At 69.1% G+C, this 57,671-nt stretch carries 49 protein-coding genes, 1 tRNA gene and 3 rRNA genes (2 of these 53 only partly in view); 7 read left to right on the forward strand and 46 right to left on the reverse strand.

Annotated features, from left to right (window positions below; all coding sequences use genetic code 11):
• The 3 genes in view from FFS51_RS04825 to FFS51_RS04835 are tightly spaced (at most 43 nt apart) and all read left to right on the forward strand, a layout consistent with a single transcriptional unit that may run on beyond the window.
• A protein-coding gene (locus tag FFS51_RS04825) for a hypothetical protein (protein WP_431463325.1) crosses the window boundary here: on the forward strand, nt 1-373 show its 3' portion. It extends 158 nt beyond the left edge of the window; 373 of the gene's 531 nt are visible here — the last part of the coding sequence; its start codon lies beyond the left edge, outside the window; its stop codon occupies nt 371-373.
• Complete coding sequence (locus FFS51_RS04830; RefSeq protein ID WP_137877696.1) at nt 370-585, forward strand: helix-turn-helix transcriptional regulator; 216 nt, start codon at nt 370-372, stop codon at nt 583-585. Before FFS51_RS04825 ends, FFS51_RS04830 begins: the two co-directional genes overlap by 4 nt.
• Nucleotides 586-628: 43 nt before the next feature.
• Nucleotides 629-1,798, forward strand: a complete 1,170-nt coding sequence (locus tag FFS51_RS04835; RefSeq protein WP_349303918.1) for a tyrosine-type recombinase/integrase — start codon at nt 629-631, stop codon at nt 1,796-1,798.
• Between the two features lie 208 nt (nt 1,799-2,006).
• Here the strand turns inward: FFS51_RS04835 and FFS51_RS04840 are convergent.
• Nucleotides 2,007-2,080: transfer RNA gene (locus tag FFS51_RS04840), tRNA-Pro, on the reverse strand.
• Nucleotides 2,081-2,261: 181 nt separating this feature from the next.
• On the opposite strand from FFS51_RS04840, the gene FFS51_RS04850 reads away from it, so the two are divergent.
• From FFS51_RS04850 to FFS51_RS04860, 3 genes are all read left to right on the forward strand, one after another.
• Nucleotides 2,262-2,855 (forward strand): GNAT family N-acetyltransferase, encoded by a 594-nt coding sequence (locus tag FFS51_RS04850; RefSeq protein ID WP_137877698.1) that lies wholly within the window; start codon nt 2,262-2,264, stop codon nt 2,853-2,855.
• Between the two features lie 68 nt (nt 2,856-2,923).
• Nucleotides 2,924-3,613 (forward strand): lysoplasmalogenase family protein, encoded by a 690-nt coding sequence (locus tag FFS51_RS04855; RefSeq protein ID WP_137877699.1) that lies wholly within the window; start codon nt 2,924-2,926, stop codon nt 3,611-3,613.
• Complete coding sequence (locus tag FFS51_RS04860) at nt 3,610-3,990, forward strand: RNA-binding S4 domain-containing protein (RefSeq protein ID WP_137877700.1); 381 nt, start codon at nt 3,610-3,612, stop codon at nt 3,988-3,990. Before FFS51_RS04855 ends, FFS51_RS04860 begins: the two co-directional genes overlap by 4 nt.
• A 1-nt stretch (nt 3,991) precedes the next feature.
• Here the strand turns inward: FFS51_RS04860 and FFS51_RS04865 are convergent, their stop codons facing one another.
• The 23 genes from FFS51_RS04865 to tyrS all read right to left on the reverse strand — a co-directional run bounded on the left by FFS51_RS04865 (nt 3,992) and on the right by tyrS (nt 29,323).
• Complete coding sequence (locus FFS51_RS04865; protein WP_137877701.1) at nt 3,992-4,906, reverse strand: NUDIX domain-containing protein; 915 nt, start codon at nt 4,904-4,906, stop codon at nt 3,992-3,994.
• A gap of 41 nt (nt 4,907-4,947) precedes the next feature.
• Entirely contained in the window at nt 4,948-6,471 is a 1,524-nt protein-coding gene (der, locus tag FFS51_RS04870; RefSeq protein ID WP_045247665.1) for a ribosome biogenesis GTPase Der, read from the reverse strand.
• Nucleotides 6,461-7,177 (reverse strand): (d)CMP kinase, encoded by a 717-nt coding sequence (cmk, locus tag FFS51_RS04875; RefSeq protein WP_137877702.1) that lies wholly within the window; start codon nt 7,175-7,177, stop codon nt 6,461-6,463. Before cmk ends, der begins: the two co-directional genes overlap by 11 nt.
• Nucleotides 7,174-8,298 (reverse strand): prephenate dehydrogenase, encoded by a 1,125-nt coding sequence (locus FFS51_RS04880; protein ID WP_137877703.1) that lies wholly within the window; start codon nt 8,296-8,298, stop codon nt 7,174-7,176. The genes cmk and FFS51_RS04880 overlap by 4 nt, the downstream gene beginning before the upstream one ends.
• A complete protein-coding gene (locus FFS51_RS04885) occupies nt 8,295-9,098 on the reverse strand; it encodes a pseudouridine synthase (RefSeq protein WP_137877704.1) in 804 nt (267 codons plus the stop codon). The genes FFS51_RS04880 and FFS51_RS04885 overlap by 4 nt, the downstream gene beginning before the upstream one ends.
• Entirely contained in the window at nt 9,095-9,736 is a 642-nt protein-coding gene (scpB, locus tag FFS51_RS04890; RefSeq protein ID WP_137877705.1) for an SMC-Scp complex subunit ScpB, read from the reverse strand. The genes FFS51_RS04885 and scpB overlap by 4 nt, the downstream gene beginning before the upstream one ends.
• A complete protein-coding gene (locus FFS51_RS04895) occupies nt 9,726-10,550 on the reverse strand; it encodes a segregation and condensation protein A (RefSeq protein WP_137877747.1) in 825 nt (274 codons plus the stop codon). Before FFS51_RS04895 ends, scpB begins: the two co-directional genes overlap by 11 nt.
• Before the next feature lie 91 nt (nt 10,551-10,641).
• Nucleotides 10,642-11,532 (reverse strand): ParA family protein, encoded by an 891-nt coding sequence (locus tag FFS51_RS04900; protein WP_056209278.1) that lies wholly within the window; start codon nt 11,530-11,532, stop codon nt 10,642-10,644.
• Nucleotides 11,533-11,592: 60 nt separating this feature from the next.
• Entirely contained in the window at nt 11,593-12,516 is a 924-nt protein-coding gene (xerD, locus tag FFS51_RS04905) for a site-specific tyrosine recombinase XerD (RefSeq protein ID WP_137877706.1), read from the reverse strand.
• A gap of 16 nt (nt 12,517-12,532) precedes the next feature.
• Nucleotides 12,533-13,120, reverse strand: a complete 588-nt coding sequence (locus FFS51_RS04910; RefSeq protein ID WP_137877707.1) for an NUDIX domain-containing protein — start codon at nt 13,118-13,120, stop codon at nt 12,533-12,535.
• Nucleotides 13,104-14,801, reverse strand: a complete 1,698-nt coding sequence (pyrG, locus tag FFS51_RS04915; protein WP_056209549.1) for a CTP synthase — start codon at nt 14,799-14,801, stop codon at nt 13,104-13,106. The genes FFS51_RS04910 and pyrG overlap by 17 nt, the downstream gene beginning before the upstream one ends.
• Nucleotides 14,802-14,818: 17 nt before the next feature.
• Nucleotides 14,819-16,516 carry a DNA repair protein RecN gene (gene recN, locus FFS51_RS04920; protein WP_137877708.1) on the reverse strand — a complete coding sequence of 566 codons (1,698 nt, stop codon included), beginning with the start codon at nt 16,514-16,516 and terminating at the stop codon, nt 14,819-14,821.
• Complete coding sequence (locus FFS51_RS04925) at nt 16,513-17,481, reverse strand: NAD kinase (RefSeq protein ID WP_056209286.1); 969 nt, start codon at nt 17,479-17,481, stop codon at nt 16,513-16,515. The genes recN and FFS51_RS04925 overlap by 4 nt, the downstream gene beginning before the upstream one ends.
• Nucleotides 17,478-18,278, reverse strand: a complete 801-nt coding sequence (locus tag FFS51_RS04930; RefSeq protein WP_137877709.1) for a TlyA family RNA methyltransferase — start codon at nt 18,276-18,278, stop codon at nt 17,478-17,480. The genes FFS51_RS04925 and FFS51_RS04930 overlap by 4 nt, the downstream gene beginning before the upstream one ends.
• Entirely contained in the window at nt 18,278-18,433 is a 156-nt protein-coding gene (locus FFS51_RS14640; protein WP_171006108.1) for a hypothetical protein, read from the reverse strand. The genes FFS51_RS04930 and FFS51_RS14640 overlap by 1 nt, the downstream gene beginning before the upstream one ends.
• Before the next feature lie 75 nt (nt 18,434-18,508).
• Nucleotides 18,509-19,549, reverse strand: a complete 1,041-nt coding sequence (locus FFS51_RS04935; RefSeq protein WP_137877710.1) for an HAD-IIA family hydrolase — start codon at nt 19,547-19,549, stop codon at nt 18,509-18,511.
• Complete coding sequence (locus FFS51_RS14805) at nt 19,546-20,394, reverse strand: tetratricopeptide repeat protein (protein WP_212742781.1); 849 nt, start codon at nt 20,392-20,394, stop codon at nt 19,546-19,548. Before FFS51_RS14805 ends, FFS51_RS04935 begins: the two co-directional genes overlap by 4 nt.
• Nucleotides 20,395-20,441: 47 nt before the next feature.
• A complete protein-coding gene (locus FFS51_RS14810; RefSeq protein WP_212742782.1) occupies nt 20,442-21,464 on the reverse strand; it encodes a hypothetical protein in 1,023 nt (340 codons plus the stop codon).
• Nucleotides 21,465-21,476: 12 nt separating this feature from the next.
• A 5S ribosomal RNA gene (gene rrf / locus FFS51_RS04945) occupies nt 21,477-21,593 on the reverse strand.
• A gap of 102 nt (nt 21,594-21,695) precedes the next feature.
• A 23S ribosomal RNA gene (locus tag FFS51_RS04950) occupies nt 21,696-24,795 on the reverse strand.
• Nucleotides 24,796-25,155: 360 nt separating this feature from the next.
• Nucleotides 25,156-26,675, reverse strand: a 16S ribosomal RNA gene (locus FFS51_RS04955).
• The 16S, 23S and 5S rRNA genes sit together here, the layout of an rRNA operon.
• Nucleotides 26,676-27,199: 524 nt before the next feature.
• The gene (locus tag FFS51_RS04960; RefSeq protein WP_137877712.1) at nt 27,200-28,006 is read right to left on the reverse strand and encodes a DUF4184 family protein; all 807 of its coding nucleotides are present in this window, start codon (nt 28,004-28,006) and stop codon (nt 27,200-27,202) included.
• Nucleotides 28,007-28,021: 15 nt separating this feature from the next.
• Entirely contained in the window at nt 28,022-29,323 is a 1,302-nt protein-coding gene (gene tyrS, locus FFS51_RS04965) for a tyrosine--tRNA ligase (protein WP_048809044.1), read from the reverse strand.
• Nucleotides 29,324-29,435: 112 nt separating this feature from the next.
• Between tyrS and FFS51_RS04970 the strand changes: the two genes are divergently transcribed.
• Nucleotides 29,436-30,026 (forward strand): hypothetical protein, encoded by a 591-nt coding sequence (locus FFS51_RS04970; protein ID WP_056209302.1) that lies wholly within the window; start codon nt 29,436-29,438, stop codon nt 30,024-30,026.
• A gap of 3 nt (nt 30,027-30,029) precedes the next feature.
• On the opposite strand, the gene FFS51_RS04975 is transcribed toward FFS51_RS04970, so the two are convergent.
• The 22 genes from FFS51_RS04975 to pheS form a co-directional block, all read right to left on the reverse strand.
• Complete coding sequence (locus tag FFS51_RS04975; protein ID WP_200930918.1) at nt 30,030-30,809, reverse strand: phosphate ABC transporter ATP-binding protein; 780 nt, start codon at nt 30,807-30,809, stop codon at nt 30,030-30,032.
• Between the two features lie 387 nt (nt 30,810-31,196).
• Entirely contained in the window at nt 31,197-32,024 is an 828-nt protein-coding gene (locus tag FFS51_RS04980) for a sortase (RefSeq protein ID WP_235557448.1), read from the reverse strand.
• A 155-nt stretch (nt 32,025-32,179) separates the two neighbouring features.
• A complete protein-coding gene (locus FFS51_RS04985; RefSeq protein WP_056209305.1) occupies nt 32,180-32,959 on the reverse strand; it encodes a hypothetical protein in 780 nt (259 codons plus the stop codon).
• Complete coding sequence (locus FFS51_RS04990; protein ID WP_056209308.1) at nt 32,956-34,050, reverse strand: hypothetical protein; 1,095 nt, start codon at nt 34,048-34,050, stop codon at nt 32,956-32,958. Before FFS51_RS04990 ends, FFS51_RS04985 begins: the two co-directional genes overlap by 4 nt.
• 82 nt (nt 34,051-34,132) lie before the next feature.
• Nucleotides 34,133-34,735 (reverse strand): hypothetical protein, encoded by a 603-nt coding sequence (locus FFS51_RS04995; protein ID WP_137877713.1) that lies wholly within the window; start codon nt 34,733-34,735, stop codon nt 34,133-34,135.
• A 131-nt stretch (nt 34,736-34,866) separates the two neighbouring features.
• Nucleotides 34,867-36,501, reverse strand: coding sequence for a hypothetical protein (locus FFS51_RS05000; RefSeq protein ID WP_056519465.1), 1,635 nt, complete (start codon nt 36,499-36,501; stop codon nt 34,867-34,869).
• 33 nt (nt 36,502-36,534) lie between these two features.
• The gene (locus FFS51_RS05005; RefSeq protein ID WP_056519468.1) at nt 36,535-37,725 is read right to left on the reverse strand and encodes a hypothetical protein; all 1,191 of its coding nucleotides are present in this window, start codon (nt 37,723-37,725) and stop codon (nt 36,535-36,537) included.
• Nucleotides 37,726-37,831: 106 nt separating this feature from the next.
• A complete protein-coding gene (locus FFS51_RS05010) occupies nt 37,832-40,396 on the reverse strand; it encodes a hypothetical protein (RefSeq protein ID WP_056519471.1) in 2,565 nt (854 codons plus the stop codon).
• 150 nt (nt 40,397-40,546) lie between these two features.
• Nucleotides 40,547-42,118, reverse strand: coding sequence for a phosphate ABC transporter substrate-binding protein PstS (gene pstS, locus FFS51_RS05015; protein WP_056209316.1), 1,572 nt, complete (start codon nt 42,116-42,118; stop codon nt 40,547-40,549).
• The gene (gene pstA / locus FFS51_RS05020; protein WP_235557449.1) at nt 42,115-43,524 is read right to left on the reverse strand and encodes a phosphate ABC transporter permease PstA; all 1,410 of its coding nucleotides are present in this window, start codon (nt 43,522-43,524) and stop codon (nt 42,115-42,117) included. The genes pstS and pstA overlap by 4 nt, the downstream gene beginning before the upstream one ends.
• Nucleotides 43,524-44,531 (reverse strand): phosphate ABC transporter permease subunit PstC, encoded by a 1,008-nt coding sequence (pstC, locus tag FFS51_RS05025; RefSeq protein ID WP_056519474.1) that lies wholly within the window; start codon nt 44,529-44,531, stop codon nt 43,524-43,526. The genes pstA and pstC overlap by 1 nt, the downstream gene beginning before the upstream one ends.
• Nucleotides 44,532-44,659: 128 nt before the next feature.
• A complete protein-coding gene (locus tag FFS51_RS05030; RefSeq protein WP_056209319.1) occupies nt 44,660-46,303 on the reverse strand; it encodes a serine/threonine-protein kinase in 1,644 nt (547 codons plus the stop codon).
• The gene (locus tag FFS51_RS05035; RefSeq protein WP_137877714.1) at nt 46,300-46,734 is read right to left on the reverse strand and encodes a hypothetical protein; all 435 of its coding nucleotides are present in this window, start codon (nt 46,732-46,734) and stop codon (nt 46,300-46,302) included. Before FFS51_RS05035 ends, FFS51_RS05030 begins: the two co-directional genes overlap by 4 nt.
• Nucleotides 46,735-46,910: 176 nt before the next feature.
• Complete coding sequence (gene argH / locus FFS51_RS05040; RefSeq protein ID WP_056209325.1) at nt 46,911-48,341, reverse strand: argininosuccinate lyase; 1,431 nt, start codon at nt 48,339-48,341, stop codon at nt 46,911-46,913.
• Between the two features lie 44 nt (nt 48,342-48,385).
• The gene (argF, locus tag FFS51_RS05045; RefSeq protein ID WP_056209328.1) at nt 48,386-49,309 is read right to left on the reverse strand and encodes an ornithine carbamoyltransferase; all 924 of its coding nucleotides are present in this window, start codon (nt 49,307-49,309) and stop codon (nt 48,386-48,388) included.
• Complete coding sequence (locus FFS51_RS05050; protein ID WP_056209330.1) at nt 49,306-50,538, reverse strand: acetylornithine transaminase; 1,233 nt, start codon at nt 50,536-50,538, stop codon at nt 49,306-49,308. Before FFS51_RS05050 ends, argF begins: the two co-directional genes overlap by 4 nt.
• Nucleotides 50,535-51,440, reverse strand: coding sequence for an acetylglutamate kinase (gene argB, locus FFS51_RS05055; RefSeq protein WP_045247636.1), 906 nt, complete (start codon nt 51,438-51,440; stop codon nt 50,535-50,537). The genes FFS51_RS05050 and argB overlap by 4 nt, the downstream gene beginning before the upstream one ends.
• Entirely contained in the window at nt 51,437-52,594 is a 1,158-nt protein-coding gene (argJ, locus tag FFS51_RS05060) for a bifunctional glutamate N-acetyltransferase/amino-acid acetyltransferase ArgJ (RefSeq protein ID WP_056519477.1), read from the reverse strand. Before argJ ends, argB begins: the two co-directional genes overlap by 4 nt.
• Entirely contained in the window at nt 52,591-53,634 is a 1,044-nt protein-coding gene (gene argC / locus FFS51_RS05065; RefSeq protein ID WP_056519479.1) for an N-acetyl-gamma-glutamyl-phosphate reductase, read from the reverse strand. The genes argJ and argC overlap by 4 nt, the downstream gene beginning before the upstream one ends.
• 244 nt (nt 53,635-53,878) lie before the next feature.
• Nucleotides 53,879-54,628 (reverse strand): dienelactone hydrolase family protein, encoded by a 750-nt coding sequence (locus tag FFS51_RS05070; protein WP_056209334.1) that lies wholly within the window; start codon nt 54,626-54,628, stop codon nt 53,879-53,881.
• Between the two features lie 40 nt (nt 54,629-54,668).
• Entirely contained in the window at nt 54,669-57,176 is a 2,508-nt protein-coding gene (gene pheT, locus FFS51_RS05075; protein WP_056519484.1) for a phenylalanine--tRNA ligase subunit beta, read from the reverse strand.
• Nucleotides 57,176-57,671: the final stretch of a phenylalanine--tRNA ligase subunit alpha gene (gene pheS, locus FFS51_RS05080; protein ID WP_056209559.1), read on the reverse strand. It continues 551 nt past the right edge of the window; the window shows 496 of its 1,047 coding nt (coding positions 552-1,047); its start codon lies beyond the right edge, outside the window — the gene reads right to left on this strand; it ends in the stop codon at nt 57,176-57,178. Before pheS ends, pheT begins: the two co-directional genes overlap by 1 nt.

Genomic DNA, 57,671 nt, shown 5'->3' on the forward strand with positions numbered 1-57,671 from the left:
GGTGATCCCACCGGCCTGGCATCTCCACCCCGAACTCGTCTGGGAGCTGTCAGCGCTGCATCTGCATTGGCTCTCAGCCTACAACCCCGAGCAGAACGGGTCCGCGCCTTTGGGCTGGCATCGCGACTTCGCCGACGCCCGCATGCGGCTCCGCGACTGGGTCGCCGCGTGCGGTACCCGACTCGACCGCGACCGCCCCACACGCCGGGCCGTCTGGCCGGGCGAAGAGCCCGGCGATCCCATTGAGGACACACCGATCATCGATCGCGACGCCGAGTTCGTTGAGTTCGTCTTGGCCGACGTGCAGCGCCGCCGCGACGCCGAGGATGCGTTCTACGCCAACCTCGACCCGGACACCGGAGAACTCCCATGAGCGAGAGCGCCGAGACGCTGCTCGTGTCGCCGCTGATGTACAGCCGCGAGGTCGCCGCGTACTTGAAGGTGTCAGAGTCCACGCTGTCGCGGTGGCGGTCCGCCGGCAGCGGGCCGCCGTTCTTGCGGCTGGGCGGGATCGCACGCTACCGGCTCGACGCCGTCGACCGCTGGTTGGACGAGCTGGAACACGCCGATGCCCCGGAGAGCTGAGCCGCTACCGACCGCCGAGCCCAAGCCGGTACCGCCGATCGGGGTGAAGCTGTCCACCGACATGGAGCGCCGTTCCTACGGCATCCGCGCCCGCGCCCGATGGACAGACCCGACCACCAAGCGTCGCGTGATCCGCACCGAAATCGTGCGGGACGAGGCGGCTGCGCACGCCTTCTTCGACCAGCTCCGCAACTCCTCCGTGAAGGGCATGGACGTGTCCATGACCCTGTTGGAGTTCGTCACCTCCATCGGGGACAGGTGGGCGCGAGGCCTGGACCCGACATCCACCGGAGAGACCTACTGGTACGGGTTGAAGCTGCGTGTGCTGCCCGCCCTCGGGCATCTGCCGGTCTCGCAGATCACCGCCGGGATCATCGACCGCACCATCGACGGCTGGGAACAGCGCTACGGGCCGTCGACCATCAAGAACTCCATCGCGCCGCTCGTGCGGGTGCTCGATGAAGCGGTCCGGGATGGGCTGATCCAGATCAACCCCGCGAAGAACCGGGCGAAGCGGAGTCTGAACCGCAACGCCTTCCGCGGGCAGTCGGCCACGCAGTCCTCACCGCGCGCCCATGCGATCCCCGACATGAAGACGCTCAACAGGCTCGCCCGTGCTTGCGGGAGTGTGCACCAGTCCTACAGCGATTTCGTGATGCTCGCCGCCCTGCTCGCCGCACGATCCTCGGAGGTGTCTGGGCTCCAAGTCGGGGACGTGGACTTCGGTAAGAACCTCGTCGTGATCCGCCGGCAGATCTTCCCTGGGAAGGGCGGCCTGGTCACCAAGCCGACCAAGAGCCGCAAGGAACGGCGGGTGCCGATCCTCGAACCGCTCCGCACTGTCTTAGAACGACTCGTCAATGACAAGCAGCCCGAAGACCAGCTCCTCGTCGGGCCGAAGGGCGGCATCCTCACCACCGCGACCGTACGCGACGCCACTGACTGGGACAGCATCGTCGCGAAGCTCGGACTGCCCGACCTCACCCGGCACGGGCTCCGGCACACCGGGGCGACCTGGATGGCTGATGCCGGTATCCCGCTGCACGTCCTCCAAGACATCCTCGGGCACGCCTCGATGGAGACCACGCGGGGTTACCTCCACCCCGACGATCGCCACTTGGCGTCCGCCGCCGAGCAGGCCAACGCCTTCCTGTCGGCCGCCGGACAGCGCAAGCACGCCCGGCGCGGCAGCACCCCGTCCAGGGGCCTGTGATGCGGTCCCTGCGCCGGGGCGAGAGTCGCCGAAACCGTTCTGGTCCCCTTTTGGTCCCCTTATCCACAGGCAGCAGCCGAACAAGCAGCGCGGTAGAGGCCGACGCGCCTGCACGACCGGCCAGGGGGACCAGAGGGGGACCAGACGAAAACGGCCCCGAACATGACGAAGCCCAGGTGAGAAACCTACTCTCACCTGGGCTTTTCTGTCGGGATGACAGGATTTGAACCTGCGACCCCCTGACCCCCAGTCAGGTGCGCTACCAAGCTGCGCCACATCCCGTTGTTCACTTTTTCGGGCTGCTGGAGGTTGAAACCACTTAACCCCCAGTCAAGTGCGCTACCAAGCTGCGCCACATCCCGGTCCGCTGCCCGCGAGCGGGCAACTCCCCTATCTTAGCCGCACCGATGCCGTGCCGCGAACCGCTCGGGCGGATGTCTCCGGCACCCGATAGCGTCGCTGCATGCCGTCGATCGAGATCCTCCCCGCCGACGCGTCGCGGTTCGATGACGCCCAGCAGGCGCTCTCGGGCGGCGGCGACGGGCGCTCGTGTCAGTGCGGCTGGTGGACGATGCCGAACACCGAATGGCAGCGCACCTCGCCCGACGAGCGTCGCGAGCGCCTGCGCGACGAGCTGCCAGAACCGGATGCCGCGTCCCCCGCGCCCGCTCTCATCGCCTACGTCGACGGCGAGGCCGCCGGGTGGGTGCGGGTCGGCCCGCGCACACGTCAAGTGCGCATCGGCCGCACGAAGAACCTGCAGCCGGTGGCGGATCCGGCATGGGATGACCCGACCGTGTGGGCGGTGAGCTGTTTCGTGGTGCGCCGCGAGCACCGCGGGCTCGGCCTGAACGCCCGGCTTCTCGACGCTGCGATCGCGTACGCCCGAGACCACGGAGCCCGCCTGCTCGAGGGCTACCCGACCGACACGACCGTGGTCGACAAACGCGCGAACGAGCTCTTCAAGGGCGTGCTGTCGACGTTCCTCGCGGCCGGATTCAGCGAGACCGGCCGCGCCACTCCCTCGGTGGTCGTCGTCTCCCGCGATCTCGCCTGACCGGTCCGCGACGACACCACCCCCACCCGGCCGCGACCACCGAACCCGCCGCCCGCTACCGTGAGAGCATGACCGACGCCGCTCAGCCCACCGTGATCCTCACGCGGTCGTGGTGGTGGGGCTTCGCGCTCTACGGCGTCGTCTCGCTCGTGCACATCAGCGCGCTCGCGATCGACTCGGACGCGCTCGCGACGCCGACGAAGCTCCTGCTCATGCCGCTCCTCGCGCTCGCGGTGCTGTGGGCTGCACGCAGCGGGGCACGCGGCATCCGATTCTCGCTGCTGTTCACCGCGCTCGCCCTCTCACTGCTGGGCGACGGCGCGGCCACGTTCTTCCCGTTCGCGCCCGAGCTGCCCGTCATGCTCGCCTGCTTCGGACTCGCCCACCTGCTATACATCTGGCTGTTCTGGCGGCACCTGGCGGTGCGCCGCGTGCCCGCCTGGGCGGCGGTCTACGCCGTCTGGTACGTCGTGCTGCTCGCGATCCTCCTCCCCCATCTCGGCGCCCTCACGGTCGCCGTGGCGATCTACGGCGTCGTGCTCGGCGGCACCGCCGTCAGCGCGACCCGCGCGTATCCGCTCGTCGCTGTCGGCGCCGCGTTCTTCCTCTCGAGCGACACGATCCTCGCGCTGCGCCTCTTCCTGCCAGACGCGATGCCGCCCGTCACGAGCCCGCTCGTCATGGTCACCTACTGCGTCGGTCAGGGGCTCATCGCCGCCGGCGTGATCTTCTCGTCCACGACGAGGGCCGAACGATGACGGATGCCGCCGCCTCCTCCGTGCGCATCGACTCCTGGCTGTGGGCGGTGCGGGTCTACAAGACCCGCTCGGCCGCGACGACGGCATGCCGCGCCGGGCATGTACGGGTGCGTGGCGATCATGCGAAGGCGTCGGTCGTCGTGCGCGAGGGCGATGAGGTGCGCGTGCGGGTCGCCGGCTTCGACCGTGTGCTCATCGTGCGTCGCACGATCTCGAAGCGCGTGGGTGCACCCGAGGCCGCCACCGCCTACGACGATCGCACCCCGCCGCCGCCGTCCCGCGAGTTCGCAGGAACGTTCGGCTTCCGCGACCGCGGCGCCGGACGCCCCACGAAGCGCGAGCGCCGCGACATCGACAAGCTGCGCGGGCGCGACTGACTCAGCGCGCGTCGAGCAGGTCGCGCAGCCAGCCGGCACCGTGCACGCTCGCACCGGCCGACACGCTGCGCGCCGACAGTTCCCGGTCGCTCGTGACGACCGTCACCGCGTGACCGCCCTCAGCATGCGCGGCGGCCTGGGCGACGATCTCGTCATCGCCCGCAGCCGGAGCGACGACGATGCGCACCCCGTCCGGAACGTCGACGGATGCCGCGGCCCCCGCCTGCCCCTCCAGCACCACGACGATCTCGGGGTACCAGCGTGACTCGGGCAGCCGCAGCACGTCCCCCGCGATCCCGCGCGCCGCGAGCGCACCGAGCCCGTCGATGAGACGGGCGGCGGCACCGGCGCGGTCGCGCCACCAGCCGTCGGGCACACTGCCGACGACATTCGCCGCGTCGACCACGATCACGGGGCGCACGGTGAGCAGCTCACGGAGGCGCACCCACGACGAGGCGAACCCCGGGTGCAGCGGGAGGTCGGTGACATCCGCCACCGGGACCCAGGCCAGCTCGACGCTCTCGGGGTCGCTGATCACCGGGTCGAAAGGGTTGGTGACGTCGGCGACGACGGTCGTGTACGTCCAGATGTCGAGGTCGAGCACGCTCACGAGCCGGGGACGCACCGCGCCCGCGGGGACACCGGCCTCCTCGGCCGCCTCGCGCATTGCGCCGTCGACGGCGGACTCACCCTGATGGCGCGCACCGCCCGGCAGCGCCCACGTGCCGCCGAAGTGGCTCCACGAGACACGATGCTGCAGCAGCACCCCGCGTCCGGGGTCGAGCGCGAGGAGCCCCGCGGCGCCGAACGCGCCCCAGTACCGCTCCCCCGTCGAGGCGACGACCCAGGCGTCGCCCGGATCGCGCGGCCCGAGCGGCCGCCGCGGCTCACCGGCGGCGGGCTGTTCGAGGGTCACCCCCTCAGCCTCGCACACCCGCGGCATCCGCGGCCCCGGTGCTACCTCTTGCGACGCTCGCGCACCCGCATGTTCACGACGACGGGCGTGCCCTCGAAGCCGTACAGCTCACGCAGGCGGCGCTGGATGAACCGGCGGTAGCCCGGGTCGAGGAATCCGGTCGTGAACAGCACGAATGTCGGCGGGCGCGTCGACGCCTGGGTGCCGAACAGGATGCGCGGCTGCTTGCCGCCGCGCACGGGGTGCGGGTGCTCGGCGACGAGCTCCGACAGGAAGGCATTGAACTTCCCGGTCGGGATGCGCTGATCCCACGACTCCAGCGCCGTCTCGAGCGCGGGCACGAGCTTGTCGAGGTGACGCCCGGTGCGCGCCGAGATGTTCACGCGCGGCGCCCATGCGACGTGCGCGAGGTCCTGTTCGATCTCCCGCTCGAGGTAGCGCCGGCGGTCGATGTTCTCGTACTCGATCGTGGTGAGCACATCCCACTTGTTGTAGGCGAGCACGAGCGCGCGGCCCGACTCGAGCACCATGTCGATGATGCGCACGTCCTGCTCGCTGATGGGCTCCGAGACGTCGAGCACGACGACGGCGACCTCCGCCTTCTCCAGCGCCGACGCGGTGCGCAGCGACGCGTAGAAGTCGGCGCCCTGCTGCAGGTGCACGCGACGGCGGATGCCGGCGGTGTCGACGAAGCGCCACAGCTTGCCGCCGAGCTCCACGATCTCGTCGACCGGGTCGCGAGTGGTGCCGGCGAGGTCGTTCACGACCACGCGCTCAGCGCCGGCCGCCTTGTTCAGCAGCGACGATTTGCCGACGTTCGGACGGCCGAGGATCGCCACGCGGCGCGGGCCGCCGATCTCGTGCGAGGCGACGGCCGAGACATCCGGCAGCACCTTCACCAGCTCGTCGAGGAGATCCGCGACGCCGCGGCCGTGGATGGCCGACACCGGGCGGGGCTCGCCGAGTCCGAGGTTCCACAGGGCCGCGGCCTCGGGCTCCTGACGGGCGTCGTCGATCTTGTTCGCGACGAGCAGCACCGGCTTTCCGCTGCGGCGCAGCAGCTTCACGACCTGCTCGTCGGTCGAGGTCGCCCCGACGATCGCGTCGACCACGAACAGCACGACGTCGGCCAGCTCGATCGCGATCTCGGCCTGCTGCGCCACGGAACGGTCGATGCCGCGCGCGTCGGGCTCCCACCCGCCGGTATCGACGAGGGAGAAGCGACGCTCCATCCACTCGGCCTTGTACGTCACGCGGTCACGGGTCACGCCCGGCACATCCTCGACGACCGCCTCACGGCGCCCCAGGATGCGGTTCACGAGCGCCGACTTGCCGACGTTCGGGCGCCCCACGATCGCCACGACCGGCAGCGCCGGCAGGTACTCGTTGCCGTGCTCGTCGGTGAAGACGGCACCGAGCAGCTCGGTGTCGTCGTCATCGAGGTCGTACTCCTCGAGCGATGCGCGCAGCGTCGCCGCGCGCTGGTCGGCGAGCGCATCGTCGATGCCCGCCAGCTTCTCGGCGAGGCCGTCCGGCCCGCCTTCGTACTCGTCGTCAGACGACATCGTGCACCTCCTGTGCCGCGCCGGTCTCCTCGGCGATCACCGCGAGCACCGCGTCGACGGTGCCCTCGAAGTCGAGGTGGGTCGAGTCCACGACCCGCACCCCGTCCGCCGCGTCCATGAACTCGACAACGGCCGAGTCGGCGGCATCCCGTCGCTCGATGGATGCCGCGACCACCGCGACATCCGCCCCCTCCGTCTCCGCCGTGCGCCGGGCGGCCCGCACGGCCGGGTCGGCCGTCAGCAGCACCCGCGCCTCGGCGTCGGGGAACACGATCGTGGTGATGTCGCGCCCCTCGACGACGACTCCCGGGCGTCCCGCGCCCGCGACGAGCGCGCGGAAGAGGCCGGTGAGCCCGCGACGCACGGCCGGCACGCGGGCGACGCCGCTGACCGCCTCGGTGACCCGCGACGTGCGGATCGCCTCGGTCACATCGGTGCCGGCGACCGAGACGCGCGCCTCGGCGGGATCGAGAGAGATCCACAGGTCGAAATCGCCCGAGGCGTCGACGACGGCCGACGCGTCGGACGTGTCGACGGCGTGGGCCAGGGCGTGCCAGGCCAGCGCCCGGTAGACGGCGCCGGTGTCGAGGTAGCCGTAGCCGAGGCGCGACGCGACGGCGCGCGACACGCTCGACTTGCCGCTGCCGGCCGGGCCGTCGACGGCCACGACCCGCACGAGGCCGGGACGGGTGATCGATTCGGTCATGAGGGGAGGCTCGCAATCTTCCAGCCGCGGGCCTCGAGACCGTCGACCGCGGGGTGCACGGCACCCGGCACGACGCTGATCTCGGCGAGGCCGAACTGGGCTCCGGGGGAATGCTCGAGGCGCAGATCCTCGACGTTGACGCCGAGCTCGCCGAGCTCGCCGAACAGGCGGCCCAGCTGACCCGGGGTGTCGTCGACCATGACGACGAAGCTCTCGAAACGGCGGTTCTGGCCGTGCTTACCGGGCAGGCGCTCGACGCCCTCGTTGCCGCGGCGGATCGTCTCGGCGACCTCGCGCCGCGCCCCGGGCGCCTCGGGCGCGCGCAGCGCCTCGGCGACGTCGGCGAGGTCGGCGGCGAGCGCGTCGAGCACCTCGACGACCGGCGCCGCGTTCGCCCCGAGGATCTGCACCCACAGCTCGGGGGCGGATGCCGCGATCCGCGTGGTGTCGCGCACCCCCTGCCCGGCGAGGGACAGCGATGCGGCGCTCGCATCGGTGAAGCGCGCGGCGAGCAGGCTCGCGACCAGCTGCGGCACATGGGAGACGAGCGCGACCGAGCGGTCGTGCTCCTCCGGACCCATCTCGACCGGGGTCGCCCCGAGATCGAGTGCGAGCCCTTCGACGACGGCGAGGTCGGCGGCGCTGGTCTCCTCGTCGCGGCAGACGACCCACGGGCGTCCGATGAAGATGTCGGCGCGGGCCGCGATCGCTCCCCCGCGCTCGCGCCCGGCGAGCGGGTGGGAGCCGATGTAGCGCGCGAGGTCGACCCCGCGGCGGCGCAGCTCGACGAGCGGCTCGAGCTTGACGCTCGCGACATCCGTCACGACCGCCTGCGGGTGCGCGGCGAGCTCGCGCTCGATCACATCCGCGGTGACATCCGGAGGAACCGCCACGACGACGAGCGACGGGCGGTCGTCGGCTTCGGCAGCGCGCCCCGCACCGTAGTCCACGGCGAGCTGCAGTTGCGCGCGCGAGGTGTCGTCGAGGATGACCTCGACCCCCAGCGCCCGCAGGGCGTGGCCGATGCTTGCACCGAGCAGACCGGCGCCGACGACGCGCACCGGACCCCGAGTGCGCACGGCGACGCGCGGGCGCGCGGACACGGCGGCGGGATCGGTCATCGGAGCTCCGGAGAATCATCGGGCGCGGGATCGGCGCCCTGGCGCGCGAGGGTGAGCAGCGCGCCCCTCTCCACTGTAGTCAACTCGCGGGCCCGACCCACCGGGAGGCTTCCCAGGTGGAGCGGTCCGAACTGGCGGCGCACCAGCTCGATGACCGGATGCCCCACCTCGGCCATCATGCGCCGCACGATGCGGTTGCGGCCCGAGTGAAGGGTGAGCTCCACCAGGGACGAGGCACCGTGTCCGCCGCGGGACGCGTCGAGCAGGCGGGCCTTGTCGGCGACGATCTCGCCGTCCTCCAGCTGCACGCCGCGGGTGAGCCGCGCGATCGTCTGCGGACTGACGGTGCCCTCGACCTTCGCGATGTAGACCTTCGTCACCCCGAACGAGGGGTGCGCAAGGACGTGTGCGAGGCCGCCGTCATTCGTGAGCACGAGCAGGCCGCTCGTGTCCTGGTCGAGCCGGCCGACGTTGTAGAGGCGCTCATCCCAGTCGGCGGTGTAGCGGCGCAGGTCGGGGCGCCCCTTCTCGTCGCGCATCGTGGAGATGACGCCGACCGGCTTGTTCAGCACCACGTACCGCTTCGACTGGTCCAGCTGCACGGCGGTGCCGTCGACGTCGACCAGGTCGACCTCCGGGTCGATGCGGCTCCCGAGCTCCGTGACGACGACCCCGTTCACGCGCACGCGGCCGCTCGCGATCAGCTCTTCGCAGACGCGGCGCGAAGCCACACCCGCGTGGGCGAGCACCTTCTGCAGACGCACGCCCGCGGCATCCGTCTGCTCATCGGCGCCGCTCACCGGAACGCCTCGTCGAAGCCGCGCGAGCCGTCATCGAGCAGCGGCGAGATATGCGGGAGGTCGTCGAGCGAGTTGATGCCGAGGTGCTCGAGCAGCGCGTCGGAGGTGCCGTACAGGATCGCGCCGGTCTCGGCGTCCTGTCCGACCTCGGTGATGAGTCCACGGGAGACGAGCGTGCGCACGACGGAGTCGACGTTCACCGCGCGGATCTGCGCGACCTGGCCGCGGGTCACCGGCTGCTTGTAGGCGATGACCGCAAGGGTCTCGAGCGCGGCCTGCGACAGGCGCGACGGCGCCTGTCCGCCGAGGAACTCGGCCACGAGCGGGTCGTAGTCCTCGCGCACGTAAAGGCGCCAGCCGCCACCGACCTCGCGCAGCTCAAACCCGCGACGCGGGCCGTCGGACTCACCGTCGTAGTCGGCGACGAGCGCCTGGAGGGCGGCGCGCGCCGCCGCGACCGGCGCGTTCACCGCCGCCGCGAGGCTCACCAGGCTGTGCGGCTCGTCGATCATCAGCAGGATCGCCTCGAGACGCCGGGCCACCGAGCCGACGTCCTGCGGCCAGCGCACCGGGTCGGCTGACACGAGGCCGTCGGCCGCGGGGGCGGCGGCGTCGTCGGATGTCTCGTCAACGGTCATAGTCGGCTCCCAAACTCGCCAGCGTCTCGTCGCTCCACCGGTCGGCGCTCCATCGGAGCGTCAACTCCCCCAGGGGCTCCAGCTGTTCGAACGACAGCGCCGCATGGCGGTAGAGCTCGAGGATCGACAGGAAGCGCGCGACCACGATACCGGGCTGCGCGACGCCGGCGACGAGCTCGCGGAACGACACGGTGCCCGCCGAGCGCAGCAGCGTCACCACGATCGCGGCCTGCTCGCGGATGCTCACGAGCGGCGCGTGCAGGTGGTCGAGCCCGACCTCCGGGATCGCGCGGGGAGCGAACGCGAGCATGGCGAGCGCCGCGAAGTCGTCGGGCGTGAGCGTCCAGACGAGCTCCGGCACCGTGCGGCGGAACTTCTCGTCGAGGCGCGCGGCCCGCGTGTGGCGCCGGTCCTCGCGCTCGAGCGAGCGCGCGAACCACGCGGAGACCTCCTTGAAGGCGCGGTACTGCAGCAGCCGTGCGAACAGCAGGTCGCGCGCCTCGAGCAGCGCGACCGATTCCGCATCGATCAGCTCGCCCTGCGGCAGGAGGCCGGCGACCTTCATGTCGAGCAGCGTCGCGGCCACGACGAGGAACTCCGACGCCTGCTCCATCTCCTCGTCGGGGTCGAGCTCGCGCAGGTACGCGATGAACTCGTCGGTGACCGCGCTCAGCGACACCTCGGTGATGTCGAGCTCGCGCCGGGAGATCAGGGTGAGCAGCAGATCGAACGGGCCGTCGAAGACGCCGAGGGACACGCGAAAACCGGATGCCGCGGCATCCGCGTCGCCCGACGGAGCATCGGACGGGGCGATATCCGCGCTCGCGGAGTCGTGCGCAGGGTCCGCCGCGGCGACGGCGTCGGCGGACGCGAGGGGATCGACGACGTCGGGTGCTGCCGCCTCGTCAGGCGACGGCGCCACGGGACACCAGCTCCCGCGCAAGACGGAGGTAGGCCTGCGCGGCCGCGTGCTCGGGGGCGAACTCGGTGATGGGCTGGCCGGCGACGGTCGCGTCGGGGAACTTCACCGTGCGGCCGATGACCGTCTCGAGCACATCATCGCCGAACGCGTCGACGACCCGCTCGAGCACCTCGCGCGAGTGCAGCGTGCGCGGGTCGTACATCGTGGCGACGACACCGTCGAGGCGGATCGTCGGGTTCAGACGGTCGCGCACCTTGTCGATCGTCTCGATGAGCAGGGCGACGCCGCGCAGCGCGAAGAACTCGCACTCCAGCGGAATGACGACGCCGTGGCTCGCGGTGAGCGCGTTGACGGTCAGCAGACCGAGCGAGGGCTGGCAGTCGATGAGGATGACGTCGTACTCGGGGGCGAGCTTGCGCAGCACCCGCGAGAGGATCGTCTCGCGGGCGACCTCGTTGACGAGGTGCACCTCCGCCGCCGACAGGTCGATGTTCGCCGGCAGCACGTCGAGACCCTCGACGCCGGTGTGCACGACGACCTCATGCGGGTCGCGCTTGGTGTCCAGCAGCAGGTCGTAGACGGTGGGCACGTCGTGCGTGGTGATGCCGAGGCCGGCCGACAGCGCGCCCTGCGGGTCGAAGTCGACGGCGAGCACCTTGCGCCCGTAGGAGGCGAGCGAGGCGGCCAGGTTGATCGCGGTCGTCGTCTTGCCGACGCCGCCCTTCTGATTGCACAGCGAGATGATGCGGGCCGGCCCGTGCGACGCGAGCGGCGCGGGCGTCGGGAAGCCGCGGTAGGGGCGTCCGGTCGGCCCGATCGGGGTGTCCTCCGCTGTCGTCGGAGATGCCTTGCCCCCTGCTGCTCTGCTGGCCACCGTGCTCCTTCTTGCGGATCGTTCGGTCGATTCTAGCGACGAGCAGAGCGGATGCCGCGGCTACCGCGCGCGCGGATGCGAAGACGCGTAGACCTCCCGCAGCGTGTCGACGCTCACGTGCGTGTAGATCTGGGTGGTGGCGACGGAGGCGTGTCCGAGCAGCTCCTGCACGACGCGCACGTCCGCCCCGCCCTGCAGCAGGTGGGTCGCGAAGGAGTGCCGCAGCGTGTGCGGGGACACGTGGGCGTCGAGGCCGGCGCGCTCCGCGGCATCCTGGATCACGAGCCACGCGCTCTGCCGTGACAGCGGGGCACCGCGCACCCCGAGGAAGAGGCGCGCACTCGCCCGCCCACGGCGGGCGAGGTCGGGTCGCACCCGCGTGAGGTAGGCCCCGAGCGCCTCGCGCGCGTACGAGCCGAGCGGCACGATGCGCTCCTTCGACCCCTTGCCGCGCACGCGCACGATCTCGGTGTCGATGACGTCGTCGACATCTAGGGAGACCGCCTCCGACACGCGCGCTCCGGTGGCGTACAGCAGCTCGAGCAGCGCGCGGTCGCGCAGCTGCACCGCGCTCGCGTCATGCTGCGCGCCCGGGGCGGGGCCGGCGCCGTCGAGGAGCCGGTCGACCTGGTCGATCGTGAGCGCCTTCGGCAGGCGCTTCGGCAGCTTCGGCGCGACGAGCCGCGTCGTCGGGTCGACCTCGGTCCAGCCCTCGCGCAGCGCGAAGCGGTGCAGTCCCCGCACCGACGACTGCAGGCGCGCGAGACTGGATGCCGCGGGCCGCGGCTCGCCCGAGGCGACCTCGGCGAGGAACGCGTCGACATCGTTCGCCGTGAGCGCCGCGACATCCGTCACGTCGCGCGTCTCGAGCCACGCCAGGTAGCGCGCGAGGTCGCGGCGGTACGCGGCGAGGCTGTGCGGCGACAGCCCGCGTTCGATCGTGAGGTGGCGCAGGTACCGGTCGAGGGCGCGCTCGGGGGTCACGGTCGCGCCGCTCCGGTCACGCCTCGCGGCGCAGGCGCTCGGCGGCGGCGAGCGCGCCGGCGGTCAGGATGCCGTTGCGGATGCGCCCCTCGAGCACCGCGTCGACGACGTCGCGGATCGCGATCCACTCCACGCGGATGTCGCGCTCCTCCTCCTCGCGCGCGAACGCCGTCGTGGTCGCCGACAGTCCGCGGGCGAGGAAGACGTGCACGATCTCGTCGTTGCCGCCGGGCGTCGTGTAGATGCTCACGAGCGGTTCCCAGCGGGATGCCTCGAGGTCGGCCTCCTCGGCGAGCTCGCGCCGCGCGGCGGTCGCGGGGTCCTCCCCCGCGATGTCGAGCAGGCCCGCGGGGATCTCCCAGTCGCGTCGACGGATCGGGTGCCGGTACTGCTGGATCAGCAGCATCCGTCCCTCATCATCGACCGCGACGATCGCGACGGCGCCGGTGTGATCGACGTACTGCCGCACGATCTCGCCGTCGCCGTAGCGCACGGTGTCGCTGCGCACGTCCCACACCTTGCCGGCGAAGACGAGTTCGGAGGCGACGACCTCGACGTCGACGTGCTCGTCGGCGAGGCCGCGCGGGTCAGTCGTGTTCGACATCGAAGAGCTCGCTCGCACGACGACGGTCGAGCGACGCGCCCACGAGGCCGCGGAAGAGCGGATGCGGCGTGGTCGGCCGCGAGCGCAGCTCGGGGTGCGCCTGGGTGGCGATGTAGAACGGGTGCACGTCGCGCGGCAGCTCGACGTACTCGACGAGGTTGCGGTCGGGCGAGAGGCCCGAGAACACGAGGCCCGCCTCGGAGAGCTGGTCGCGGTAGGCGTTGTTGACCTCGTAGCGGTGACGGTGTCGCTCGGACACGCGCTGTGCGCCGTAGAGCTCCGCCGCGAGCGATCCCTCGCGCAGTTGCGCCGGGTAGAGGCCGAGACGCATCGTGCCGCCGAGGTCGCCGTGGTCGATGATGTCGACCTGCTCGGCCATCGTCGCGATGACGGGGAACTCGGTGTCGGGGTCGAACTCGCTCGACGAGGCGCCCGGCAGGCCGGCCTTGTTGCGGGCGTACTCGACGACCATGCACTGCAGGCCGAGGCACAGGCCGAGCGCGGGGATGCCCTGCTCGCGGGCGAAGCGCAGCGCGCCGAGCTTGCCCTCGATGCCTCGGATGCCGAAGCCGCCCGGCACCACGATGCCGTCGACGGCGGCGAGCGCCTTCTCGGCGCCCTCGGGGGTCTCGCAGAGGTCGGACGGGATCCACACGACGTTGACGTGCGTCTCGTGGGCGAAGCCGCCGGCTTTGAGGGCCTCCGTCACCGACAGGTAGGCGTCGGGCAGGTCGATGTACTTGCCGACGAGCCCGATCGTGACCTCGTGCTTCGGGTTGTGCACCGCCTGCAGCACCTTGCTCCACCGGCTCCAGTCGACGTCGGCCGCGGTGTCGAGGCGCAGCGCGCTGACGATGTAGTCGTCGAGTCCCTGGTCGTGCAGCATCGTCGGGATGTCGTAGATGCTCGGCACGTCGACGGCGTTGACGACCGCACCCTCGTCGACGTCGCACATGAGCGCGATCTTGCGCTTGTTCGACTCGGTGACGGGGCGGTCGCTGCGCAGCACGAGCGCGTCGGGCTGGATGCCGATCGAACGGAGGGCCGCGACCGAGTGCTGCGTCGGCTTCGTCTTCTGCTCGCCGGACGCACCCATGAACGGCACGAGCGACACGTGCACGAAGAACACGTTCGCGCGGCCGAGCTCGTGACGGATCTGCCGCGCCGACTCGATGAACGGCTGCGACTCGATGTCGCCGACCGTGCCGCCGATCTCGGTGATGATGACGTCGGGGCGCGGGTCCTCGCTCGCCTGCAGGCGCATGCGGCGCTTGATCTCGTCGGTGATGTGCGGGATAACCTGCACGGTGTCGCCGAGGTACTCGCCGCGGCGCTCGCGGGCGATGACCTGCGAGTAGATCTGGCCGGTGGTGACGTTCGCGGCCTGGCTGAGCTCGATGTCGAGGAAGCGCTCGTAGTGGCCGATGTCGAGGTCGGTCTCGGCGCCGTCGTCGGTCACGAAGACCTCGCCGTGCTGGAACGGGTTCATCGTGCCCGGATCGACGTTCAGATACGGGTCGAGCTTCTGCATGACGACTCGGAGTCCCCGCGCGGTCAGCAGGTTTCCGAGGCTGGCGGCGGTCAACCCCTTCCCCAACGACGAAACGACACCACCGGTGACGAAGATGTGCTTGGTGGTGCCGTTAGGGGTTCCGTGGGGGGCTGACTCAGTCGTATGCATCACGGGCTTTCATCCTATCAGCGGGTCGGGGGTGCGAGGTCCAGCAACTCGCGGGCGTGGCTCAGCGCTGACGCCGAGTCCGAGAGCCCCGACAGCAGCCGGGCCATCTCGGCCTCGCGCTCGGCGCCGTCGAGCCGGCGCACGCTCGAGGACGTCACCGAACCGTCGCTGGCCTTGACGACGGTGAGATGGTTGCCGGCGAAGGCGGCCACCTGCGCGAGGTGGGTGACGACGATCACCTGGGATGTCTCGGCGAGCCGGTGCAGCCGGCGACCGACCTCGATCGCCGCAGCGCCTCCGATGCCCGCATCGATCTCGTCGAACACGAAGGTCGGCACCGGGTCGGTGGAGGCGATGACGACCTCGATCGCGAGCATCACCCGGCTGAGCTCGCCGCCCGAGGCGCTGCGTGCGACAGCGCGTGGCTCGGCGCCGGGGTGGGGCGCCAGCAGGATCGCCACCTCGTCCCGACCCGATGACGAGTCCGCGGTCGCGGTGACCGAGATCGTGACGGTGGCATCGGGAAGCGCCAGGGCGTGCAGCTCGTCGGTGACGGCCGTCGCGAGAGCGGATGCCGCCTGCTCCCGCGCCTCCGTGAGAGCGGATGCCGCGGCATCGAGGTCTGCGGCCGCGACAGCGCGCTCGGCGTGGAGGGCGTCGACCCGCTCGGGGTCGTCGTCGAGGTCGAGCAGACGCAGCGCGCCCGTGCGGGCGAGCTCCAGGGCGGCGTCGAGGGAGCCGTGGGCGCGCACGAGCGCGCCCAGCGCGGCCCGCCGCTCCTCGAGCGCGGCGAGCTCCTGCGGACCCGACTCGTCGAGGTCGGCGAGGTAGGCGGCGAGGGCGGCCGCGGCATCCGTCGCCCGGTATCCGAGCTCGGTGACCTGCGCGGCGATCTCTGCGAGCGCGGCGTCGTTGTCGGCGGCACGTTCCAGCGCGTGCCGCGCCTCGCCGAGCAGGCCGATCACGTCGGGGAGATCGTCGTCGCGGGAGAGCGCATCGTGCGCCTGGGTCGCGGCGGCGCGCAGGTCTTCGGCGTGCGCAAGGCGTTCTGCTCGCGCAGCGACGTCGACGTCCTCCCCCGGCTGGGGATCGACGGCCTCGATCGCCGCGAGGTCGGCGCGCAGCGTCGCCGCCTCGCGCGACCGGGCTTCGCCGTCGCCCTCCACCTCGGACAGCACACGGTCGAGTTCGCGCACCCGGACGTAGGCGGCGCGGTAGGCCTCGAGAGCCGCGGTGATCGTCGCCCCGCCGAACCTGTCAAGGGCGTCGCGCTGGGCGGCGGCCGAGCGCAGACGCAGCTGGTCGGACTGCCCGTGCACGACGACGAGGTGCTCCGCGAGCTCGGACAGCACCCCGACCGGGGCGCTGCGCCCGCCGACGTAGGCACGACTGCGCCCCTCGGCGCTGAGCGAGCGACCGAGCAGCAGTTCGGCGCGGCCGTCGCCGAGGTCGTCGAGGTCTCCGCCCGCGTCGGCGACGCGCTCGGCGACGGCACCGGTCGTCGGAACGATCCAGACGCCATCGACGCTCGCCGCGGATGCCCCGGCGCGCACCGCGCCCGAGTCGGCGCGGGCACCGAGCACGAGTCCGAGGCCGGTGACCACCATGGTCTTGCCGGCGCCGGTCTCTCCCGTGATCGCCGTGAAGCCGGGACCGATGGGCAGCACGGCGTCGTCGATGACGCCGAGGCCCTGCAGGTGCAACTGTTCGATCACGCGTCGTCGCTCTCGTCCCGGGCCCCGCCGATGATCGGGTGGGTGCCGGTCGACAGCTCGTCGGGCCCGCGCCAACCGTCCACCGGCAGATGGAACTTGCGCACCAGCCGGTCGGTGAAGGCGGGCGCGTGCAGACGCGCGAGACGCACCGGCTCGGGAGAACGGCGCACCACGACGCGCGCACCGGGAGGCAGCTCATGCGAGCGACGACCGTCGGCCCAGAGGATGCCGACCCCGTCGGTGCGCGCGAGCACCTCGACCGCGACGGCCGCCTCGGGTCCCACGACGAGCGGCTTCGCGAACAGGGCGTGGGCCGACAGCGGTACGACGGCGAGCGCCTCGACGGACGGCCAGATGACGGGACCGCCGGCCGAGAAGTTGTAGGCGGTCGACCCGGTCGGGGTGGACACGACGACCCCGTCGCATCCGAAGCTCGACAGCGGACGCCCGTCGATCTCGATGACGACCTCGAGCATGCGCTCGCGGCTCGCCTTCTCGACGGTCGCCTCGTTCAGCGCCCAGGTCTCGTAGACGACCTCGCCGCGGCCGTTCTTCACCCGCACCGACACGGTCAGGCGCTCCTCCACGCGGTACTCCCGCGAGATGACGCGCGCGACGGCTTCATCCAGGTCGTCGCGCTCGCTCTCGGCGAGGAACCCGACATGACCGAGGTTGATGCCGAGGATCGGCACCGCCGCGCCGCGCACGAGCTCCGCCGCACGCAGGATCGTGCCGTCGCCGCCGAGCACCACCGCGATCTCGACCCCGTCGACCGGCACCTCGATGCCGAGACGCGGAAGGTTCGCGGCGGCGGGCAGCACTTCGCCGAGCTCTTCCCGGTCGTCACGGGCGAGCACGGGCGATGCACCGGCATCGAGCAGGGCGCGGATGACGCGTTCCGCCGCATCGACCGTCGCCGCACGACGGGCGTGGGCCACCACCAGGATGTAGCGTTCCTCGCTCATCGCCCTCCCGTCATGCCGTGAACCGCCTCGCTCCATTCTGTCGGAAGCGTCCCGCCGCCCGGCCGCAGGTGCACGAGATATTCGCGATTCCCGTGCGTTCCGGCGATCGGGGAGGAGACGACGCCGGCGGTGCCGAGGCCCAGATCCCAGGCGGCCCACAGCACGCCGTTGACGGCGTCCTCCCTCAGCGCGGGGTCGGTCACGAGTCCTCCCGTGACGGCGGTGCGGCCGACTTCGAACTGCGGCTTCACGAGCAGCACGATGTGGGCATCGGATGCCGCCACCTCCGCGGCCGCGGGAAGCACGAGGCCGAGCGAGATGAAAGACAGATCGCCGACGACGACGTCGGGAGCGGCATCCTCACCGGTCGCCCCGGCGAGCGCGGCACGGGTCATGAATCGCACGTTGAAGCCCTCGACCGCCGTCACTCCGGGGTCGCGCGCGATCTCGGGGGCGAGCTGGCCGTGGCCGACGTCGACGGCGAGCACGCGCCGCGCGCCGCGCTCACGCAGTACCTGCGTGAATCCGCCGGTCGAGGCGCCCATGTCGAGCGCGAGGCGCCCTGTGACGTCGATCACGAAGGCGTCGAGCGCCGCGATGAGCTTGTGCGCACCCCGGCTGACGTAGTGATCGGATGCCGCCACGTCGAGGTGCGCATCGTCGCTCACCGTGGTCGAAGCTTTCACCACCGGCGTGCCGTCGACGGTGACGAGCCCGTCGGCGATGAGCGTCGCCGCGTGCGTGCGGGATCGGGCGAGTCCGCGGCGGGCGAGTTCGGCGTCGAGGCGCCCGGCCATCAGGCCCCGGGCGCGGCGTCGAGCCGGCGGGTGAGGTCATCGAGCACGTGCTGATAGCCGGCGGCGCGCGCGGCGAGCGGCTGCTGCTCGATCACCTCGAGCTCGCCGACGAGGTCGGGGCGGGCGTCGGAAGGCTCGGGCGCGGCGGTCGACATGCCCCCAGGATACGTGTCGGCACAGCGCACCGGCGGGCTCCCGCGCCCGTGGCGCGAACGACCGGCGTGGCCGCCTCAGCTCACGCGGAACGGATCGGCGTACAGCTCCTCCGGCACACGGAACCCGAAGATCGCGCGCCCGCTCCCCCAGATCGCGGCCGCTCCGGCCCGCAGCAGGTCGATCGGCTCGTCGCCCGCGGAGATCACGCGCAGATCGACGCCGTCGATCGCGACCTTCGCCTTCCCGACAGTCGTCACGTCCCCGGAGGTGATCGTCTCGGGGTAGGGCGCCGTCAGGTCGCGGAGGTCGCGGAGGATGAACGTCGGACGCGAGGTCTCGGGCGCGGCGAGCACGTGCTTGGGCCGGTCGATCCCGGTGAGCACCAGCGCCGACGCGATGTCAGCGGCTTGGGCGCCCGCGATGTCGGTGTCGAGTCGGTCGCCGATGAAGAGCGGATGCTGCGCCCCGAAGCGTGCGACGGCCTCGTGGAAGATCGGGGCCTCCGGCTTTCCGGCGACGACCGCGAGCCGGCCGACGGCCGTGTGCACCGCCGAGACCAGCGTGCCGTTGCCCGGCGCGATGCCGCGGCCCTGCGGGATCGTCCAGTCGGTGTTGGTTGCGATCCAGGGGATCCCGCCCTCCTCCTCCGGCGTCGCGAGGGCATAGGCGGCTTCGGCGAGATCCTTCCAGCCGACCTCGGGAGCGAAGCCCTGCACGACGGCTGCGGGCGCATCGTCGGCGCTGCGGGTGACGGCGAATCCGGCCTTCTCGACCTCGGTGACGAGCCCATCGCCGCCGATCACGAGGATGCGCGACCCCGCGGGCACGCGCGCGGTGAGCAGCCGCATCGCGGCCTGCGGGCTCGTGACGATGTCGGTCGGCTGCACGCCGGCCAGACCCAGCTCGCGCAGGTGGGCGGCGACGGTGGCGTCGGTGCGCGACGCATTGTTGGTGATGAAGCCGAGGCGGCGGCCCGAGGCCGCGGCCGCGTTGAGGCTCTCGACGGCGTGCGGAATCGCCCGCGGCCCGGCGTACACCACACCGTCGAGGTCGGCGAGCACCGCATCCACCCCGTCGAGGGGGGCGGATGCCGCGGCCTTCCGCCCGAAGATCATCGCGCGTCCTCGTCGTCAGCGGAGTCGGCGACCTTCTCGTCGTCCGCGTCCGCTGCGACGTCGTCCACGGGCTGGGCAGGCGCGCGCAGAGCGTCGTCCGCCTCATCGCCGACGAGCTCGTCGTCCGCCTCATCGATCTCGGATTCGGCCGGCGCACGCAGCTCGTCGCGCGCCTCGTCCTCGCTCTCGTCGAGAGTCTCGTGCTCGTCGGCGTCACGATCCTCCACGTGCGCCGAGTCTTCGACGCTCTCGACGGTGTCGTGGGCGTCCTCGTCCTCATCATCGTCGTCCGAGATGACGATGAGCTCCTCGTCCTCGCCGAACCCATTGGCCTGGTCGATCGCGTCCGCCGCGATCTCGGCACGGCGGTACCACTCGGATGCCTCGGCCTCCCGGCCGAGCTCCTCGAGCACTCCGGCCCGCGCCGCGAACAGCGCGGGGCTGTAAGAGAACGCACGGTCAGGGTCGAGCTCGGGAATGTCCAGCTCGGTCAGCGCCCGATCGGCTTGTCCGAGGTCGAGGCGGGCACCGGAGAGGGCGATCGCCAGTTCGACGCGCTGCTCGGCATCGAGAGTCGAGACATCGACCGCCCGACCCTCTTCGAGCGCACGGTCAGGCCGACCGATACCCCGCTCGCTGTCGACGATCAGGGCGATCGAGTCGTCACGACCGGAGATACGGCGATAGGTCCGCAGCTCACGCAGGGCGAGCGCGAACTCGCCACGCGCGTACGCGGTGATGCCGGCGGTCTGCCGCACGATCGCGATACGCCCGGCGCGCCGCACGGCGGCCTGAGCGTGCGCGTCCGCTCGTTCGGGGTCCTCGTCGATCAGGCGGCTCGCCATCACGAGATGGCGGGCGACCTCCTCAGCGTTCTCCTTGCTGAGGGTCTTCAGCTCGTTGCGGGCGCGGCCGTCGAGGTCACGTCCGGTGACGTCCTCGGGAACGAACGGCTCGACAGGGCGGTCAGCGCGGGCGTCCTGCGGCGGGCGCGAGGAACGACGATCGGATGCCCCTTCCCCCCGGTAGCCTCCGCGCTCCGCACCCCGATCAGCACCCCGGTCCGCACCGCGATATCCGCCACCCTCGGCGTTGCGTTCAAACGGACGGTAACCGCCGCGATCCGCCGCACGATCGTGCGAGCCGCGGTACCCACCACGATCTCCGCCACGATCGGGCCCGCCTCGGTAGCCGCCGCGATCCGCCCCACGATCCGACGCACCGCGGTACCCGCCGCCCGAAGGCGCGCCGCCCACGCGGCCGCTGTCGCCACCCCGTGCGGATGCACCGCGATAGCCGCCCTGTCCGTCCTGGGAGCGCGGAGGCCGCGAACCGCCGAACCCAGTCCGACGCTCACCGCCGTTGTACGCACGAGAATCGCGTTCTCCACCGGAACCGCGAGGGGATGAGGTGCCCCCGGCCGGGCGGAAGCCGCCCTGATCCGTCGCCCGATCTCCCGAAAGGTACGGCCTGTCTCCCCGGGGGGAACGATCATCGTTGCTCGGCCGACCGCCGGAGCGATACGGACGATCGCCGCCATCACGGCGCGGACGATCTGCGCCGTCACGACGGGGGCGTTCACCGTCATACGAGCGGGGCCGTCCCGACGACCCGCCGGGAGAGCGTTCTTGCCCGTCACGGCGCGGGCGGCCGCTGAAGGCGTCGTCTGAGCGAGCCGGGCGCGCACGATTGTCGTCTGAACGACCCGTCCCTGACGCGCCTGACCGATACGCGCCACCTGAAGGGCGGTCCGTACGATCTCCGGAACCACGACGGGGTCCGTTCTGACGTCGATCGCTCGCGCGGCGCTGCTCATCATCTGAGCCAGAACGCTCGCCACGTGTCTCGTCGGCCATCGGCCCTCCTTCAGAATGTCCCGGAAAACAGAAATGGCCACCCAGCACTGGGTGGCCATTTCTCGAAAGAAGTCCGGCGGTGTCCTACTCTCCCACAGGGTCGCCCCTGCAGTACCATCGGCGCTGAGAGGCTTAGCTTCCGGGTTCGGAATGGGACCGGGCGTTTCCCTCTCGCTATGGCCGCCGAAACACTATTGATGTTTCAGTCTGCACAACAAAAGTCATTGTCATGCGGTTCTCGACCGTACATCGAGAACCACTCAGTGGACGCAAGCACCTACAAACGAGGTGTTATCAAGTCATCGGCTTATTAGTACCGGTCAGCTTCACGCGTTACCGCGCTTCCACATCCGGCCTATCAACCCAGTAGTCTGGCTGGGAGCCTCTCGCCCGAAGGCATGGAAGTCTCATCTTGAGGCCGGCTTCCCGCTTAGATGCTTTCAGCGGTTATCCATCCCGAACGTAGCTAATCAGCGGTGCTCCTGGCGGAACAACTGACACACCAGAGGTTCGTCCAACCCGGTCCTCTCGTACTAGGGTCAGATCCTCTCAAACTTCCTACGCGCGCAGCGGATAGGGACCGAACTGTCTCACGACGTTCTAAACCCAGCTCGCGTACCGCTTTAATGGGCGAACAGCCCAACCCTTGGGACCTACTCCAGCCCCAGGATGCGACGAGCCGACATCGAGGTGCCAAACCATGCCGTCGATATGGACTCTTGGGCAAGATCAGCCTGTTATCCCCGAGGTACCTTTTATCCGTTGAGCGACAGCGCTTCCACAAGCCACTGCCGGATCACTAGTCCCGACTTTCGTCCCTGCTCGACCTGTCAGTCTCACAGTCAAGCTCCCTTGTGCACTTACACTCGACATCTGATTGCCAACCAGATTGAGGGAACCTTTGGGCGCCTCCGTTACTTTTTGGGAGGCAACCGCCCCAGTTAAACTACCCACCAGGCACTGTCCCTGAACCGGATTACGGTTCTAAGTTAGATATCCAGAGTGACCAGAGTGGTATTTCAACAATGACTCCACCTGAACTGGCGTCCAAGCTTCAAAGTCTCCCACCTATCCTACACAAGCCACACCGAACACCAATACCAAGCTGTAGTAAAGGTCACGGGGTCTTTCCGTCCTGCTGCGCGTAACGAGCATCTTTACTCGTAATGCAATTTCGCCGAGTTCGCGGTTGAGACAGTTGGGAAGTCGTTACGCCATTCGTGCAGGTCGGAACTTACCCGACAAGGAATTTCGCTACCTTAGGATGGTTATAGTTACCACCGCCGTTTACTGGGGCTTAAATTCTGAGCTTCGCTTACGCTAACCCTTCCTCTTAACCTTCCAGCACCGGGCAGGCGTCAGTCCGTATACATCGTCTTGCGACTTGGCACGGACCTGTGTTTTTAGTAAACAGTCGCTACCCACTAGTCTCTGCGGCCTCCAAACGCTTTCGGAGCAAGTCCTAATACGTCGAAGGCCCCCCTTCTCCCGAAGTTACGGGGGCATTTTGCCGAGTTCCTTAACCACGATTCTCTCGATCTCCTTGGTATTCTCTACCTGACCACCTGAGTCGGTTTGGGGTACGGGCGGCTTGAACCTCGCGTCGATGCTTTTCTTGGCAGCATAGGATCACCCACTTTTTATCCGCATCGTGTCTCAGCCGAACGAGTGACGGATTTGCCTATCACTCAGCCTACGCACTTGCACCAGGACTACCATCGCCTGGCTTGGGCTACCTTCCTGCGTCACACCTGTTAATACGCTAACCGCACCAGCATGGGGTCATGCGCTAGCCCTCACACCGCTTCCCGAAGGATTGAGTATGAGGATTCGGGCATTTAGCACCACTGGATTGATTGGGGCGGTTCTTCGCCGGTACGGGAATATCAACCCGTTGTCCATCGACTACGCCTGTCGGCCTCGCCTTAGGTCCCGACTTACCCAGGGAAGATTAGCTTGACCCTGGAACCCTTGGTCTTTCGGAGGACGTGTTTCTCACACGTCTTTCGCTACTCATGCCTGCATTCTCACTCGTGTCGCGTCCACGGCTGGGTTACCCCGCCGCTTCACTCGCGACACGACGCTCTCCTACCCATCAACACGGCTGGACCACGAAGGCCTACCACTAATGTCAATGCCACAACTTCGGTGGCGTGCTTGAGCCCCGTTACATTGTCGGCGCGGAATCACTTGACCAGTGAGCTATTACGCACTCTTTCAAGGGTGGCTGCTTCTAAGCCAACCTCCTGGTTGTCTGAGCAACTCCACATCCTTTCCCACTTAGCACGCGCTTTGGGACCTTAGTTGGTGGTCTGGGTTGTTTCCCTCTCGACTATGAAGCTTATCCCCCACAGTCTCACTGCTGCGCTCTCACTTACCGGCATTCGGAGTTTGGCTGACGTCAGTAACCTGGTGGGGCCCATCGGCCATCCAGTAGCTCTACCTCCGGCAAGAAACACGCAACGCTGCACCTAAATGCATTTCGGAGAGAACCAGCTATCACGAAGTTTGATTGGCCTTTCACCCCTATCCACAGCTCATCCCCTCAGTTTTCAACCTAAGTGGGTTCGGCCCTCCACGACGTCTTACCGTCGCTTCAGCCTGGCCATGGATAGATCACTTCGCTTCGGGTCTAGGACACGCGACTGAATCGCCCTATTCAGACTCGCTTTCGCTACGGCTACCCCTCACGGGTTAACCTCGCCACGTATCGCTAACTCGCAGGCTCATTCTTCAAAAGGCACGCTGTCACAGCTGCTAGGGCTGCTCCAACGGTTTGTAAGCAAACGGTTTCAGGTACTATTTCACTCCCCTCCCGGGGTACTTTTCACCTTTCCCTCACGGTACTTGTCCGCTATCGGTCATCTGGGAGTATTTAGGCTTATCAGGTGGTCCTGACAGATTCACACGGGATTTCTCGGGCCCCGTGCTACTTGGGATACTTCTCGCGCCAAGTGAGGCATTTCGACTACGGGGTTGGCACCCTCTATGACTGGCCTTTCAATGCCATTCGTCTATACCTTCTTGTCACGCTCGCAATTCGGCAGAACTGCATGAAAAGTCCCGCAACCCCGAACGTGCAACGCCTGCCGGCTATCACACACGCTCGGTTTAGCCTCTTCCGGTTTCGCTCGCCACTACTAACGGAATCACGGTTGTTTTCTCTTCCTGTGGGTACTGAGATGTTTCACTTCCCCACGTTCCCTCTACCCGCCCTATATATTCAGGCGGGAGTCACTGGGTCGGCATGCCGCCCAGCGGGGTTTCCCCATTCGGAGATCCTCGGATCAAAGTGTGCTTATCCACTCCCCGAGGCTTATCGCAGATTGCTACGTCCTTCTTCGGCTCCAGATGCCAAGGCATCCACCGTTTGCTCTTAAAGACTTGAAATCACATGAGCTGATCTATCGATCATTCGTTTGTGAAACGATGCTTACGCATCGTCTCTAAGATGCTCGCGTCCACTGTGTAGTTCTCAAAGTACGGGCGGTACCTTCCCCGCTTGCCGTTACGGCAGCCAGAAAAGGTCCTGAGGTCAGGTTGGGCTCGAAAGCCACACCCGGTCCCTCAGGACCCAACAGCGTGCATGTGCCGTTCGCTCCGCGACGAACCTTTCCAGCTGCAAGCAGCGTACTGAGTTCGGCGTTTCGCGCCGGCACCTCGTCAAATGTTCCACCCATGAGCTGACCAGTCGAGAACATTCGTCTCGAGTCTGGCTCTGGAAGTCCGAAGACTTCAGATGCTCCTTAGAAAGGAGGTGATCCAGCCGCACCTTCCGGTACGGCTACCTTGTTACGACTTAGTCCTAATTACCGATCCCACCTTCGACGGCTCCCTCCACAAGGGTTGGGCCACCGGCTTCAGGTGTTACCGACTTTCATGACTTGACGGGCGGTGTGTACAAGACCCGGGAACGTATTCACCGCAGCGTTGCTGATCTGCGATTACTAGCGACTCCGACTTCATGAGGTCGAGTTGCAGACCTCAATCCGAACTGGGACCGGCTTTTTGGGATTCGCTCCACCTTACGGTATTGCAGCCCTTTGTACCGGCCATTGTAGCATGCGTGAAGCCCAAGACATAAGGGGCATGATGATTTGACGTCATCCCCACCTTCCTCCGAGTTGACCCCGGCAGTATCCCATGAGTTCCCACCATTACGTGCTGGCAACATAGAACGAGGGTTGCGCTCGTTGCGGGACTTAACCCAACATCTCACGACACGAGCTGACGACAACCATGCACCACCTGTATAGAGACCTTGCGGGGCGACTGTTTCCAGACGTTTCCTCTATATGTCAAGCCTTGGTAAGGTTCTTCGCGTTGCATCGAATTAATCCGCATGCTCCGCCGCTTGTGCGGGTCCCCGTCAATTCCTTTGAGTTTTAGCCTTGCGGCCGTACTCCCCAGGCGGGGAACTTAATGCGTTAGCTGCGTCACGGAATCCGTGGAATGGACCCCACAACTAGTTCCCAACGTTTACGGGGTGGACTACCAGGGTATCTAAGCCTGTTTGCTCCCCACCCTTTCGCTCCTCAGCGTCAGTTACGGCCCAGAGATCTGCCTTCGCCATCGGTGTTCTTCCTGATATCTGCGCATTCCACCGCTACACCAGGAGTTCCAATCTCCCCTACCGCACTCTAGTCTGCCCGTACCCACTGCAGGCCCGAGGTTGAGCCTCGGGTTTTCACAGCAGACGCGACAAACCGCCTACGAGCTCTTTACGCCCAATAATTCCGGATAACGCTTGCGCCCTACGTATTACCGCGGCTGCTGGCACGTAGTTAGCCGGCGCTTTTTCTGCAAGTACCGTCACTTTCGCTTCTTCCTTGCTAAAAGAGGTTTACAACCCGAAGGCCGTCGTCCCTCACGCGGCGTTGCTGCATCAGGCTTTCGCCCATTGTGCAATATTCCCCACTGCTGCCTCCCGTAGGAGTCTGGGCCGTGTCTCAGTCCCAGTGTGGCCGGTCACCCTCTCAGGCCGGCTACCCGTCGACGCCTTGGTGAGCCATTACCTCACCAACAAGCTGATAGGCCGCGAGCTCATCCCTGACCGAAATTCTTTCCAGCTGCTGAAGATGCCTTCGCAGCTCGTATCCGGTATTAGCAGCTGTTTCCAGCTGTTATCCCAGAGTCAGGGGCAGATTGCTCACGTGTTACTCACCCGTTCGCCACTGATCCAGAGAGCAAGCTCTCTTTCACCGTTCGACTTGCATGTGTTAAGCACGCCGCCAGCGTTCATCCTGAGCCAGGATCAAACTCTCCGTAAAGAATTTTTGCTGTTCCGAGCGGAATAGGCCCGGCGCAGCGAGTTTGATCTGACCAAAGGGATGTCATTGCTGACTATCCGTTGCCGGCACCGAAGTGCCGGTCTTTGATCCAAAGGAATCCCAGATCAGCCGAAGCTGATCACGAGGTTATTTGGCATTTGACAAGTGCACGCTGTTGAGTTCTCAAGGATCGGATGCTCCTGCCTTCCAGCCTCTCGGCCTTCTCTGCAGGGCAACTTCTCTATCTTATCCGTCTCGTTTCGCTTGTCAAATCCGGCGTGTCGCGCTTGGCAATCTGGGATCCGACTACTCGACGAGTAGGAACCCCATCGTAGACATGACGTCTCAGACTCTCAAGGAGTCTGTCTGATGGGGTTTGTCTCCGCTTGAGGAGGGGAGGCTTTCTCAGCCTCACCGCGCTCCTTTGGGGCGAACAAGTAATACTTTACGTGGGCCCCCGGGGTCGGGCAAATCACCGCCGCATCCCGGGCGTGTCGCGGCATCCTCCCGCGGAATTCCGCGGCTCATGCGAGCCAGGTGTCGGCAGCGGATCGGGGCGTGCGCCACTGGACACGCACGCACAGCGCCACGGTGACGGCACCCCACAGCGCCGCTGCGGGTGGGAGCACCCGGTAGGCGAGATGCTGCGGCGTGTACTCGTGCGTGAAGCCGCCACCGATCACGAGACCGCACACCCACGCGAGTACGAGGATCGCCGGGAGACTCGCCCACCACGCGAGCCGCAGGTATCGGTTCGCCCGCGGCGCCGGCATCCGGGGCGACCGCGCGAGGGTCATGGTCGCCCAGACGGCGAGAACCAGAAGCCCGAACGCGCTCGATGTGTACTGCACCCAGCGGTATCCATCGAGGGGTCCCCACATCTGCGCGAGCGCCGGGATGATCGCGCTCCCCCATCGTCCTTCGTGACTGAACGCATCCCACACCAGATGTGTCGCCACCCCCATGGCGAGCGCCAGCACCCACCACGCGATGACGGTGACGCGTGCACGCACCGTGCGGGCGGCGAGAGTCTCGAACTGACGGCGGGGCGAGGCATCCCAGGCCTCGGGAAGGCGGCGTGCGAGCCAGGTCGGCGCGAGCGGACGCACCGCGGGACGGAGCACCACGCGCCACACGAGCCACAGCACGGCGGCCATCGCCGTCGTCACCAGGATCGCCCGCGGGTCGTGCGTGACCACGTAGGGAATCGGAAGCTGACGGGTGAACAGCGGGAGGTCGGGGGTCATCGCCCCGACCGCGACAGCGGATGCCGGCAGCACTGTGCGCGCGAACGGGAGGGCGACGACAGCATGGCTCGGTGTGAACGGCATCGCTCCCCCGTGTGGTCAGCCGGGGAGGAGTCCGGCGAGCGTCTTCTTGCCGCGCCGCAGCACCGACACCCCGCCGGGAAGGCCGAGTGGCACGACCGCCGAATCGTCGTCGACCTTCTCGCCGTCGATGCTCACGCCGCCCTGCGCGATCGCACGACGCGACTCGGACAGTGACGCCGTGAGGCCCGTGTCGACGAGCGCCTGCGCGACACTCGATCCCGCCACGACCTGCGCGCTCGGGAGCTCGTCGATCGCGGTGCGCAGCACCGCGGCATCGAGTGCGCGGAGATCACCGGACCCGAACAGAGCGTCGGAGGCCGCGATCACCGCGCGAGCTGCCTCCAGGCCGTGCACCGTCGTCGTGACCTCGGCCGCGAGGCGACGCTGCGCCGCCCGCCGGAACGGCTCGTCGGCGACCTGCCTCGCGTAGTCGTCGATCTCCGCCTTGGTCAGGAACGTGAAGATCTTCAACCTGTCGATCACATCGGCGTCGAGCGTGTTGAGCCAGAACTGGTACATGCGGTACGGGCTGCACATCGCGGCATCCAGCCAGATCGCGTTGCCCTCGCTCTTGCCGAACTTCGTGCCGTCGCTGTTCGTGATCAGCGGTGTGCCGATCGCGTGCGCCGACACGCCCTCCACCCGGTGGATGAGGTCGGTGCCGCTCGTGAGGTTGCCCCACTGATCGCTGCCGCCGGTCTGCAGCACGCAGTCGTAGCTGCGGAAGAGCTCGAGGTAGTCGAGGCCCTGCAGGATCTGGTAGCTGAACTCGGTGTAGCTGATGCCGGCCTCGGAGTTGAGGCGGGCGCTGACGGCATCCTTCTTGAGCATCGTGCCCACGCGGTAGTGCTTGCCGATGTCACGCAGGAAGTCGATCGCCGACAGCGGTGCCGTCCAGTCGAGGTTGTTCACGAGCCGCGCCGCATTGGCGCCCTCGAAGCTCAGGAACTGCTCGACCTGGGCGCGCAGCTTCGCGACCCACTCCCCCACGGTCTCCTTCGTGTTGAGCGTGCGCTCGGCCGTCGGGCGCGGGTCACCGATGAGACCGGTGGACCCGCCGACCAGGCCGAGCGGCTTGTGCCCCGCGAGCTGAAGCCGGCGCAGCAGCAGCAGCTGCACGAGGTTGCCCAGGTGAAGGCTCGGTGCGGTCGGGTCGAAGCCGCAGTAATACGTGATGGGGTCTCCGCCGAGAAGCGCGCGCAGCGCATCCTGATCCGTGGACACATGCACGAGGCCCCGCCACACGATCTCGTCCCAGACGTTCGGGAACGCCGGATCGTTGGCGGGCGCGAGTGCGCTCAGTTCGGGCGTTGACACGCGTTTCAGGCTATCGGATGCCGCGGGCCGCCCTCGGCTCGATGGCGCGGTGTCGCAGGAGACGTGCCTCGATCGCGGATGCCCCGTCGGGGCTCCGTGCCACACTGAGGCCATGGTCGAGATCACCGGAGGCTGGATCGCCGCCGTGCTGGCGGGCGTCGTCGTGACCGTGCTGCTGGGAGCCGCGCTCGTGCTCACCGCGGCCGCCATGCGCCGCCTGTCGACGGCGCTCCTCATGACGGCAGGCGCCGCGGTCATCGCCGCCCTCGTCGTCGCCGTCGTGGCGCACGTCGAGGCGCCCGCGCCGATCGGCGTTCCGCTCGCCCTCGTCGGGATCGCCGCCGCCGTCGTCGGCGGAGACCCGATCACGCGGCGCGTTCTGGCGATCGCCGCATCGGGTCGCGTGCGCGAGACCCCCGACGGCGGCATCGTCGTCACGGACGACGCCGGGCCGGCGGCATCCGATGATGTCGTGCTGCTGCGCGGCGGCGCCACCATCGGCTACCTGGAGCGCATCGCGACCGCGGCCGCGATCATCGCGGGCTACCCGGAGGCGATCGCGGCCGTCGTCGCCGTCAAAGGCGTCGGGCGGTTCTCGGAGCTCACCGGGTCGGAGGCCCGCGAGCGCTTCATCGTCGGCACGCTCTCGAGCCTCGTCTGGGCGGCGCTCGTCTCGGCCGCCGTGCGGCTCGCGCTGTTCTGAGACTTACCCGAAGCGTCCGTTCACATAGTCGTGCGTGCGCGGATCGATCGGGTCGCCGAACATCGCGTCGGTGTCACCGTGTTCGACGATGTGGCCCGGCTGCCCCTGCGACGCGAGGAAGAACGCGCACTGCTGCGAGACGCGCTGCGCCTGCTGCATGTTGTGCGTGACGATGACGATGGTGACCTCCTGGGCCAGCTCGAGCATCGTCTGCTCGATGACGCGCGTGGACGTCGGGTCGAGCGCCGAGCACGGCTCGTCCATCAGGAGAATGCGCGGCTTCACCGCGAGCGAGCGGGCGATGCACAGGCGCTGCTGCTGACCGCCCGAGAGCCCGCCGCCCGGCGAGCGCAGGCGATCCTTCAGCTCGTTCCACAGTCCCGCCTTCGTGAGGCAGGACTCGACGAGGAAGTCCTTCTCGGAGCGGCTCGCCGACACTCCCGCGAGCTTCAGCCCCGCGACCACGTTGTCGTAGATCGACATCGCCGGGAACGGATTCGGCTTCTGGAAGACCATGCCGATCTTCTTGCGCGCATCGACGAGGCGATGACTCGCGTCATAGATGTCGTCGGCGTCGAGGAGCACCTCGCCCGCGAGGGCCGCGGACGGCACGAGCTCGTGCATGCGGTTCAGGATGCGCAGGAACGTCGACTTCCCGCAGCCGGAAGGACCGATCAGTGCGGTGATCTGACCGGCGGGCATCTGCAGCGAGACATCCTGCAGCACGAGGTGGTCCCCGAACCAGGCGGAGATGGAGCGGGCCTCGAGGCGTGAGGGGGGCACAGAGCTTGCGGCCTGTGCCTCGGCCGCTTCCAGGCGCTCACGGGTGGCCGAGGCTCCACCGAGGAATGAGACCGCCGACGCGCGCACCTTCGCCGCAGCACCGCCGAACGGGCGAGCGGGGGCCTCGTCTCCCGGGAGCGGTGCGCCTGCACCACGACCACGAAACGCCGTGCGGCGCTGATCCCGACGGCGCGCGACGTCGCTCGGTGGCACGAGGGACGGCTCCGCCGCTGCCGCTTCGAGACCGTCGATCTCCGCCGCGCTCACGACTTCCGTCATCGTCTCGTCGACCTGGATGACTCGGGTCACATCCTCCGACACGGGTACACCGGATTCGGGCACGGCGGGCGGGTTCTCAGGGCTGTCGCTCATTACGGATGCTCCGGGTCACAGAAGGTTCGGCAAAAGGCGGACGAGTTGATCCGCGACGAAAAGGTTGGCGAGGATGAGAACCGGCACGAGAACGATCCAGGTCTTGCGCGCACCGACCTTTCGGAAGGACCACACGGCGGCGATCTCGGCCGCGACCAGGAACTGCAGTGCGAACACCAGCGCCCACAGCGTCGACGTATCCGTCGCCATCGCGGCGTCGGATGGGGGCAGCGTGAGCGAGGTCGTCTGCCTCACCCCGGCCGGCTGCGCGTTGCCGACGAGTCGCGCATCGACGTACGCCACACCGACCGGTACGAACGGCAACCCGCGCGCGGTCATCAGGATCACCCGACTCTCGCCCGCCACCGGCGCCGGCGGAGTGGGATCGCCGGCGTAGCGCAAACCGATGACGACGAAGGTGCTCAGCCCCTGCCCGGTGCGCACCTCGAACTGGTCGCCCGGCTGGAGCGCCTGAAGGCCTCCGAAAGGTCCACCGAACGCAGCCGCCCGACCCATGATCACGCTGACCCCCGCCTGACCGGGGAGCACGGTGTCGCGCCGGTGGCCCGGCCCGAGGCGCAGGTCCGCGCTGGAGGTACCTTCCACGATCATTTCGGAGACGCCCAGCCGCGGGATCAGGATCGACGCCACCGGAGCGCCGTCCGGGAGGAGGACGTTGTTGAAGTCACCCTCGCTCACCGGAGCGGTTCCGGCCGCAAGCTGTGAGCGGAAGGAATCGCGCAGCTGCTGCTGTGCAGCGAGATGCTGCACGGGTCCGAAGACCAGGAGATCGAGGATGAACATCAGCAGCAGCGTCGCCACGAGTGCGAGCACGCCCCGCACGAAGGCCTGCCATGGCGTCAGAGGTGCGCGCGGTCGCGGGAGCCGCGGCACGTAGGACCCCGGCCGGCGCGGAGGGCGCGGCGGCCGTGTGGGCCGTGCCCCCCGAGGAGGTCGCGGGGGAACTGCGGCGCTCGGCGGGGCGTCGTCGATCGTCGTCACGTCGCACTCACCGGCAGCGGTGCGGCGAAGATCCGGCGAACGACATACCACGCGAGAACCGAACCACCGATCGCGATCACGCCTGTCGCGCCCAGCCACGGGAAGACGAAGGCCACGGCATCACGCGTCACGGGACCCACCTGTACGCCGTCGATCGTCTCCGGCGGTGTCAGCGTCGCGTGAGCGTTGACGAACCCCCACTGGCCGACACCGTGGAGCTCGGTCGTGACCACCTGGATCGCTCCGGGCTTCAATCCGGTCACCGCGACATCGGCAGCGTCCAGTTCGCCGCCGAGCGGATTGGTCATCCAGAAGCGCACTGTGGCGTCGATCGAGCTCTGGGAGATGTTGCGCAGGCTGAACCACAGGATGACGGAGCCCTCAGCCGGATTCGCTGCGGCCTTGCCCTGCGACTCGAGACCGCTCATGTAGAGCACGCCCCCCACCACGGCACCGCCCGAGGTCGAGGTCGTGGTCGTCGTCGTGCCGGGCACCGACGACCCGCCGCTGGTGGCACCGCCACCCGCACCCGAGCCGGACGAACCGGAGCCGAGCGAGCCCGTGCCGGAGTCACCCCCGCCCGGGGTGGTCGAGGATTCGGTCGACGAGGCGCTCGGAGTGGGCGTGCTGCCGTCGTCGACCGTGACCGAGACGTTCCCCCCACCCTGGGATGAGTCATCCGCCGAGGCGGCACCACCACCGCCGAGTGACCAGAGGACACCGAGCAGTGCGCATACGGCGACGACCCCGCCCGCACGGCTGCGCCGTGACGTCACGACGACGTCCCTACGGAGGGGCTCGCCAGTTCAGATTCCCGCGCCGCAGCGTTCTCCGACTCCATGTAGTCGAGCCACGCCTGCGCGCGCGCCTCCTGGCGACGACGCCACCAGCGCACGGCGAAGAACGCCAGGACCGCGAGGGCAATGACGATGAGAAGGATCCAGGGCGGTGTGAAGATGAAAGTGTCTCGTGAGATGACGGGTGCAGGTACCCCGAGCGAGGCGTCCTGCGTCTGGACGAAGGGACTCACGGTGACCCCGGGGTTCACAAAACCCCACTGCGAGACGCCCGACAGCGGGACATCGATGGCCGCCGCCGACCCCGGGAGGAGCTCCGCCAACGGCGACGAGGCGGTCGCACCGACAGGAATACCGAACCACGTGTGAACCGCAGCCGTCGTGTTCGCAGCGAGAGCGATGTTGCCCGTGTTCTTCACGACGTAGTGAAGCGTCACAGAACCGGCGAACGGATTCCACCAGTCCCCGTTCCAGTCGGCGCTGATGCTCGCCACCGACAGCATCGGTTGAAGCTGGCCCGCGACGCGGGCGTACAGCCGGGTGGCGACACGGCGGTCCAGGCTCACCTCGGCTCCGGGCGTGACGACCGAGGCGAGAAGTCCACCGACGTGGTCTCCGGGAGTCGCGTCCGCCGGCACGTCGAGGCTGAAAGGAACCGCGCGGCTCGTGCCGGGTGCGAGCTCGAACGAGATGCGACCGCTCCCATCCGCGAAGTGCACCCAGGTGCCGATTCCGGTGGGCTGCTGCGAGGTCGGAAGAAGGGCGTAGTCACCTTGCGCGTCGTTGAACGCGTCAGTACCGACGACGGTGAAGGTCTGCGCCGTGGTTCCCGTGTTCGACACGAGGAACGTGTCCTTCACCTGCTGGCCGGGGTTCGCCTCGTACGAGAATCGCGTGCGCCCGTCAGGCTTGCCGTCTGCCCCCGCGGGAACCGTGGAGATGCCCACCTCGTCGGCATGCGCCGCAGCAGGCGAGAACATGAGGGCACCGGTCGCCGCCACCAGGGAGACGAGCGCGATCGACACGGTGCGTCGCAGGCGCGAGGTGAGGAGAGGGAGGGCAGAAGACACGGATAGATCTTTCGCTGAGGTCGTGACGCACGAGCGGCGCGGACGTTGCGTGGGAGTGAACGGAGCGTGATCGAGGAGCGACTCAGCCTGCCGGTGCGGACCACGTCCACGACGAGCTGCTGGGGTTGTCGTTCGCCGTGATGCTCACGGAGGTGAAATCGGTCTCGATCACCGCGCCGTTCGCATCGAGGAAGGCGATCCCGAGCGAGTAGTCCCCGCCGCGTCGAGCCACCGCCCGGGTGCCCGACGGGTCGCCGCTGCCGGCAGTCGTCAAGCCGCTGATCTTCAGGTTGGGAAGCAGCACGCCGTCGGATGTGATGCCCAACCACCCCGACGCGTTCCACGCCGAGGGAGTGCGCTCGTCCCCCCGAGGGGAGAGGAACGTCGCCGCGGACGTCGCTCCCGCGGGTGCGGCGAAGGGATGCGAGAAGGTCGTGTCCGATGACGCCGGCGAACCGAAGACGTCCTGGTCCCATCCCGCTGTCGAACCGGGTGCGAGCGTTTCCCCGTCGACCCCGATGACGTACAAGGCGTGGGCCGAGGACGCCGCTGCGGTGTCCGTCGACGAACTCGGCACCGCAGCGCTGGTGGCCGTGCAGGCGGAGAGGCTCAACATCACACCGAGGGCGAAGACGGCGGCCGGCATACGACGGGACGTGCCACGACGGGAAGCGAGGAAGGGCATGGAAATCGACGGGTGCTTTCTTGAGTCTGGGAAGCGGCGCTGCCGCGGATGCACTGTGTGGGGAAGGCGCTCGCGCCCTCCCCACACAGTGGGATGCCTCCGACTGTTCGCCGTCGGCTCTTCTCGGAGGGTTACTTCGAGGCGAGCGTCAGGGTCAGGGTCGAGGTGTAGGTACCCGACACGGCGTTGTTCGGCGCCTTGAAGGTCAGGTCCGCGTTGAGCGAGGTGCCGACGGCGAGCGTGCCGTAGCCGGCCGTCGCCTGCGCGAGCGTCGCCACCGGGTAGGAAGCCGAGCCCGCGACCTGAGCCGCACCGAGGGTGATGCCGTCGGTGACGCCGCTCACGATGGCCGGCGCGATGCCCAGCGCGCTCTTCGCGATGGTGTTGGAACCGCTGGTGAAGTCGGTGGCATCCGCCTTCAGGGTCCAGCCGAGGAGCGCGTTGCGGTCATCGGTCACCTTGATCGCACCGAGCGGGACGGCCGTGGTGGTGGCACCACGGGCAACCGCAGCGGCCGGCGTCAGGTTGATCGCCGCCGCGACACCCTCGAGCGCGAACTTGCCCGAGTTGGTGACGTCAGCCGACACCGTGCTCGAACCCGCGGTGGGGCTCGTCAGGGTGAAGGTGCCCCACGCGGCGTAGGTGCCGGTGTTCGGGTCGGTCAGCGCGACCGTGTGCTGCACACCGGGCGCGAGCGACGAGACATCCACCGTGGCGTTCCCGCTGGCGTCGGTCGTGACCTGGCCGAGCGAGGTCGGGGTCGACCACGCGTAGACGTTGAACGTCTTGTTCGCGTTGCCGGCACCGGCCGGAACCGTGATGGTCGTCGCACCCGACGCGGGGTTCGCGACGGTGACCTGGGTCGCCGCGTCCGTGGTCGAGGTCGGCGCCGTGGTGGGCGCGGGAACCGCGGCAGCGGTGATCCAGGCGTCGACGACGGCCGGGGCCGAGCCCGAGTCGGTCAGCGCGAGGCGCGTGCCCGCGGTCAGACCCGAGATCGAGGTGTAGATCGCCTTGCCCGACGCGTCGAGGGTGAGGGTCGCAGCCTTGGCGGTTGCGCCCTCGAGCCAGACGTCGACCGTCTTGTTCGCGTTGGCCGAGGTCGCGTCGAACTGCACCGCCGTGGCGCCGACGACCGCCGAGGCTCCCGACGTCGCAGCGAAGCTCGCGAAGTTGGGCTTCGGCGTGGCGGGAACCGGCACATCGAAGGTCCAGGTGGCGAGGTTCGCATTGGCGTTCGCCGTCACCGTGATGAAGGTGAAGTCCGTCTCGATGACGTGGTTGTTCATGTCGAGGAACGCGATGCCGAGCGAGTAGTCACCGCCGGCGTTCGCGACGCCGCCGCTGCCCGAGGGCGAGCCGAGGCCCGTGCTCGTGTTGGCGCTGGGCTTCATGTTCGGGAACAGGATGTTGCCCGTGTTGGTGCCGAGCGGGCCATACGCGTTCCAGGCCGAGATGTTCGACTCCTGGCCGCGCGGCGAGATGAACGTCCGCGCGGTCGCGGTGCCCGAGGGGATCGCGAACGCGTGGGTGAAATCGGGGTCGGATGCCTGCGGGTTACCGGCCACATCGTCGTTCCAGCCCTTGACGGTGCCCGCCGCGAGGGCGGAGCCGTCGCCGAGGTCGACGAGGTAGAAGGGGTGGGCCGACCCGACGGTCGGAACGATGGCCGCCGAGGCGGAGAACGCCGGTACCACCGCGAGAGTGGCCGAAAGCACAACCGCGCCGAGGCCGACGAGGCCACGCTTAGCGAGCTTGGTGTTCATGGAAGTTGTTCCCTGGTCCTTTTCTGATGTCGATCAGTTGTTGCGCGTGGTCGCGGTGTTGGTGGGAGCGGCGAAGCCGAACTTGAGCTTCACGGCCTTCGTGGTGGCGGGAGAGTTCGACGCACCCCAGTACGTGAGGCTCGTCGTCGACGACGTGTTGGTGAGGTCGAACACACCCTGGTCGTACGCCGAGTTGCCGGACGTGATCTTGGCGGTCGGCACGACGATGTAGACGGTGCGACCCCAGTCGGCGCTGTTGTAGTAGGAGGTGTTCGGCACGAGCGCCGGCGCGGTGCCCGTGAACGGTGCGACGGAGTCGATCGAGCCCACGGACACGCCCGACATCGTGTTGATGCGAGCCGCCCCGTTGACCTGACCGACGTAGTTCGCGATCGAGAGCGGGATGATCTGGATCTCGTTGGATCCGGGGGTCAGCACGCGTCCGTCGTTCTCGGGAGCGGTGTTGCTGCGGGTGTCCACGGCCGACCCGATGGTGGTGGTCGACAGACCGATCTTGCCGAGGAAGGTCGTCCACGTGCCCGAGCTGGTCTGAAGACCGACCGGGGTCAGCGTGTAGCCGGTGCCGCTGAGCACCGAGCTCGCGGCGGCGCTGCTGTTCGCCGAGTAGATGGCGGTCAGCTGGGCCTTGGTGAGGCCCTGAATCGCAGCCGTCGCCGCCGCCGCGTCGCCGCCCGATGCCGAGCCCACCTTGAACATGTAGCCGATGGCGTCCTGACCGAACGGCACGTACGTGAGGTTGGTCCCGGCAGTGCCACCGACGGACGACGAGCGCGCGAGGTCGACCTGACCGGACACGTTCACCGAACCGGTGCCATAGCCGTAGGCGGGAGTCTGGGTGGAGCCGGACATGAAGGCCGTGCCGCCGTTGGAGGCGATGAGCGCGTTCCGACCCGCGCCGGAGCCGTTCGGGCGGTCGAAGACCGGGCCGAAGGGCTTGGTCTGGATGCTGCCGACGCCGCCGGTCACACCGAGGGTGAAGGCGTCCCACGACGCGAGCACCTTGCCCGCGCCGCTGACCTTCACCGACGCGCCGGAGATGGTCGTACCGTTCGCGATGGCCGCAACGGCGTCCTGCAGGGTGTCGGAACCGACGATGGAGTAGCCATCGGAGACCGGGTCAGCGTGAGCCGCGGTCGCCGCGCCGAAGCCGGCGATCGCGACTCCGAATGCCGCGCCGAACGCGGCGATCTTCTTGAGTGTCAACTCAGTACCTTTCGGGTGTAGTGGTGATTCGGTGTTCAGTTGCGTACTTCTGGGACAAGCGGTATTGCGGGAGGGGGGATGCTCATTCGCGACCGGGGTCGCGGGTCTAGAGGCGTCTGCGGAAACGTCCCAAGATGGGGAACGCGAACGCACACGCAAGGCCGCCGGCGAGACTCGCGGGAACGGCGGCGGCGATGCCGCCCACCGCGGGGTCAGCCGGCGTGGTCGTCGCCGCGAGGGCACCCGACGGCGACCCCGAGGCGGACGGCACGGGGGCGGGGGCAGCGCCATCCGTCGTCGACGACGTCGAGGTCGACCCGAGCGTCGGCCCCGACGAGTTGTTGTAGACGTTCGGCTGCGAGCCGACGTACGACGGTGCCGGGGTCGTCGTGGACGAGGGCACCGCGGGAGCGGTTCCGTTCTGGATCGCGGTCGCGGCCGCTGTCGCGGTCGAGATCCACGCGGCCGGCAGCGGGGCGAACCCGTCCGGGAGCGCGCCGACCGACGTTCCAGGTGTCTGTGCAGCTGGGCTGACAGCGAACGTGATCAGCGACGCGTACGCGGAACGGAGCGCCGGGCTCGTGATCACCGGATTGTTCGCGGCGTACACGGGCATCGTGAGTGGATAGGCGTCAGCGGCGGCCTTCGCGGCGGTCGAGGTCTGATCGAGCTGGAGAACGCGAGATCCCGAAGACGGCGAGGTCATTGCGGCCGCCGCTGCGGTCATGCCCGCTGTCGTCGGCGCGACGAACTTCCCCGCTGCGTTGAGCAGCGACGCCGTCACCACCTGGTAGCGATCTGCCGCGGATGCCGTGGTCAACCCGATCAGCCGCTGCGATCCCGGGAGCATTCGCGGGACCTTCGTGTACTTCGGGGGCACGGAGTTCGGGTCCCAGGGACCGGGTCCCTGGCCATCGCCTCGGAGCGTCAGATACGCGACACTCGTCAGATCACTCGCGTACGGACGCCACGTGATCACGTTGATCGGGTCCTGATTCGGCGGGTCGTACTCGACGGGATCCGCTTTCGGGAAGTCCTCGCGGTCGAGGGAGAAGGCCGCCTTGGTGGGGTTGATCGTCGGGTCTGTCGAATAGTACGGGTTGACGACCATGCCCCACGGATCGGGCTTGCTCGCGAGAAAGTCCCGGGCGGAGGGATCGGACGCGATGTACGCCCAGATGGCACGCGCGGCGTCGGAACGCCCCTGAGGCACGATGATGTCCGCGATCGGGGCACCGTTCAGCGCCTGCGAGCGCCACTCGGGATCGTTGACGGCGAGGAAGTCTTCGTCCTGCGTGATGTTGTACGGATGATTGCCGGTCAGGTACTTCGTGTCCGCTCCCGTGGGAAGGGACGAGAGGTAGGAGTTCGTCAACAGCTTTGCCAGCAACCGGGGAGTGAGGTTGATGGAGGTGAACGGCGTGCGCGCCGCATCGACGTACTGCTGCGGAACCGTCTTGTCGAGTGGGTTCGGGAACCGGTCGATCGCGATGGACACCGACAATCCCGTGAGCGCGACCGGCGCGTACTGGAGGGGATCCGGCGTCGATCCGTCCGTCGTCAGCGGGTAGCTCGTCAATGCGAGCGGCGCGTCCGTCGTTGTCGCCGCGTTCGCCACCGCATCCGACTCCGCGCCGGTGATGAGTGAGTACACGGACCCGCCGGCCTGTGTGCAGACAACGGGCTGCCACGAGTTGACCGCGAGCGCCGCCAGTTCGCTTCCCTGTACCTGCTTCTCTGTCTGCCCGATCGGGCAGCGCGAGCCGACCGGCGTGAATCCGAGCTTCACGGCCAACGCATGCCGCCAGGAGTCGATGAACAACCCCGACTGGGTGATGTTGACCGATCCGTTGTCGGAGGTTCCCCGCGGGAGCACGACGAGCCAGCAGCTCGCACCCGTGGTCACACTGCCCGTCGTCACGGCAGAACCGCAGCCGAGCGCATCCGACTGCACCGCTGTCTGCACCTCGAAGCTCACTGACCCCTTGCCGTCGTTGCCGGAGCCGGCCCAGGGAATCTCATTCGTCGTATAGGACGTGAAGAACTGGTTGTTGTTGACGTCGACGCTCGTGTCGATGACGTTGGCCTTGGTCGCGGGATCGACCTTCACGCCGTCGACCCGGGCACCGTTTCGCGCGACGAAGGGGATCGCCGTATACGGAGGAAGGAACGACACCTTGCTCGCCGCCGAGTACGGCTGGTCCTCCGTCGGGATGTCGGCGAGCGCCGTGCTGCGGTAGGCGTCCCGCGTCGCACCGACCGCTCCCGTCCCGCCGTACTCGCACGTCGTGCGGTCGGGACGCGAGGTGTCCGTCGGATCGTCACCCCAGCACATGAAGATCTGGAGGAAGTTCTCACCGCCGTTGCCGCCGGCGGACGGTGCGATCGACTTCTTGCCACCCGTCCACGTGAGCCTGATGCCCTGCGACGTGAGGTTCTGGGTCTGCGAGATCGTCACAGCGAGATCGGGCATCGGGGCGTTCGCGACATCCGGATCCTGCTGAGCCGACGTGATCGTCACTGCAGAGGAGGTGTCGGTCGCCGCGTGCGCCGGCGGTGCCGCCGCAATGCCGATCGCCGTGGTCGCGCCGAACGCGACGAGTCCGCAGATCAGCCCGACGGCGACGGACGCGATCCAGCGCTGGCGGCGCTGACGCGGGACGGTGGGCACGACGTTCCTCCTGGCAGGGGCGAGCGTTCACCCGAACGCTCTCAAGCTAAAAGCGGGTGGTGTATTGCCGATGAACCGACCGGTAACGACGACACTCGATCGGATCGTCGCCGGGCAAACGAGCCGAGTGCTCGTCGCGGACAGCTCGGGTCAGCGTCGACTGTCGGGTCTGCGTCCGCGTCGGCGAATCAGGGTGGGTGGCAGGATCACGGCGGCGAGAAGCAGCACCCCCGCGGCGAGCATGAGGTACTGCTGGGGCCCCCACCCATCCGATGCGAGCGTGAACGGGGCGGACACAGCAGCCTGCCCGGATGATCCGCCGGCGGACCCCGAGACGATGTTGCCGTTGGCGTCGTACACCGCTGTGCCCGTGCTCGCCCCGTCTGCGGTCGACCCGGTGGAGGTGCCGCCCGAGCCTCCCCCGGAGGAGGATGCGCCGCCGCTGGAGGAGTTGTTCACAGCCCCCGACCCCGTGGCGGCCGTCGACTGCTGCGCGCCACCGGTTCCGCTGGTGCACTGAGTCGGGCCCTGCTTGTCACAGGCGGCGGGCTGGGGTGCCGTCGAGGCCAGCTGGTTGCTCGTCGGTGAGTCGCCCGCCTTGAACGTCGGATTGTTGCAGTTGTTGAAGTCGACGCCGCCGACCGATCCCGGGATCTTGGCGACGACCGCCGATGCCGCCTGCACGAGGTTCATGGGCAGTGGCGAATAGCCGAGCGCGGCTGCCTGCTGCTGACCCTCGCAGATCATGTAGTCGGCGAACTTGCTGAGGGTCTTGCCCTTGTCCGTGGTGAAGACCTTGGTCGGCTGCAACGGCACGATCATGTACGAGTAGCTCGACATGGGGTAGGTTCGCGGGTCGGTGTTGTTGTACACGCCGGTGAGGTTCTGGGTGAGGTCCGGGTTGATCGTCGCCGCGAGCATCGCCACCGCGACAGATTGGTACGTCGGCTCGACGTAGTAGCCCGCCTTGTTGAGGACCTTCGCCACCGGGAATCCGGACTTCATCGCGTACGAATACTCGACGTACGTGATCGCCCCCTCGCCGTAGTCCTGACTCACATACCCCGCGACGCCGAGCGAGCCGTTCTGTCCTTTGAAGGTGGAGTTGACGGCGGGAAACTGCGATCGCATGCCGTACGTCCAGATCGACGAGTACTGGGTCGACATCCACAGCGTGAATTGCGCGCTCGTACCCGAGCCATCCGAGCGGTACACCGGCGTGATCGTCCGGTCGGGCATCGCGAGACCCGGGTTGTCGGCCTGTACTGCGGGATCGTTCCACTTCGTGATCTTGCCCGTGAAGATCTTCGCGATCACCTCACCGGACAACCGGAGATTGGTGACCCGCTTGCCGCCGATCTTGAGGTTGTACATCAGCGACGTGCCGCCGGCGACGATCGGCATGTAGGCGTACGACACGGGCGGGACCTCGGCTGCCGAACCGTCCTCGGGCTTGGACTGGAAGGGGATCTCGGAGATGGCGAAATCGACGGTCTGGTTGATGAAGTCGGTGCGACCGGCGCTGGAGCCGGTTCCCGAGTAGTTCACCGTCATGCCGTAATTGCTCGCCACGTTCTTGCGCCACTGGTCGAGGGCGTTCTGCGACCAGGTGGATCCGGATCCGGAGATCGGCGCGTACGAGTCCGCGGTCGCGGGCGTCGCGATCGTCAGCAGGAGCACGACGGCGGCGAGCGCGGCGGCGAGGCGGGTCCGGACGTTCACGAGGGGTTCTCTTCCGACGGCGGTGTGACGGGTGGGGTGAGGTCGGGCGATGACGGATGCTGCGCGGCATCCGGTTCCGCCCGCCGATCAGCTTCTCGCTGGGCCATTCGCCAGCGGAGATCTGCGGGAGGCTTGCCCTTCGGCTTGCGGGGAGCGCCGGTGGGTGGGGGCGCCTGGGCGAGCGCGATCGCGACCTGCGTGTCCGTGATGCGCTCGAGGTCGCGCGCGGACGCTGCCGCCGCGGCTCGACGCTGACGATCGGACAACTGGCCGGCACCCGATCCGCCGATGAGGCGGGCGACGATGAACAACGTCAGCACCAGGAGCACGAGCACGGCCGCGGCCCCGAATCCGCGGGAGATCATGTTGGGCTCAGGCGACTTGACGAAGTCGAACACCTGGAGCGGAAGCGAGATCATCGGACCCTGGAAGGGATTGAGGTTCATCTCCGCGGTGACGCCCGAGGTGAGGAGCACCGGCGAGGTCTCGCCGATTCCTCGCGCCGTTCCGAGGATCACCGCCGTGACGAGCCCCGAGCGCGACGTGGGCAGAACGACATGCCAGACGGTGCGCCAGCGGTTCGTGCCGAGAGCGTAGGACGCCTCGCGCAGATTGTGGGGCACCAGACGCAGCTGCACATCCGAGGCCCGGATGATGATCGGAAGCATCATGACGCTGATCGCGAGTGTCGCGGCGAAGCCGGATCGCTGGTGGGTGATGAGGGTGACGACGGCCGCGTAGACGAACAGACCCGCCACGATCGACGGAAGCGCCGTCATCGCGTCGGAGATCGTTCGCACGAAACGGGCGAACGGTCCGCCGATCTCGTTGAGGAAGACGGCGGTGGCGATCCCGAGGGGAATCGTGATCACGAGCGCCATGCTGATCTGGATCAGCGTTCCGACGATCGCGTGAGCCACTCCACCGACACTCAGCGGGTCGAGAGGACCGGCGAGCGTCATCGTCTGCACGAAGAAGTTCGGGTTGATCAGCGCCGGGAGACCGCGGATGACCGTATAGCCCAGCACGAAGATCAGTGCGCCGAGGAGAAGGACCCCGGCCGAGTAGAACAGCGTGGTCATGATGCGGTCGGTGACGGCCAGGCGATCGGCGCGCAGGGATGCGAGCACCGCGTAGACCAAGAGGAAGGCGAGGAAGGCGACGACGATCCAGCCGACGTAACCCGTCATGGGCGTCAGCCATCCGAACAGCAGCGTGGCGATCGCGAAACCGGCCGCGGCGGCTCCGAGCACGTTGAACGTGTCGTCGAGAGGGATGCCGCGGAGGTCGCGCTTCACCCCGATCGTCGGGGACTCTCGACGGGGCGTGTGTGTACGCCGAGGCACCGCATCCTCGCCGGACGGGTCCCGCAGCTCGCCCGTCTCCCCGGACTCGATGATCGTCATCAGCTCTCCGCCCCGGATCGACTCCGAGCGACGATCATCGACGCCGTGAAGTTGACGATCAGAGTGAGGATGAACAGCACGAGCCCGGCCGCCATCAAGGCGGACAGCCCGAACTGGGTCGCCTCGCCGTACCGGAGGGCGATCAACGCCGACACCGAATTCGTTCCCGACTTCAGCACCTGCCAGTTGATCGAGAAGATCGGCGAGATGATCATCACCACCGCAATGGTCTCGCCCAGTGCACGCCCCAGTCCGAGCATCGTGCCGCCGATGATGCCGCCGCGCCCGAAGGGCAATACGACCGTGCGGATCATCCCCCACCGGGTCGAACCCAGCGCGAGTGCGCCCTCGCGCTCTCCGAGCGGTGCCTGCGAGAACGACTCGCGCATGATCGAGGTCTGCGTGGGCACGACCATGAGCGCGACCACGATGCCGGCGATGAAGGCCGACGACGTGAACGCACCGGCGTCCGTGATGCTCTGACCCGAATCATCCGTGACGGCGAAGAACGGGATCCACCCGAAGTAGGTGGAGATCCATTGCGCGACCGGGATCACGTTCGACTGCAGGAAGAAGACACCCCAGAGGCCGAAGACGACGCTCGGGACTGCGGCCATCAGGTCGACGAGAGTGATCAGGAATCGCCTCGCCTTCGCCGGCACGATCTCGCTGATGAGAAGTGCCGTTCCCAGAGCAAGCGGTACCGAGATGCACATGGCGATCGTCGCGATAGTGATGGTTCCGAAGAGCACGGCGGCGATACCGAAGGTCTGCGTCTCGGGCGTCCATTCCTGCGTCGTGAGGAAGGAGAAGCCGGCGACACCGAGGGCGTCGCTCGCACGCAGAGAGAGGAACAGCCCCACCGCGAGCATGATCGCGACCGTCGTTCCGCCCGCGGAGTACGACACGGCGCGGAAGACGCGATCTGCGCGCACCGGCTTCGACCGGAGCGAGCGAGGGCGGGCGCCGCCCGCATCGGGCAGCACCTCCGTGAGAGCTTCGCTCATGAGCTGATTCCGTTCTCCGCCATGAAGCGAGCCAATCGGGACACCACGAAGTGTCCGGTCCGATGGTGAACCCGACGTGTACGCGAGATTGAGGACGAATATCGAGCTCGGGTGCGACGAGTTTCCGACTATCGGGTCGGCGTCGGCATGACCGTGGGGGTCGGCGACATCGTCGGGGTCGCCGACGGGGACGCGCTCGGAGTGGGCGGAGCATCGGGCGTCGGGGTCGGCACCGAGGCGGGTGCCACCGTGAGGGAGACCGCCGTGCCGAGCGGAACACTGCCCTGTGGCGCGTAGACGATGACCAGGTCGCCGGGGGACCCGCCGGACACGACGGCGCTCGGGAACCCGGCCGCGGTGAGGCGCGCGCCGGCGGTCGACGCATCGAGTCCGCGAACATCGGGCACCAGGTTGTTCCCGGATGCGACGCGCAGATCGATGGACACGCCGGCCACCACACGCGCGCCTGGCGCCGCGACGGAGGCGACGACCGTGTCGGCGGCGGCGGCGGCATCCACCAGATCGACGCGACCGACATGGAGTCCCGCCCGTTCGAGACCGGCGATCGCATCGGCCCGCGACAGCCCCACCACGTCGGGCACGGTCACCGTCACGACAGCAGGGCTGGTGGAGGGGGTGGGAGACACCGGCGGCGTCGAGGCGAGGGCGGCGGGCGATCCCCAGGCGGTCGGGGTGGCTGCCGCCGACAGCCCGACGATCGCGGCCCCGGTGACCAGAATCCCGGCGATCACCGCTGCCGCCGCTCCCCTGCGCCGCCAACGGGGGGAGACCGCCGTCCCTCCTCGGCGCGACGCGGACGGCGGTGGGAGGAGAGCGGTAGCCCCGACCGGCTCATCGCGGGTCGCGCGAGACGGTCGGCGTGGAGCGGGGGCCGGCGAGCCGGCGCCGCGTCCGACGCCGCGCAGCGCCGATCGCATGGCGGATGGGGCGTAGCGCGTGTCCGGCTGCTTCGCGAGGGCGCGCACGAGGATGCGTTCCAGGGTCGGATCCGCTCCGGGCAGCGCGTCGCCCAGTCGCGGCGGCGGCAGCGCACGGTGCGCGAACGAGACCGCGTCGCGATCACCGGCGAACGGCGGCCCCCCGGTCAGCGCGAACCAGAGCACGGCCCCGATCTGATACACATCACTCGCCTCGGTGACGGATGCGCCGGTCAGGTGCTCGGGCGACGCATAGGGCACGTTCGCCACCACGCCGGCGCCGGGCGCACTCAGGAGGGGATCGGCGCCGTGGGTCGATCGTCCGGAGACATCGGCGAGGCCGAAGTCGAGGAGTCGCACCGATTCGCGACGCACTCCGCCGTCGTCGAATGCCATGTCGACCATCACGTTGCTGGGGCTGATGTCCCGATGGACCACGCCGGCATCGTGCGCGGCGGCCACGACGCTCAAGAGCGCATCGGCCAACAGAACCGTGTCGGCGGCGCGCAAGGGGCCGTGAGTGCGCACGTGCTGCGCGAGCGTCACTCCGGGAACGAGCTCCATGGCGATCCATGCCACCGGCACATCACCACTCCGATCGACACCCCACTCGATCGCGGTGACGATCGCGGGATGCGGGATGGCAGAGGATGCAGCGACCTCTTCGAAGAACGCATCGCAGGCGGCGTTGTCCTTCGCGAGGTGGGAGTGGAGGAGCTTCAGCGCGACGACGCGGTCGGTCTGCTCGTCGTGAGCCTCGTAGACCGTCGCGGTGCCTCCGCTCCCCAGGGTCGTACCGATCCGGTATCGACCGCCCACGACCGACGCGGTCACGTCGCAGGCTCTCCCTCGGGCGGCACCTGCCCCGTACTCAGCATGTCGGCCCCCGCGCCGAGAATCGCGAGCGAGCGCACCGCGAGCGCACCTGCGTTGCGGGCTGTCACACGATTCTCGTACGCGCGCGAACCCACCAGGACGATGTCGTCGTCCAGCACCGCGAACCAGCGACTGGTGCGCGTCTGATGCTGCCGGGCGGCATGAACGATCAGCTCGGTCGCCCGTCGCGCGAGTGTCGCCGCATCGAACCCTGCAGCACGGTCGCTGGGATGCAGGCGGCTCCCGCGCGCGATCTCGCGATGATTCTCGCTGACCAGTCGCCAGCCCACCACGGACCCTGCCCGGCCGCGATCAGGCGGCGGCGTGACCAGCGCGCTCGTGCCGCTCTCGACGATGAGCTGCGTCGCGCGCAGCCACTCCTGCGCCACACGATCCTGCGTGCTCGCGAACCTGACGTAGTGCACCTGCGCAGCCACCTGGCACCCTCCTGTGAGTTGCGCCAGATGCAGCTGGACACGTCCGGGATCGTGCCGCCTCGTCACGACCGTCGCGCGAACGAAAGGTGAACGACGGGCGTCGGTATCGCAGAGGAGGCGTGAACCCCTCAGCCCGCGAGAGCCGCGGCCGCCGCCTGTGCCGCCGCGATCAGCGCCGTACGCTGCTCAGCGACCCGCACGGGCGCGGTGCCGCCGACGCCATCGCGTGACGCGACCGATCCCTCGATCGTGAGCACCTCGCGCACGGCGGGGGTGAGCAGCGGTGAGATCTTCGTGAGCAGGGCGTCGGAGGCATCCTCGAGTCCGATCCCTGCGGACTCGCACGCCCGCACGAGCGCACCCGAGATCTCGTGCGCGTCACGGAAGGGCACACCCGCGCGTACGAGCCAGTCGGCGACATCGGTGGCGAGCGAGAACCCCTGCGGCGCGAGCTCGGCCATGCGCGCCGTGTCGAAGCGCAGGGTGGCGACCATGCCGGTGAACGCCGGCAGCACGACCTCGAGGGTGGCGACCGAGTCGAACACCGGCTCCTTGTCCTCCTGCAGGTCGCGGTTGTAGGCGAGCGGCAGCGCCTTGAGGGTGGCGAGGAGCCCCGACACGTTGCCGATGAGGCGGCCCGCCTTGCCGCGCGCGAGCTCGGCGATGTCGGGGTTCTTCTTCTGCGGCATGATGCTCGACCCGGTCGAATACGCGTCGTCGAGGGTCACGAAGGAGAACTCGCGGGTGTTCCAGAGGATGATCTCCTCGGCGAACCGCGACAGGTCGATGCCGATGAGCGCGGCGATGAACGCGAACTCGGCGACCACGTCCCGCGAGGCGGTGCCGTCGATGGAGTTCTGGGCGGGCTCGGCGAGCCCGAGCTCGCGCGCGACGAGCGCGGGGTCGAGACCGAGCGTGGACCCGGCGAGCGCACCGCCGCCGTACGGCGACACACGGGCGCGCACCGCCCAGTCGCGCAGCCGCTCAAGGTCGCGCGTGAGCGCCCAGCCGTGCGCCTGCAGGTGGTGCGCGAGCAGCACGGGTTGCGCGTGCTGAAGGTGCGTGCGACCGGGGAGGATCGCCGTCTCGTGCGCCTCGGCCTGGGCGACGAGCGCGTCGATGAGCGCACGCACCTCACGCGCGATGACCGCGGCGTGATCGAGCAGGTAGAGGCGCACCAGGGTTGCGATCTGATCGTTGCGGCTGCGGCCGGCGCGGAGTTTGCCGCCGAGCTCGGCGCCGACCTCGGCGATCAGCGCCTGCTCGAGCGCGCCGTGCACGTCCTCGTCCGAGGGCTGGGCGACGAGCTCCCCCGACGTCACGGCCGCGAGGAGCCGGTCGAGGCCCGCGTGCATGCGCGCCGCCTCGTCGGCGCTCAGGTAGCCCGCCGCGGTCAGCGCGGTGGCGTGCGCGTGCGAGCCGGCGATGTCGTACGGAGCGAGCACCCAGTCGAAGTGCGTCGAGCGGCTCAGGGCCTGCAGCTCGGGCGACGGCCCGCCGGCGAAGCGGGCGCCCCAGAGAGCACCCTCATTGGTTCCGTGCGCGGACTCAGCGGTCACAGGTTCGACCCTTTCGTGCGGGATGGACGAGCGGATGCCGCGGCTCACTGCTGGCGCAGCAGCCACACCAGCAGGGCCTTCTGGGCGTGCAGGCGGTTCTCCGCCTCATCCCAGACGACGCTCTGCGGGCCGTCGATGACCTCGGCGTCGACCTCGTAGCCGCGGTCGGCAGGCAGGCAGTGGATGAAGATCGCGTCGGACGCGGCGAGCGACATCGTCTCGTTCGTCACCTTGTACGCGCCGAGGTCGCGCAGGCGCGCGAGCTTCTCCTCCTCCTTGCCCATCGACACCCAGGTGTCGGTGACGACCACGTCGGCGCCGGCGGCGGCCTCGAGCGGGTCGGTGTAGAGCGTCACCGAGCCTCCGGTCTCCTTCGCGCGCTGGTCGGCGTCGTCGATCACGTCGTCGCGGGGCGCGTAGGTGTCGGGCGAGGCGACGCGCACGTGCATTCCGGCGGTGACCCCCGCCAGCACGTACGAGTGGGCCATGTTGCTGCGCCCGTCCCCGAAGAACGCGAGGGTGAGCCCGGCGAGCTCGCCCTTGTGCTCCTTGATGGTGAGGAGGTCGGCGAGAAGCTGACACGGGTGGAAGTCGTCGGAGAGCGCGTTGACCACGGGCACGCGGGTGCCGCGGGCCATCTCCTCGAGCCCGGCCTGGGCGTAGGTGCGCCACACGATGGCCGCGACCTGGCGCTCGAGCACCCGGGCGGTGTCGGCGGGGGTCTCCTTGCCGCCGAGCTGGCTGTTGGCGGTCGAGATGATGAGCGGCGAGCCGCCGAGGTCGGCGATGCCCACCGCGAACGACACGCGGGTGCGCGTCGACGACTTGTCGAAGATCACGGCGACCGTCTGAGGACCGGCGAGCGGCTTCTGCGCCCACCGGTCGCGCTTGAGCTCGACGGCGAGATCGAGGATCTCGGCCTGCTCGACCGCTGTCAGGTCGTCGTCGCGGAGCAGATGGCGGGTCATGCGGACACCTCCGGGGAGAGAACGACGGATGCCGCGACCTCGGCGAGTGCGGCGGCGAACCGCTCGCGGAACTCGTCGATCTCGACATCGCCGATGATGAGGGGCGGCGCCAGCCGCACCGTGCTGTCGTTGGCCGCGTTCACGATGAGGCCGTGCCGCTGCGCGGCGGCGGTGACCTCGTTCGCGACGGGGTCGGTGAGGGCGACGCCGATGAGCAGCCCCTGACCGCGCGTGCCGGTGACGAGCGGCGAGCCGATCGCCTCGACGGCGGCGCGCACCTGAGCGCCCCGCAGGGTCGCCGCCTCGACGAGGCCGGCGCGCTCGATCTCGTGGAGCACCGCGACCGAGACGGCGGTCGCCAGCGCGTTGCCGCCGAACGTCGATCCGTGGGTGCCGGGGTAGAACAGCTCGCTGGCCGTCGGGAACGTGATCAGCGCGCCGATCGGGAAGCCGCCGCCGATGCCCTTGGCGACAGTGATCGCATCGGGCACGATGCCCTCGTGCTGGAAGCCGAACCAGGCACCGGTGCGGCCGGCGCCGGTCTGGATCTCGTCGATGATGAGCAGCGCGCCATGGCGTGCTGTGATCGCCCGTGCCGCGGCGAGGTACCCCTCGGGCAGCGGCACGACGCCCGCCTCGCCCTTGATCGGCTCGACGAACAGGGCGGCCACCGTGTCGTCGACGGCGGCCTCGAGGGCCTCGATCGTCGACGGCAGGAACTCCACGCCCGGCACCATCGGCTCGAACGGCGCGCGCATTCCCGGCTTTCCGGTGAGCGCCAGCGTGCCCATCGTGCGGCCGTGGAACGCACTCTCGAGCGCGAGGATGCGCGGCCGCGCGCTGCCGCCGTGGAGACGGGCCAGCTTGAACGCGGCCTCGTTGGCCTCCGCCCCCGAGTTGCCGAAGTACACGCGGCCGGCGGGGCCGGTACCGGCGAGCCGCTTCAGCAGCGCCGCGAGCTCGAGCTGCGGCGGCGTGGCGAAGTAGTTCGACACGTGGGCGAGGGTCTGCGCCTGCCGGGTCACCGCGTCGACGAACACCGGGTGGGCGTGCCCGAGGGCGTCCACAGCGATGCCGGCGAGGAAGTCGAGCAGGCGGGTGCCCGCGGCATCCCAGACGTAGGCGCCCTCGCCACGGGTCAGCAGGGCCAGGCGGTCGCCGGAGTTGCGCACCAGGTCACGCCCGGCGGCCTCCTGCCAGATCTCGGTCTGCGCGTCTGCGTCGCTCATTTCGCCACCACTTCCGTTCCGATGCCCTTCTGAGTGAAGATCTCGACGAGCACCGAGTGCGGCACCCGTCCGTCGATGATCGCCGCCGTCTCCACGCCGCCTTCGATCGCGTCGAGGCACGCCCGCATCTTCGGGATCATCCCCGACTCGAGCGACGGCAGCATGGTGCGCAGCTCCTCGGCCGTGAGGCTCGAGACGAGCGACTCCCGGTTCGGCCAGTCGGCGTAGAGCCCCGGCACGTCCGTGAGGATGACCAGCTTGGATGCCCCGAGGGCCACCGCCAGTGCGGCGGCCGCGGCATCCGCGTTCACGTTCAGCGACTGCCCGGGGTGGTCGAGGTCCGGGGCGATCGAGGAGACGACCGGGATGCGGCCCGCCGTCACGTGGTCGAGCACCGGCTGCGGGTCGACCTCGACGATGTCGCCCACCCGGCCGAGGTCGTGCTCGACCCCGTCGACGAGCACGCCGCGACGGCGCCCGCCGAACAGGCCCGCGTCCTCGCCCGACAGACCCGCGGCGACCGGGCCGTGGGCGTTGATCTTGGCGACCAGCTGCGGGTTCACCTGACCGGTGAGCACCATTCGCACCACCGAGATCGCCTCGGTGGAGGTCACCCGGTAGCCGCCCTTGAACTCGGTCGGGATCGCGAGCCGGTCGAGCATGTCGGAGATCTGGGGACCGCCGCCGTGCACGACGACCGGCTTGACCCCGACGTAGCGGAGGTAGGCCATGTCGGCGGCGAAGGCGTCCTGCAGCTCCTCGGAGACCATCGCGTTGCCGCCGTACTTGACGACGACGATCTGGTCGCGGAAGCGACGCAGCCAGGGCAGCGACTCGATGAGGGTCGCCGCCTTCGCGGAGGCCTCGGTCGGGTCGGTGTCTTGCAGGGCGGGATCGGTCATGAGGCGTACGCGCTGTTCTCGTGGACGTAGTCGTGGGTGAGGTCGTTGGTGAGGATCGTCGCCTCGGCGGTGCCGACCTTCAGGTCGATGAGCAGGTCGGTGGCGCGCGGGGCGAGGTCGACCTCCTCGCGGGGACGGTCGGGTCCGCCCTGGCTGCACACGCGCACGCCGTTCATCCACACGTCGACGTCGTACGGGTCGAACGCGGCCGCGGTGGTGCCGATGGCGGCGAGCACACGCCCCCAGTTCGGGTCGTTGCCGAAGATCGCGGCCTTGAACAGGTTGTTGCGCGCGACGGAGCGCCCGACCTCGACCGCGTCGGTCTCGCTCTCGGCGCCGACCACGCGGATCGTGATGTCGTGGCTCGCGCCCTCGGCGTCGCCCTGCAGCTGCCGGGCGAGGTCCTGGCAGAGGTCGGCGAGCACGGCGGCGAACACGTCGAGATCGGGATGGATGCCGGTGGCCCCGTTCGCGAGCAGGGTGACCTGGTCGTTCGTCGACATGCACCCGTCGGAGTCGAGCCGGTCGAAGCTCGTGCCGGTCGCGCGGCGCAGGGCCGCATCCGCCTCGGCGCTCGTGAGCTCGGCGTCGGTCGTGATGACGACCAGCATCGTCGCGAGGCCGGGCGCCAGCATCCCGGCGCCCTTCGCCATACCGCCGATGGTCCACCCGTCGTGGGTGCGCACCGCGCGCTTGGGCCGGGAGTCGGTGGTCATGATCGCGAGGGATGCCGCCTCTCCCCCGTCGTCCGACAGCGCCGCCACGCCCTCCTCGACGCCCGCGAGAACCTTGGCCCGGAAGACCTCGTCGCCCGTGCCGATGAGGCCCGTGGAGCACACGACGACGTCGCCGGCGCTCACCCCGAGGAGCTCGGCGGCCTTCTCGGCGGTCTGATGGGTCGTCTGGAAGCCGAACGATCCGGTGAAGCAGTTCGCCCCGCCGGAGTTCAGCACGACCGCCTCGATGACGCCGTCCGCGACGACCTGCTGCGACCAGATGATCGGGTTCGCCTTGGCCCGGTTGCTCGTGAACACGGCGGCGCCCACCTTGCGTGGGCCGCGGTTGACGACCAGCGCGACGTCGGGCTTGCCGGTCGACTTCAATCCGACGGCGACGCCGGCGGCGGCGAATCCCTGGGCGGCGGTGACGCTCACGGGGCGACTCCGTTCACGGTGAGGGCGCGGTCCTCGGGGAGGCCGAGCGCGATGTTCATGGACTGGATGGCGGCACCGGCGGTGCCCTTGGCGAGGTTGTCGACCGCGGCGGTGACGACCACGCGGTTCGCGTCGCGGTCGATCGCGAGGGACAGCAGCGCCGTGTTCGCCCCGAGCACGTCGGCGGTGCGCGGCAGCACCCCCTCGGGCAGCAGCTGCACGAAGGTCTCCCCCGCGTAGGCGCTCTCCCACGCGTCGCGCAGCTGCGCATCCGTCACGCCCGCCCGGATGGGGGCCGTCGAGGTCGCGAGGATGCCGCGGGCCATCGGGACGAGCACGGGCGTGAACGAGATGCGCACGTCGTCGGCGCCGGCCCCGCGCAGCGCCTGCTGGATCTCGGGGATGTGCCGGTGCGTGCCGCCCACGGCATACGGATTCGCGGTGCCGAGGATCTCGCTCGCGAGCAGGTTCGTCTTCAGGCTCTTGCCCGCGCCCGACGGCCCGACCGCGAGCACGCTGACGAGGTCGGTGGCGTCGATGACGCCCGCCGCGACGCCGGGCGCGAGGCTGAGGCTGACGGTCGACGCGTTGCAGCCGGGGGCCGCGATCCGGGTCGCGCCCACGAGGTTCGCACGCTGCTTCCCGGTCGCCACGGCGAGCTCCGGCACGCCGTAGGCCCACGGCTCGTGGAAGTCGCCGCCGTAGAACCGGGCCCACGCGGCCGGATCGGTGAGCCGGTGATCGGCACCCGCGTCGATGACGAGCGCGGAGTCCTTCAGCGCGTCGGTGTACTGACCCGACTGCCCGTGCGGCAGCGCGAGGAAGACGACGTCATGGCCGGCGAGGATGTCGGGCGTCGTGTCCTCGAGGGTGAGGTGCGCGAGGGAGCGCAGGTGCGGCTGGTGCGCGATGAGCGGCTGGCCGGCGTTCGCGTGCGCGGTGACGGTCGTGATCTCGACATCGGGATGGGCTGCGAGGATGCGCAGCAGTTCACCGCCCGCATAACCGGAAGCGCCGGAGACGGCGACCGAGAGCGTCATGGATTCCACCTTAGTTTCTGGGAGGGATGCCGCTCATGCACAGAGCACGCGCGGCGAGGGCCGAACGCGGCGACACCCGCGACGGCTCCCGGAAACGGGGGACGCAGGGGTCGCCTAGAGTCGGCGGCCGCCGCGGCGTCGGCACGCGCCACCGAGGCTCACGGGGAGCACTGCGAGGTGGAGGGACGCCGACGGCATGCCGCGAGGGTATCGGGATGCCGCATCCCCCCGCAAATCCGGGCCGTCACCCGGCGTCGAGGTGGGCGTCGAGGAAGGCCTGCACCCGCGCCCAGGCGTCGGCCGCCGAGGCTGCGTGGTAGCGGCGGCCCTCGTCGTTGAAGAACGCGTGCGCGGCATCCGGGTAGACGACCGTCTCGAGGGCGACACCCGCCTCGCGAGCCGTCTGCTCGACTGCCGGGAGCGCCTCGATGAGCGACGGATCGTGCTGTCCGTAGAGCGCGAGCACCGGCGCCGTGATGCGCCCGAGCTGCTCGGCGCCCGGCGCGGAGCCGTAGAACGGCAGCGCCGCGCGCACGCGCGGGTCGGCGGCGGCGAGGAGGAACGCGAAGGTGCCGCCGAAGCAGAAGCCGATGACCCCGATGCGTCCGTCGACGCCGGGTTCCGTGGCGACGAGGTCGACGACGCCGGTGAGGGCCCCGACCGCCCACCCGGCGTACTCGGGAGCCCGGGCCCCGGTGATCGCGTCGCGCATGCGGGGCTGGGCGGCGACCCGCGCCTCCTCGTCGTCGCTGTTCATGATCGCGAACAGCTCGGCGCCGATCGAGGGCTCGATGCCGCCACGGCTCAGGATGTCGGGGGCGGCGGCGAGGTAGCCGAGGGCGGCGAACCGGTCGGCGACGTCGCGGATGTGGTCGACGAGCCCCCAGATCTCGTGGATCACGATGACCGCTCCGCGCACGGGCCCGTCGGGCCGCGCCAGGTACACGTCGATCGCGGGGCCGTCGGGGGTCGGGATGCTGCGCGTCTCGGTCATGCCGCCACGCTACGCCCGCGCGCTATGCACGGCGTGCACGTCACTCCCGCAGGGTCGCGCCGAACCGCTCGGTCGCCACGGCCACGCCCGCGAGCTTCGCCTCCGTCGCCTCGGCCGCGGTGAGCGTGCGGTCGGGGGCGCGGAAGCGCAGCGCGAAGGTGAGGCTCTTGGTGCCCTCGGGGAGACCCTGCCCGCGGTAGTCGTCGACGAGACGCAGCGACTCGAGCAGGTCGCCCGCACCGGCCACGAGCGCGGCGGCGAGGTCGGCGGCGGCGAGGTCGGCGTCGACGATGAGCGAGACATCCTGCGTCGCCGCCGGGTAGCCCGAGAGCGACGGGGCGACGGTGCGGGTTCCGGCGGCGGCGACAAGGGCGTCGAGATCGAGCTCGGCGACCGTGACGCGGCCGGGCAGGTCGGCGTCGGCCGACACCTGCGGCAGCAGCTCGCCGACGTAGCCGATCTCCACGCCGTCGACCGACAGCACGCCGGCACGCCCCGGGTGCAGCGCCGCGCGCTGCGCCTGGGCGACGTCGATCGTGACGCCGGCAGCGGATGCCGCGACCCGCACCGCGTCGAGCACCTCGGGGAGTCCGGCCGCCTCGGCCGACCGGCCCGGCTGCTTGGGCGCGACGTGACCGGTGACGAGCACGGCGAGGTGGCGACGCTGCGGTGGGATGCCCGCGTCGAGCGCCGCGAGCGTCGCGGCGTCGGGACGTGCGGCGGCGGGCGGCACGTCGGCCGTGCCGTAGACGACGCCCGGCTCCGGGAGGAACACCGCGCCGGTCTCGAACAGCGACAGGTCGCCGAGGCCGCGCGCCGCGTTGCGGTGCGCGACGACGAGCAGTCCCGGCACGAGGCTGCGCCGCAGCGCCGGTGCGAGTCCGTCGAGCGGGTTGGCGAGCAGCACGCTCGGCACCGCCTCGCCGTCGGCGGAGCCGTGCAGCGTGTTCGCGTCGACCGTGGTGAACGGGAACGACGGCGTCTCGACGAAGCCGGCGGCGGCGAGCGCGTTCGACACGCGACGGCGGGCCGCCTGCGCAACGGTCCAGCCGCGACCGGTCGGAGCGACGGGGAGCACCGCGGGGATGCGGTCGTAGCCCTCGATGCGGGCGACCTCCTCGGCGAGCGTCCACTTGTCGGTGAGGTCGGGGCGCCACGTCGGCGCGATGACCAGCCTGTCGTCGCCCTGGTCAAGCACGGTGGCGCCGATCTTCTCGAGCGCGCCCGTGATCTGGTCGTCGGTGTAGTCGACCCCGATGAGCGCGGAGATGAATCCGTCCGGCAGCAGGATGCCGTCGCGCTGGTGTGCGGACTCGACCCTCGCGAGGCCGCCCTCGACCGCGCGCGTGCCGCCGGCGAGCTTCTCGAGCAGCTCGACGACGCGCTCGGCGGCGACCGACGCGACGTTCGGGTCGACGCCGCGCTCGAAGCGCCGAGACGCCTCGCTCGGCAGCTTGTGGCGACGCGCGCTGCGGGCGATCGTGACCGGGTCGAACGTCGCCGCCTCGACCAGCACGTTGCGGGTCGTCTCGCTCATCTCGGTGCTCGCGCCGCCCATGACGCCTGCGAGACCGATGGGGCCCGAGGCATCCGTGATCAGCAGGTCTTCGACATGCAGGTCGCGTACCTTGCCGTCGAGGGTCTCGAGCGTCTCGCCCGGCGCCGCCCGGCGCACGGTGATGCCGCCGGAGAGCTTGTCGAGGTCGTAGCCGTGCACGGGGTTGCCGAGCTCGAGCATGACGTAGTTGGTGATGTCGACGAGCACCGAGATCGAGCGGATGCCGGCCAGCGCGAGCCGGGCCACCATCCACGGGGGCGTCGGCCGCGACGGATCGACGCCGCGCACGACGCGTGCCGCGAACTGCGACGCACCGACGCGCCCGCGGATGGGTGCGGCATCCTCGATCGCGATCTCGACGCCCGCACCCGGGTCGACCCACCGCCCCTCGCGCGCGGGGTCGCGGAAGGCCGCACCGGTCGCGTGCGAATACTCGCGTGCGGCGCCGCGCAGCGACAGCGCATACCCGCGGTCGGGGGTCACGTTGATCTCCACGGCGACGTCGTCGAGACCGAGCAGGGCGATCGCATCGGTGCCGACCTCGGGGTCGAGGCCGAGCTCGGTGAGCCGCAGGATGCCGGAGTGGTCCTCGCCGAGGCCGAGCTCGCGCGCCGAGGCGATCATGCCGTCGGAGACGTGGCCGTAGGTCTTGCGGGCGGCGATCGGGAAGGGCCCCGGCAGAACTGCGCCGGGCAGCGTCACCACGACCTTGTCGCCCGCGAAGAAGTTGCCGGCGCCGCACACGATGCCGCGCACGCCGCCGTTCGCCTCGCCGACGTCGACCTGGCACCAGCGGATCGTCTTGCCGTTGGACTGCGGCTCGGGCTCGAACGAGACCACCTGGCCGACGACGACCGGACCGGTCACGTCGAAGGAGTGCACGTCCTCCTCTTCGAAGCCGACGCTCACGAACGAGGCGAGCACGTCCTCCGGGGTCGCGTCCGCAGGGACGTCCACATATTCACGCAGCCACGACAGCGGAATGCGCATCACACCACCATCCCGAACTGCTCGCTGAAGCGCACATCACCCTCGGCCATGTCGCGCATGTCCTGCACGTCGCTGCGGAACATGAGGGTGCGCTCGACCCCCATGCCGAACGCGAAGCCCGAGTACACCTCGGGGTCGAGGCCCGCCGCGCGCAGCACGTTGGGGTTGACCATGCCGCAGCCGCCCCACTCGATCCAGCGGGCGCCGCCCTTGAAGGTCGGATGCCACAGGTCGAGCTCGGCACTCGGCTCGGTGAACGGGAAGAAGTTCGCGCGGAAGCGCGTCTTCGCCTCGGCGCCGAACAGCTGCTTGGCGACGTGGTCGAGGGTGCCCTTCAGGTGCGCCATCGTGATGCCCTTGTCGACCACGAGTCCCTCGAACTGCGTGAAGACCGGCAGGTGCGTGGCGTCGAACTCATCGGTGCGGTACACGCGGCCGGGCGAGATGACGTAGATGGGCACATCACGCGAGAGCATGGTGCGCATCTGCACCGGG

Source organism: Microbacterium sp. 4NA327F11, from assembly GCF_005503465.1.
Taxonomy (GTDB): Bacteria; Actinomycetota; Actinomycetes; order Actinomycetales; family Microbacteriaceae; genus Microbacterium; species Microbacterium ginsengisoli.

Excerpts from the sequence above, each read along its gene's own strand:
- FFS51_RS04830 (WP_137877696.1), top strand. The coding sequence starts at position 370 with ATGAGCGAGAGCGCCGAGACGCTGCTCGTGTCGCCGCTGATGTACAGC.
- FFS51_RS04850 (WP_137877698.1), top strand. The coding sequence starts at position 2,262 with ATGCCGTCGATCGAGATCCTCCCCGCCGACGCGTCGCGGTTCGATGAC.
- FFS51_RS04855 (WP_137877699.1), top strand. The coding sequence starts at position 2,924 with ATGACCGACGCCGCTCAGCCCACCGTGATCCTCACGCGGTCGTGGTGG.
- FFS51_RS04860 (WP_137877700.1), top strand. The coding sequence starts at position 3,610 with ATGACGGATGCCGCCGCCTCCTCCGTGCGCATCGACTCCTGGCTGTGG.
- der (WP_045247665.1), bottom strand. The coding sequence starts at position 6,471 with ATGTCGTCTGACGACGAGTACGAAGGCGGGCCGGACGGCCTCGCCGAG.
- cmk (WP_137877702.1), bottom strand. The coding sequence starts at position 7,177 with ATGACCGAATCGATCACCCGTCCCGGCCTCGTGCGGGTCGTGGCCGTC.
- FFS51_RS04880 (WP_137877703.1), bottom strand. The coding sequence starts at position 8,298 with ATGACCGATCCCGCCGCCGTGTCCGCGCGCCCGCGCGTCGCCGTGCGC.
- scpB (WP_137877705.1), bottom strand. The coding sequence starts at position 9,736 with ATGACCGTTGACGAGACATCCGACGACGCCGCCGCCCCCGCGGCCGAC.
- FFS51_RS04910 (WP_137877707.1), bottom strand. The coding sequence starts at position 13,120 with ATGTCGAACACGACTGACCCGCGCGGCCTCGCCGACGAGCACGTCGAC.
- pyrG (WP_056209549.1), bottom strand. The coding sequence starts at position 14,801 with ATGCATACGACTGAGTCAGCCCCCCACGGAACCCCTAACGGCACCACC.
- FFS51_RS04925 (WP_056209286.1), bottom strand. The coding sequence starts at position 17,481 with ATGAGCGAGGAACGCTACATCCTGGTGGTGGCCCACGCCCGTCGTGCG.
- FFS51_RS04930 (WP_137877709.1), bottom strand. The coding sequence starts at position 18,278 with ATGGCCGGGCGCCTCGACGCCGAACTCGCCCGCCGCGGACTCGCCCGA.
- FFS51_RS14640 (WP_171006108.1), bottom strand. The coding sequence starts at position 18,433 with ATGTCGACCGCCGCGCCCGAGCCTTCCGACGCCCGCCCCGACCTCGTC.
- FFS51_RS04935 (WP_137877710.1), bottom strand. The coding sequence starts at position 19,549 with ATGATCTTCGGGCGGAAGGCCGCGGCATCCGCCCCCCTCGACGGGGTG.
- FFS51_RS14805 (WP_212742781.1), bottom strand. The coding sequence starts at position 20,394 with ATGGCGAGCCGCCTGATCGACGAGGACCCCGAACGAGCGGACGCGCAC.
- FFS51_RS14810 (WP_212742782.1), bottom strand. The coding sequence starts at position 21,464 with ATGGCCACCCAGTGCTGGGTGGCCATTTCTGTTTTCCGGGACATTCTG.
- FFS51_RS04960 (WP_137877712.1), bottom strand. The coding sequence starts at position 28,006 with ATGCCGTTCACACCGAGCCATGCTGTCGTCGCCCTCCCGTTCGCGCGC.
- FFS51_RS04970 (WP_056209302.1), top strand. The coding sequence starts at position 29,436 with ATGGTCGAGATCACCGGAGGCTGGATCGCCGCCGTGCTGGCGGGCGTC.
- FFS51_RS04995 (WP_137877713.1), bottom strand. The coding sequence starts at position 34,735 with ATGCCCTTCCTCGCTTCCCGTCGTGGCACGTCCCGTCGTATGCCGGCC.
- FFS51_RS05000 (WP_056519465.1), bottom strand. The coding sequence starts at position 36,501 with ATGAACACCAAGCTCGCTAAGCGTGGCCTCGTCGGCCTCGGCGCGGTT.
- pstA (WP_235557449.1), bottom strand. The coding sequence starts at position 43,524 with ATGACGATCATCGAGTCCGGGGAGACGGGCGAGCTGCGGGACCCGTCC.
- pstC (WP_056519474.1), bottom strand. The coding sequence starts at position 44,531 with ATGAGCGAAGCTCTCACGGAGGTGCTGCCCGATGCGGGCGGCGCCCGC.
- argF (WP_056209328.1), bottom strand. The coding sequence starts at position 49,309 with ATGACCCGCCATCTGCTCCGCGACGACGACCTGACAGCGGTCGAGCAG.
- FFS51_RS05050 (WP_056209330.1), bottom strand. The coding sequence starts at position 50,538 with ATGAGCGACGCAGACGCGCAGACCGAGATCTGGCAGGAGGCCGCCGGG.
- argB (WP_045247636.1), bottom strand. The coding sequence starts at position 51,440 with ATGACCGATCCCGCCCTGCAAGACACCGACCCGACCGAGGCCTCCGCG.
- argC (WP_056519479.1), bottom strand. The coding sequence starts at position 53,634 with ATGACGCTCTCGGTCGCCGTCTCCGGCGCTTCCGGTTATGCGGGCGGT.
- FFS51_RS05070 (WP_056209334.1), bottom strand. The coding sequence starts at position 54,628 with ATGACCGAGACGCGCAGCATCCCGACCCCCGACGGCCCCGCGATCGAC.
- pheT (WP_056519484.1), bottom strand. The coding sequence starts at position 57,176 with ATGCGCATTCCGCTGTCGTGGCTGCGTGAATATGTGGACGTCCCTGCG.